Here is a 40,872-nt window from a genome sequence, read left to right on the forward strand (position 1 = left end):
TTAATTTGAAAAAAGTATCTTTCCTATTAAACTTTATTAGTTACTAGCTGAGTAGTTACGATTCTACAATTTCAAACTGTAGAATCTCTTTTACTTTTATCTATTGCTAAACTCTAGCTTTATCTCATCTAAAAGTTTAGTATTTTTTAATAGTTTAACCCCTGTTACAGCTAGTGCTAAAACAGCCTCTTCCATCCCTTTATAAGCTCCATCCTCAACAGTACACTCTGCTAGCTCTCTACTGTGACTGATTACATCTTTATAAAGAGGCATATACGGATGAATTGTAGCGCAAACATGGCTCACATCTCCTGCATCTGTCGACCCACTATCTTCAGAGTTCTCCATTTTTTCAACTCCAATATCTTTCAAGCTTTCTTCATAGACTTCCATTAAAGTCTTATTTGTTATTAAATCTAAGAAACTTGTTTCATAATTTTCTATTTCTAAAGTAGTTCCTGTTGATACAGCAGCTCCATTAGCACAATTTAAAACTTTCTTTAAAAGTATATCTAACTCTTTCTTATTTCTCGATCTCACATAGAAGTTTGCTACTGCTAAATCCGGTATTATATTAGCAGCTTCTCCACCTTTTGTTATTATTCCATGAACTCTATCTGTAGGTAGAATCTGCTGTCTCAATGCATTTATTGTATTAAATAGTGTTATAACTCCATCTAAAGCATTTATTCCTAAATGAGGTGCACCTGCAGCGTGAGAGGTTTTTCCTCTAAATGTGAATTGTAAAGCTTCCATAGCTTGACTAGAACTACTTCTCAAATGAATATTTCCACTCGTTGGATGAACTATCATCGCTACATCAATATTATTGAAAGCTCCCTCTTTAACCATCTTAACTTTTGCTCCATCTGTTTCCTCAGCAGGTGTTCCTATTACTAAAACCTCTCCTCCATAGACATTCACAAACTCTCTCAAAAGTATTCCTGCGGCAACACTCGTAACTCCTAGTATATTGTGTCCACATCCATGCCCAATCTCTGGTAGAGCATCATATTCAGCTAAATAAGCTATTCTTGGACCAGGTTTCTTAGCAGCATAATTTGCCAAAAATGCGGTCTCTATTCCACAGTATCCTTTTTCAACAAAAAATCCATTTTTACTCAATAACTCACAATGCTTATCTCTTGCTTTTACCTCTTTTAATCCCAATTCTGGATTTTCAAAAAGAAACTGATTTAACTCTTTTAATTCATCTAAAATCTTTGCATATCTCTCTTTTAAATCTATAATGATTTTCTCCATTTATTCCTCCCTAGTTTATCTTCAGACCTTTGTTTAATACAAAACTATTATTTCTTTCCTTTTTATTTATAAACATAGTTTTTGCTAGATATATAGCAGCAAAACCAGAAACCAATTTAGCCACAATAAATGGTAATATATTTTCTGGAGATACTCCCGCAACAAAACCTAATTGTCCACCAAAAACATAAGACCCCGCGACAGCAAAAGCACTATTTATTATCTTACTATTATTATCCATCTTTCCAAAAATTCCAAACATCGGTATACTACTTACTAAAGAAGCCATAAATCCAGCGGTTCCACTTTCATCTATCCCTAGAATACCGCCCAATGTTTTTAATCCTGTTTTACAATATTTTTCTATAAAATATAAAAATGGATATGCACCACTCAATGTAAGCGATACTCTTGTAACAATTTTCATACTCTCATCTATCGGATTTAATCCATCAACTATCGAATACCCAAACATTGTTTCAATTAATGTTAAAGTCAAACCTACAGTTACTAACAGTGTCATCAATTTACCAAATTTATCAAAAATATTGCAAGTTTTCTCTGGATAAAACCATAACCCACTACAAATAGCTACAGAAAAAAGCACTACTGGTATCAAATTGTAAATAACTAAAGATAAATTCAATCCCATCATAACGCCCGCAACCAAACAACCCAAAGGTATTGTTGCTACTCCACTTAGTATTCCTTTTGAAAAGCTATTTTTCGAATCATTATCAATAATTCCAAATGCAACAGGCATCGTAAAAATAACTACAGTTCCTAGCATAGAACCCAAAATTACACCGGAAAAATCAGCTAAACTTTTATCTATTGCTAAGTCCTGAGCTAAAAAATATCCTCCCATATCTGTTGCTAATATAGAGTTTATATAAATTGAAGGATCTACTCCAGTTAAAGAGTAAAGTAATTCAACAAAAGGTTTTGAGAATTTTGAAATTAATGGACTTATAGATAAGATTCCTAACATCGCTAACATTAATGGCCCTGCCACACATATTCCATCTTGAAACCTTTGACCATATCCTAACTTATTTCCAAAACATCTATCTATAGCACCTAAAACAGCAAAAAAAGTTAAGATAAAAAATATAACTTTCACTCTAAAATCCCCCTTATTTTTGTTTAATATCAATTGATTATAACACAAAAAGAAAAAAAATCTAGCACTTGCGTACTAGATTTTAAAATTATTTTTTATCCTATCACTTTTCCTCTAAACATATCAAATACCTCTTTTACAGATAAAATACTATCAATTTTCCAAGCATCTTTCCCTGCAAAGAATATTCCTTCTAAAGCATTTCCTTCATGACCTTTTATTAAACTATCTTTAACACAGAATTTTCTACTACACTTTTTTAAGCAACTAGTACAGCTCTTTGGTGTTAATTTTTCCTCTGCAATTACTCTATTAACATAAGGTGAAACTATAGCATTCGCAGGTAATCCCGCCGAACTCATGATTTGAACGACATCTCCCTCTTTTGAGTTCACATACACTTCTTTGAACTCTTGGCTAACTTCACACTCTTCAGTAGCTATAAATCTACTTCCCATTTGAACTCCAGCTACTCCTAAAGCCATCATTCTTTCAGCATCTTCTGGAGTTATTACTCCTCCAGCTCCGAATACAGGAATAGAAACCCCTTTTGCTATCTCCTCTACAATGTCCCAAGAGTCTTTATCTGTCCCTAAATGTCCTCCGGCGTTTCCTCCCTCAACAACTATAGCGTCAGCTCCTAATTTCTCTGCTATCTTAGCTAACTTTAAACTTGAAACAATCGGTACTATCTTAACCCCAGTTCCTTTTACTGTGTCAAATATATCTCTTGAGAAACCAGCTCCACATATAATCATGTCAACTTTCTCCTCTATTGATACTTTCACCGCTTCAGCAAAATTAGAAGCAGCTACCATTATATTTACTCCTAGTGCTCCACCTTTTTCTATAATCATCTCTTTTGCTTTTCTTATCTCATCTCTAAATTCATCTGCAGGAATAGCTGTTCCAGATATAACTCCCACTCCACCTTGATTAGCTACTGCTGATGCCAATCTTGACATTGAAGCTCTTATTCCCATTCCACCTTGAATTATTGGTACTTCTATATTTAAATCTCCGATTCTCACTAAAATTCACCTCCAATAATAATAACACTTGTTATGATAACACATGTTATTCTAAAATGGAAACTTTTTTTGAATTTTTTTTTGACGAGTCTTCAAGTTACTTTTTATTCATCATAAAACTTCTCTAAATTATCTATTTGTGAGTACACAACTGCTGCTAACTTATGCGATAAATGTCTCACCCTTCTCTCACAATCTATCTTTATCAAAGGTTCTTTTATCACTTTCACTCTCATTTTTTTCAATCTATTTATATCTAATTCAACAGGCGTACTACCCTCTTCATTATATCTCTCAATAATCTCTTCTGGTATTTCGACAGAATTAACTATAACTTTGTCAATCATATCAAAACCTACATGTCTATTTATAGATTCAATATGATCTCCCACACTATAATTTTCTGTTTCACCCATCTGCCCCATAGCGTTACAGATATAAATTTTTTGGGCTTTTGATTTCTTTAAAGCCTCTTGCATATTCTCTAAAAGCAAATTTGGAATAATACTGGTATAAAGACTTCCAATCGAAAATACAATCAAATCAGCTTCTTCAATAGCCTTTATATTTTCTTTTGGACTATTTACTTCTCCGTCATAAAACACCCTTTTTATCTTTTCTCCCATAACTGGTATATCCGACTCTCCAAATACAAATCCTCCACTTGTTTTTTCTGCAATTAACTCTATCTTTTCAAGCGTTGCTGGCAATATTTTTCCATTGATATTAAATAGCTTTCTAAGTCTTTTCAATGCAATTTGAACATCCCCTGTTATCTCAGTCATCGCTGTTATTAAAAGATTTCCTAAAGGATGGGCTCCTATTGAAGAATCCTCTCTAAATCTAAATTGAAAAACTTCTTCAATTAATGGCTCTACATTACTCAATGCTATCATTACATTTCTTAGATCTCCTGGAGCAGGGATATTAAACTCTTTTTTCAATATTCCGCTACTTCCACCACTGTCAGCTACTGATACAATTGCCGTCACATCTATAGGAAAGTGTTTTAATCCTCTTAAAACAACTGATAGTCCACTTCCCCCTCCTATTACTACTACTTTTGGATTTCTCATTATATATATTCCCCTTTTTATTTTTAGTTTCTACTATATTTTATAACATTATTTTGCAAAAAAAAACTATATTTGTTAAAATAGTTATATATTTTAATTATGGAGGGGTTTTATGAAAAGTAATCATGGAGCAAATCTTCATCAACTATCTGATGTACTTGGTATTAACCAAAATGCAATTATTGATTTTAGTTCAAATATAAATCCTTTTGGACTAAGTCCTAAAGGATTGGAAAAACTAAAAAATAACTTAAATTTAGCTAGTATCTATCCTGATCCAGAATATACTGAACTTAAAAATAGTATTGCTAATTACTGCAATTGTAATACTGACAACATCATTCTTGGAAGTGGGGCAACTGAATTGATATCATCGACAATAAAAGTTATCAGTCCAAAAAAAGCTTTATTATTATCCCCAGCTTACTCAGAATATGAGAAAGAATTAAATAAAATTGGAGCCTCGATTACAAAGTTTTTTTATAAAAAAGAAAATAATTTCAAATTAAATATTGATGAAATTATTCAATTGATTACAAAAGAACAGTTTGATATGATTATTATCTGTAATCCCAACAATCCTACTGGAACTCTTATTTCTATTCAAGAAATTGAAAATATATATAAAGTTTTCCAAAAACCAATTATGATTGATGAAACTTATATAGAATTTACTGAATCTTCACAGACATCAGCAATAAATTTAGTCCAAAAACATGATCAAATCATTGTTATTAGAGGTACCTCTAAATTCTTTTCGACTCCTGGAATCAGATTAGGTTATGCTATTATATCAACGGGAGATATTTTAGATAATATGAATCTTATTCCTAATCTTTGGAATATAAATATTTTTGCTTCTATCATGGGTGAAGCAATGTTTAGTGATTCAGATTATATCAATATGTGTCACTCAAACTTTTTAGAAAACTTTACTATTCTTTATGAAGGACTTAAATCATTTAAAGATTTCAAAATTTACGACTCTAAAAGTAATTTTATTCTTTGTGAAATTTTGAATCCAAAATATGACGCAACTTCTCTATATAATTTTCTTTTAAAAAAAGGAATCATAATTAGAAAGGCTGAATCGTTTGATGGATTAAATAGTAATTTTTTTAGAGTTTGTGTGTTATCTCAAGAAAATATTAATCTTTTATTAAGTGAAATACAAAAGTTTATACTAACGTTTTAATTTAGGGAGGGTTTTATGTTAAAAAAATTTTTACTTATAGGTTCTGTAGCTATTTCTGCTACTACTTTTGCTAAGTATGAGCCTTGGAACTTTACAGTTTTAGAGGGAAGTCTTGTAAAGTCAAACTATTTACCAGATGGATGGGGACCTTCAAAAAAAGAGACTTTGTTTGAAATTCAAGGTTCTACTAGATATAATCTTTTAGATTTATACTGGTTTATTGATAGATCAAACGTTTTCAAAGACTCTAATTTAAGTGATAAAAATGGAGAAGACGATAATTATACTTATGCCGAGTTCACACCTAGATTCTCAATAGATGGTCTAACGGGAAAAGACCTTTCTATTGGTCCAGTTTCTGAGTGGTTCATAGCTTACCAATTTGACTATGATAACTCTAAAGGTGATTATGCAAGCCTTAGAAAGCATTATATCGGTATTGGTAACTACATCTCTATCCCTGAGATGAAGTATATGAAGTTTGATTACTTTAAAACAAATTTATATGCTAGATACGTTGATAAAAATTACGGAAGAGATGAAGATCAATGGAATGGATACATGTTTAATATCGCTTACGGTGGAACTATATACAGATTTGAAAATGGAATGAAGTTTGGATTTAGTGGTTGGCTAGATTATGATTTTGGTGCTAAGACAAAAAAAGCTTACGAAGGTGATCAAACTAAATATCGTCATGACTCTTTACAATGGCAAAACCAAGTTAGATTTTTCTTAAATAACAATCTGTCTGTTAGCTACACATACCAAATAAACAACCATTTCTCACAGGTAGACCAAAACAGTTCAAATAGAAACAACGAATCATTCGGTATTCATTACGCTATTATGTTCTAATTTATATAAAGGAGGTTATTATGTTAAAAAATGAGTTATCTTTAATAGGAAAAACTTTAAACTTTGAAGAGTTAAACAGTTTTATGATCGAAAACAATTATTACAACATTCACAATGATTTAAGTCCGTCTGAAATCAACGACTGTCTTAATGAAGGTGTTGTTGCTTTCGAAAGTAAATTACAAGAAAGTGATTTAGATATCTATACTTATATAGAATTTGAACTTATTGGGAAAGATACTTTAAAAATTATAAACATTTTTGAAATGTAAAAAAACCTCCCTTTTTAGGGAGGTCATTTTTTATTTATTCGCTAATACATCTTCAATCTCGTTGAAATATTTAGGCATCTTGTCACCTAATCTTTTATTTCCTGTCTCTGTTACTAAGAAATCTCCTTCGTATCTCATTCCACCAAAGTCAATGTAATTTTCAACTTTATCATAATTTATATACTCTTTAAACAAATCTTCACTTTTCCATTTTTGAATCAATTCAGGGATAAAATAGATTCCCGGTTCAATTGTCAGTACATATCCCGCTTTAAGTTCTTTCCCCATTCTTAAAGATCTAATTCCAAACTGTGTTTCTCTCGATGTCTCTGAATCATATCCTACATTATTCTCTCCAAAGTTCTCCATATCATGTACATCTAAACCAATCATATGTCCTAATCCATGAGGGAAGAATAAAGCATGAGCACCAGCTTTTACAATATCTTCTACGTTACCTTTCATCAATCCTCTTTCAACAAAACCTTTAGCTAAAACTTTACATACTTCTAGATGAACAGTTTTATTTGTAACTCCTGGTTTTGTGTACTCTTCTGCTTTTTCAAACATCTCTATCAATAGCGAATACAAATCTTTTTGTCTTTCGTCAAATTTTCCTGAAACAGGGAAAACTGTTGTCATATCTCCACAATATCCATTTTCTAATCTAGCACCACAATCAAGTAATACTAAATCTCCTTCTTTAAATACATTTCCATGGAAATGGTTATGTAATATTTGACCATTTGTTGTGCAGATTGTATGGAACGATGGAGTAGCATTATACTTCTTTGCCTCACACTCCAATAACGCAACCAGTTCATATCCTTTCATTCCAGCCTTTACATTTTTCATTGCTGTTAGATGCATCTCTCTTGTCACATTTGTTGCTTTTTCCATTTCAATTATTTCATAATCCGCTTTTATATTTCTCATCTCAATTATTGATGATACTAATTTTTCTGAAAAATCTTTTTCCACTTCATCTAATGATTTGTCTAGTAGTTTTGATATCTTTAAACTATTTTCTAGACGATATTGATTTGTAAAATGTATCTTTTTATCGTTTAACTTTGTCAATTCCAAAATTTTCTTTAACTCTTCAGTTTCTAAAAAGCTCTTTACTCCAACTTCTAAAGCTCTATCTTTAAAACTTTTTTGTCCACCCATCCAAATAATATCATTCATTGTAAATTCTTTTCCAAAAATATATTCTTCATTAGAATCTACATCTATCACACCTATTAAATCTGGAGAGTTTAAACCAAAGTAATATAAAAAAGTCGAATCTTGTATAAAGTTATAACAATTATCCCCATAAGACATTGGTGATTCTGAATTTCCAACAATAACAATCAGACCATCACCAACTAATTTTTTTAAACACTCTCTTCTTGAAACATAAATTTTCTTATCAAACACAAAACCCCTCCTTATATTTGGTATTTAAAAAATACTATATCACATTTTTTTAATCTTTTTTATTATTTTTTCGAAAAAATTATTTTTCAAAAATCAAAACACAAGATATTGTGTTATTTTTTTAAACCTAACAATATATATTGTGTTTTTCGAAAAAATTATTTGAATTTTTTTTGCTCGATTTTTTTCCATTTGATTATTTTTTTAACTTTATTTCTCTTTAATAACTCTATATTCTGGTGTCAAATATTTTTTTTTAACCATTTTTATACCCATTTTTACTTTTTTACACATTTGTAGAATCCTATAAAAGTGTGTATAATACTTGAAGAAAAAAAAATAAAAACTGGGGTGATTTTTTTGAAGGAAGTTATTAAAAGAGATGGTTCAACTGTACGTTTTGACAAAAGTAGAATTGTAAGAGCTATAACAATGTCTTTCACACAAAAAGAAAAAGCTGTTAATGCTGAGCTTATCGAAAAAATAGCAACTCAAATAGAAAATCTTGATACTCCTAAGATGCATGTTGAAGATATCCAAGATTTAGTTGTAAAAAAACTTATGGGATCTTCTGAAAAAGACATTGCTCTTTCTTATCAAGAATATCGTACTATAAAAAATGAACTAAGAAAAAAAGAACAAGTTATATATAAAAAAATTGGTGAACTAATTGACGCGTCAAACGAAGATATGCTAAATGAAAATGCCAATAAAGATGGAAAAACTATATCTGTTCAAAGAGATCTTTTAGCTGGAATCTCATCAAAAGATTACTATCTAAATAGAATCTTACCAAAACATTTAAAAGAAGCTCACGAAAGTGGAAGAATTCATATACACGACCTTGATTACCTTCTTTTCAGAGAAACAAATTGTGAGTTAGTTAATATAGAACAGATGCTTGCAAATGGATGTAACATTGGAAATGCTAAAATGCTTGAACCTAACTCTGTTGAGGTTGCCGTTGGACATATTGTTCAAATCATTGCCTCTGTTTCATCTAACACATATGGTGGATGTTCTATCCCTTACCTAGATAGAGCCTTAGTTCCATATATCATAAAAAGCTTTAAAAAGCATTTTGTAAAAGGATTAAAATATGTTGAAAGATTATCTGGAGATGTTATTGAATCTGTAATATCTGAAAACGAAATTAAATATTCTAATGAGACTTTAAAAGAAAAATATCCAATGGCATTTGACTATGCTGTAGATATGACTGAGGAATCTGTTAAACAATCTATGCAAGGATTAGAATATGAAATAAACAGCTTATCTACAGTTAATGGACAAACTCCATTTACAACTGTTGGTATAGGTACTGAAACTTCTTGGGAAGGAAAACTTGTTCAAAAGTTTGTCTTCAAAACAAGAATGGAAGGATTTGGAGCTAAAAAGGAAACTGCTATCTTCCCTAAAATAGTTTATGCTGTTTGCGATGGATTAAACTTTAACGAAGAGGATCCTAACTGGGATATATCTCAATTAGCTTTCGAATGTATGACAAAATCTGTTTATCCAGATATTCTATTTGTAACACCAGAACAAGTTAAGAACGGTACTGTTGTTTATCCTATGGGATGTAGAGCGTTCCTTTCTCCTTGGAAAGATGAAAATGGAGTAGAAAAATACTCAGGTAGATTCAATATAGGTGCTACAACTATAAACCTGCCTAGAATAGCTATCAAAAATAGAGGCGATGAAGCTGGATTCTATAAAGAGTTGGATGAAGTTTTAAATATGTGTAAAGAAAATAATATCTTTAGAGCTAAGTATTTAGAAAATACTCCTGCTGAAATTGCACCAATCCTTTGGATGGCTGGAGCTCTTGCTGAAAAAGATGCTAAAGAAACTATCAAAGATTTAATCTGGGGTGGATATGCTACTGTTTCTATCGGATATATCGGATTGAGTGAAGTTTCTGAACTTCTTTATGGTAAAAACTTTGCTTTAGATGAAGAATCTTATGAAAAATCATTTAAAGTTTTAGAGTATATCTCTAAAAAAGTAAAAGAATTCAAAGAGGAAACTAATTTAGGATTCGCTCTTTATTCAACACCATCTGAATCTCTTTGTGACAGATTTGCACAAATTGACTTAAAAGAATTTGGAGTAATTGAAGGAATCACTGATAAAGAGTACTATGACAACTCTTTCCATGTTTCTTCTAAAATTAATATAAATCCATTCGAAAAATTAAGATTAGAAGCTCCAGGACATACTCTAGCTTCTGGTGGACATATCAGTTATATAGAAACTGATTCACTAAAGAAAAACCTTGAAGCTGTTTATCAAGTTTTAAAATATGCTCAATCAATAGGAATACATTATATGGGGATTAATCAACCTGTTGATAAGTGTCATATCTGTGACTTCAATGGAGAATTTTTAGCTACTGAAAGAGGATTCGAGTGTCCTCAATGTGGAAATCACGATTCTACTAAGATGAACGTTATAAGAAGAGTTTGCGGATATCTAGCTCAACCTGATAGCAGACCTTTCAATAAAGGAAAACAAAAAGAGGTAATAAACAGAGTTAAACATATGTAAAACGATGGGAGATTGTTATGAACTATTCTGGTATCAAATATACAGATATGATTAATGGAGAAGGAATTAGAGTAAGTCTTTTCGTAAGTGGATGTTCTCACTTTTGTAAAGATTGCTTTAACTCTGACACATGGGACCCTAACTACGGGTCTCCTTTTACAGAAGAGATTGAAAATGAGATTTTAGACTATTTTAAGAAATACAATAAAAGTATTAAAGGGCTTTCTTTATTAGGTGGAGACCCTACATATATAGAGAATATAGATCCACTTGTAAACTTTATTAAAAAATTTAAGAATAGTTTTCCAGAAAAAGATATTTGGATTTGGTCTGGTTTTACTTGGGAAATAATTATTGCTAACCCAAAACTCCTATCTCTTATAAAATTATGTGATATTTTAGTTGATGGTAAATTTAACATCGAAGAGAAGGATTTAAATCTAAAATGGCGTGGAAGTAAAAACCAAAGAGTTATAGATATTAAAAGAAGTTTAGAATTAAAAGAAATAATCACATATATAGATTAAAAAAGTTCTAGAGAGTTTTCTCTAGAACTTTTTTTTATTCTAATTTTTCTATTTCTTCTTTACATACTTTAACGTATCTAAAGCAACTGCCATCACTATTATTACCCCTTTTATTATATATTGCCAATATGGGTTTACTCCTATAAACGTCAATCCATAGTTTATAACTGTAAATATTATAACTCCAATTAAAACTCCTGGAACTGTTCCAACTCCTCCTGAGAATGAAACTCCTCCAACTACACAAGCAGCTATAGCATCCATCTCATACATGTTCCCTAAGTTATTTGTAGCACTTCCAACTCTTCCCGCTTCTAACATTCCACCGAATGCATAGAAGATTCCTGATAAAGTATAAACTAGTAAAAGTGTTTTCTTTACATTTACTCCCGATACTCTTGCAGCTTCAGGATTTCCACCAACTGCAAAGAGATTCTTTCCAAATGTTGTTTTATTCCATAAAATCCAAATAAACAATACTGCTAATGCTGCATATATTATTAGATAATTAAATCTAAATCCTCCTATTGTAAAAAATCCCTGTGCAAAAGTTGTAAAACTTTTAGAGAATCCTGCAATTGGAGATGCTCCAACATAATCATAATACAAAGAGTTCGCTCCATATATTATTATCATCGATCCTAAAGTAGCAACAAACGGTGTTACATTTAGGTATGCAACAACAAATCCATTTAAAAATCCTACAAAAGCTCCAATTACACATATTATTAAAATAACTACTGGTATTGGTAACGTATCTAATCCAGGAAATACCTTATTAACATTTGTAACAGCTTGTAATAGTGTTGCTGAAATTACTGCCGACAATCCAACTTGTCTTCCTACTGAAAGATCTGTTCCTTGAGTTACTATTATACCCGCAACACCAAGAGCCAAGATTGTTCTAACAGATGATTGCGTTAAAATATTTCTCATATTTCTAAAACTTAAGAACGCTGGTTCTTTTATTATTATTCCTGCTATCAATATTAGAAGAACAATATACAATCCTCCATCTAATAAAAGTTTTTTTGTATCTTTCCCCTTAAAGAAACCATTTTTTTTCTCTTCATTATTTAGTTCCATTCTATCCTCCCACGATCTATAAATATAATGATGCTAATTTTAAAATCTCTTCTTGAGTTGTTTCTTTTGTATCAACTATCCCCGCTATTCTTCCATTACTCATAACCAAAATTCTATCAGTAACTCCTAAAAGTTCTGGCATCTCAGAAGATATCATTATTATACCCTTTCCTTTATTTGCCAAATCTAGCATCAATTGATAAATTTCATATTTAGCTCCTACATCTATTCCCCTTGTTGGCTCATCTAACATCAAAATATCTGGACTAGTTAAAAGCCATCTTCCAATAATTACTTTTTGTTGATTTCCACCAGAAAGATTTCCTATAGGCGTTTTTTGATTTGGAGTTTTAACTCTCATCGAATCTATAACCCATTTTGTATCTCCATACATTTTATTTCCATTTAATAATTTATTCTTTCCCTCATAGTGACTCATATTTGAAATCAAAGAGTTAAACTCAACATTTAGTTGTGGAAATATTCCTGTAGCTCTTCGTTCTTCCGTTACAAGTGCAAATCCATTTTGTATCGCTTCCAAACTACTTCTATTTTCCACCACTTTTCCATTGATTGTAACTGTTCCAGTCGATTTCTCTCTGATTCCAAAAATTGTTTCAACTATATCTGTTCTTTTAGAACCAACCAACCCTGCAATTCCTAAAATCTCTCCTTTTCTTAGATTAAAAGTTACATCCATTATTGATGGCCCATTTTTAGCTGTCAATCCTTCAACCTCTAAAATAATATTTTCTGGATGATTTGTCTTTTCAGGGAATCTCTGAGTTAAAGATCTTCCAACCATCATACTAATAATCTCATCTGTTGTTATTCCATCTAAACTTTTTGTAGCTACCCATTGCCCATCCCTAAGTATCGTTATATCATCACAAATCTCTTTTATCTCCTCCATCTTATGAGATATATAAACAACTCCACAACCTCTGTCTGTCAATTTTTTGATAATCTTAAAAAGATGTCCCACCTCTTTTTCCGTTAGAGAGGATGTCGGCTCATCCATTACTATTATCTTAGAATTATAAGAAAAGGCTTTTGCTATTTCAACCATCTGCATCTGTGAAACAGATAGTGTTGAAACCTTTGCTTTCGGGTCTACATCTATTTCTAACTCTTTGAATATCTCTTTTGTATCTTCGTACATCTTTTTATGATCTACAAATATCCCTTTTAACGGATATCTACCTAACCAGACATTGTCCATTACAGTTCTTTGTAAAACTTGGTTCAGCTCCTGATGAACCATAGAAACTCCGTTTTCTAAAGCATCTTTAGCTGATATAAAGTTTACCTCTTTTCCATCTAAAAATACCTTACCCTCATCTTTAGAATAAATTCCAAATAAACATTTCATTAACGTTGACTTTCCTGCTCCATTTTCACCCATCAAAGCATGAACAGTATGAGGTCTTATTTTTAAATTAACTTTATCTAGAGCTTTAACTCCAGGAAAAGATTTTGATACCTCTACCATCTCTAGTAAATATTTCTCCATAAATATCTCCTCTTTAATCTCTAAGTTTTATTAAAGAAAGGGAGGCTTATACCTCCCCTCACCTATTACTTTTTAAAATCATTTAAATTGTCTTTATCTACACCTACATATGGTACTCTTAATATCTTATCTTTTAACTCCCATTTAGTTCCTTCTGTTGGAGCTTTCTTTCTTGCTAAGTTTTTAGCTATTTCATATGTAGCTTCTCCTTGATTTTTACCATCATTTAACACAGTTCCAGCTATCTCTCCATTTTCCACCATAACTAAAACCTCAGCTAACGCATCAACTCCAAATACTGGTGTTTTTGCTCTACCGTTAGCTTTTAAAGCTTCTACTGCTCCCATAGCCATTCCATCGTTATTTGCAATAACTACCTCTATTTTATCTCCATTTGGTCCTGATAACCAAGCTTCCATTTTATCTTTTGCCATAGCTGCATCCCACATACCAGTATCCATATGTAACTCTTGAGTTTTTACTCCTTTTTCGTTAAGAGTTTTTGTTACATAAGTTGTTCTAGCTTCTGCATCTGGATGTCCAGGCTCTCCTTTTAATAAAACATATTGAACTACCCCATCTTTATTTAAATCCCATTCAGGATGCATAGCCCAATGTTTAGCTATTAATTCACCTTGGATTACTCCAGATTCTTTTGAGTCTGTTCCCACATAATAAGCTTTATCATAGCTATCCATATCAGCCTTAGATGGTTCTTTATTGTAGAATACAACTGGAATATCTTCTGCTTTTGCTTTTGCTATAACTGTTGATGCTGCAGCTGGATCAACTAAGTTAATTGCTAAAGCGTCAACACCTTTTGCAATTAAAACATCCACCTGATCATTTTGTTTAGATTGGTCATTTTGTGAATCGTTCATTAATACTTCAACATCTTTATCATTTTTTGCAACTGCTTCAATACTTTGTCTCACTGTTGACATAAAGTTGTCATCATAACGATAAATTGTCACTCCAATTTTTGTTGGTGCTGCCGATGCTACTGTTGTTAGAGCTAATGCTCCTAATAAAACCGAAACTCTCTTCATAAAACCCCTCCAAAATTGTAATTATATGAAACATAATGTCAATTATACTTCATGTTTAGACCTAATGTCAAGCAGTTAAAAAAAGTAAAGAGTGACTTTTTTTCTCAGGTAAAATAACCCGGAATTTTATCACTCTTTTTTCTTGACAAGATATTTTTTTTATGTTAAATTTTGACTACATTACGTGTATCTGTAGCTCAGTTGGATAGAGCAACTCCCTCCTAAGGAGTAGGTCATGAGTTCAATTCTCTTCAGGTACACCACTTTAAGAAAACTTAAATGTAAAAAGTGTTGCTGGCTTTGCTGTCAAAATTTTTATTATCTCCATATCAGAATAACAACTTATAAATGTCAATTTCGATATATTCTTCAACGTAAACATAGTTTGATTCTTCTTTATATTTCTGATATAAACTTTTCTTTTTTCTAAAAAAGCTGCTTTTATAGTCGTTATTGTTCCACCTTTATTTCCCGTCTCCAAAACTAATAACTCCTCAGCTAAATAAGCTTGAAGCCTATTTCTTGCCAACAAATAAATCCCTCTAACACCTATACTCGGAGGAAGTTCTGAAACTAGCGTTCCCTCATTTTCAAGTATCTCTTTACTCAATTCTAAATTTTCTTTTGGATATATCTCTGTTCCTAGCCCTTGACCTAAGATAGCTATATTTTTTATCTCATGCTCCATTGTTATTTTATGCCCAATCGTATCACACCCTAAGGCCAAACCACTTATATTATATCTCAATTTTTGCTTAAGATTTCTTACAATCTCCTCTGTAAATTGTATTATTTTTTCATCTTCAGGATTTCTCGTTCCTACTATCGATATGCTGTCAGTCAAAAAATCATTATCTAAAGGTTTTCCTTTATAATATAAAACAAATGGTGGCGTTTTACACAATCGCAACTTCTCAGGATAATCAGAACAAAAATATGTACACATTTTTATATTCTCTTTCTCCATTAGATTTTTTTCTTTTTGTATTCCATTTTTCAGATCTCTCAAAATCTTAAAATCACCAAACAAATTCTTTATTTTTTCTTTCTCTACTCCATCTTTCAATTCGTTTATAATTTCTAAAACATCCTTATAACTCTCTTTAAAGACATTTACTCCTAACTCACTTGATCTTCTAAAAACCTTAAATAAATACTCAGGTGAAAAAGCTAAAACTTCTAATCTACCTACATCTACAATCATAGATCCTATCATAGACCACAAAATCATATCATCTTTCGAATACATAAATCACCTTCCTTTTAAGTACTTATAAGATTACTACTCTATTTCCGTACTCTATCTTTTATTTTTTATTTTTTTCTTTACAATCTCTTTATTTTAATGTATACTTAACTGACAATTTAAACAGAGGTTAGTTCACTTATATGTTTTGAGCCTAAGGCCGATGGCGATGACGACATGTTCCTGTGAATTAAGTATTACGAAGCTGCCATAGTAATACGCTTAATAATATAAGTTCTCAATTCAGGCATACTTTTTATTAAGTATGTTTTTTTATTTGGCAGAAATTTTAAAATTTCTGGAGGTTTTTTATAATGGCAATACTAAAATTTGGTATTTATTCTTTAATAGGACTATTAGCTTTTTTAGCTCCTATTTCAATTGGTGGTGAGTCTTCTATAATAATGGGTCACCTAAAAAACTTTGTTCTAAATAACTATTCAAGTTGGGTTAATTTCCTAATAATGTTCTGTTCTACAATAACAATAGCTGGAACAATCTTAGGATTTATTAAAAAAAGCTTTAAAGAGCAATACTTAAATGACCTTTTCGTGACTGATAAACTTAGTGGTATTTTAAGAATTGGTGGATCTTTAATGTTTATAATGATCTCACTTGGAGTTGCACCTGAATTTTTAAGTAATGAGAATACTGGTGGATTAATGGCTGGAGATATGATTCCTCCTCTTATGGTTACTTTCTTCATAGGAGTTATGTTAATGCCACTACTTACATCTTTTGGACTTGTTGAATTTATTGGAACACTTATCGCTCCAATTATGAAAAAAGTATTCAAGGTTCCTGGTTATGCTGCTATTGATGCTCTTGCTTCATTCTTAGGAGATGGAACAATTGGTATAGTAGTTACAGATCAACAATATCAAAAAGGATACTACACTCAAAGAGAGGCTGCTATAATCGCAACTTCATTCTCTATCGTTGGTATTTCATTTGCTGCTGTTGTTGCTGATTTATTACAATTTTCGAAAATTTTCTGGGTATTCTACGGAACAATAGCTTTCTCAACTATAGTTGCTGGATTTATTATCGCTAGATTACCATTAAAAAAGTTTAAAAATGAATATTTCGAAGGTAACAAAGTTGATGATAATGGAGCTAAAAGTTTTGCAGAGGCTTTACACTTAGCTACATCAACTGCTGGAAAGGCATCTGAAAAAGAGATTGTTGTAGATTCATTATTCAAAGTTTTAGTTATCTACATTACATTTATTCCGGTTATTATGTGTGTTGGTTCTATCGGTTTAGTTATTGCTGAAAATACAAGTTTCTTCAATATACTTTCTATGCCTTTAATGCCAATCTTAAAAATGCTTGGATTCTCACAAGAGGTTGCATCTCAAATGGCACCAGCTATGATTGTTGGATTCTCTGACATGTATTTACCTGCATTATTCATTGAAAATACTACTAGTGAAGTAGCTAGATTCATTGTTGGAACGCTGTCGTTTGCGCAACTAATCTTCTTGAGTGAAACAGGAATGATTCTTGTTAACTCTAAAATGGGATTCTCTATCTTAGATGTTGCGAAGTTTTTCATCTTAAGAACAATAATCACATTCCCAGTTATATATACAATCGCTATGATACTTGTTAAATTTGGAATATTATCATACTAAAATATACTTTTCAAAGTAATAAAAAAAAACGGATTAAAAAATCCGTTTTTTTTATATAAACCCTTTGGCCATCCATCTCTTTGTTTTCCAACGCCAAAGCATTCCAAATCCTCTTATCCATTCATCTGTTCCATTAGCTATCCAAACTCCAACTAACATCCATTCCATTCTTATTCCTAAAATCCAAGAAAGTGGTGCTGCAACTCCTAACATAACGATACATCCCATAATCATCGGGAATTTTATATCTCCTGCTGCATGAAGTGCATTTATTACAACTATATTAAATGTTCTTCCAGTTTCAATATATATCATCCACGGGAAAACTTTCGCTGCAGCTTTTATTACTTCTGCATCCTTTGTAAACATCTCCATAATTCCATATCTAAAAATATACACCAATAAAGAAATAATTGTCGCCGAAATAAATGAAAGTGTTAAACTTCTCATACACTGATCATAAGCTTTATCCTTATCTCCTGCACCAACAAGTTGTCCAACTTGAATAGCCGTTCCATGTCCTAATGCTATCGAGAATATCATAATAAAAGATGAAATCAATGCTAAGTATGTTCTTGCTGTAATCTCTATTGTTCCCATCGTATTTACCATAGAAAGTATTATAACTTGTGTTAGACTCCAAGTTAGATGCTCTCCAGCTGTCGGAATTCCTATCGATAATATTTTTTTTACTTTTTCGAAAGTAAATTTTTTCAAATCTTCAAATCTAAACTTACAGAAATATGACATAACTACCAGAGAAACTATAGCTCCTATAAATCTCGAGAATACTGTTGATAGCCCAACTCCTGTAACTCCTAAAACAGGTGCTCCCAACCATCCAAATATAAACATACCATTTCCTAAAATATTTAAAAGGTTAACTCCTATATTTACAAAAAGCATCGGTTTTGTATTTCCATAACTTTTTAAAATAGCTCCATTCGTTAACGAAATCGCTTGGAATATACAAAGACCTCCAACAAGTTTAAAATAATTCATTCCCATATCTCTCAAAGCTAAAGGTAATTTTATTTTTACTAAAATCCATTCCCAACCTATAAAGTATACCAGACCTAGAACTAGACCTATGAACACATTCATTATTAAAGAAACAGCAATTACCTCTTTTGTTGATTTATGATTTTTAGCTCCTATAAATTGAGCCATTAGTATCGTAGTACCTAAACAGATAAAACTTAGAATTGTATTTTGAATCAATAATACCTGACTCATACCTCCAACTGCCCCTACAGCCTTATCACTGAATCTTCCAAGCATAATCGTATCAATATTTCCCACTACTGTCACTAGTAACAACTCTAAAAAGATCGGAATTGTTATTGAAAATAATGATTTTTTTCGTTCTAACGTCATTTTCATCTCCCACTTTTATTTAAATTTTTATATCGTTTTATTATACTACACCTTTTGTTCTCTGTAAATTTTTTATTGATTTTTCATATATTTTCATATATAATCTAGTCTATACAAAAATTATTTTAATAAAGGAGAGGTTATGTTGAAAAAATTAATTATCTGCATGCTTACTTTTTTCCTTTATTCATCTATCTCATTTTCTACTGAAATTGATTTTCATATTCCACATGAAATCAAATATAAAACTATAGAAGTTAAATCAGTTAAAGATTTAGAGAGAAAACCTACTGGAAATCACGTCTACTCTTTAGATGGATTGGATCTAAAAAAATTAAGTGTCACGAATAGAAAAGAAGCATTTATTTCAATGCTACTCCCTAGTATTGAAGTAGTAAACCAAGAAATCGATAGAGATATATCTATCATTGATGCTTTATCAAAAAAAACATCACATACTACGGAAGAAAAAAAAGAATTAGATAGAATTTTTAAAGCCTATAAAGTCTCTGCTTATAATTGGCCTGAGTTAAAAAGAAGAATGATTAAATATCCAACTTCTTTAATTTTATCTCAAGCAGCAATAGAAAGTGGCTGGGGAACATCAAGAGTTTTTAAAGAAAAAAATAATCTTTTTGGTATGAATGCATTCAAACATACTAATCGTACTTATAAAGAATATGATTCTATTAAAGATTCTGTTAAAGATTTTGTTCTAACTCTTTCTAGAGTTAATGCATATAAATCACTTAGAACCAGAGTTCATGCTGGCGAATCTCCTACACAGATAGCTTACGGTTTAACAAGCTACTCAGAATTAAAAGGAGCGTATATAAAAAAAGTTCAAACAATGCTTAAAAGTAATAATTTTGAAAAATATGACGATGCATAAAAAAAAGGAATCAAACCTTTGTTTGATTCCTTTTTATTTTATCTCTCTTCTCCTATCTCAATTGGATTTTGTGAATTTGCACTCCATCCAATCCATCCGTCAGAATAAAGAGAGTTATTTTTCAATCCCATAACTTCTGAATAAAATAGAACTTCCGCAGCTCTCCATCCAGATCCACAGAAGAATGTTAATTCTTTTTTCTCTGAAATTTTTAGCTCATTCCACATAGATATAATCTCATACCCATTTCTCATAGTATTATCAACATTTCTATAATCTTCTAAAGTTGTTGATTTGCTTCCTGATTTTCCCCAAACCGATCCTGGAATTCTACCTTTTCTGTGCATATAAGAGTACCCAGATTCTTTTCCTATTCTCTCATTATATGATCTAATATCTACTAAAACTTTATTGTTATCTTCTAATAACTCTTTTGCTCCGGCTTCATCCACTATCAATTTTTTATTAATCGGCGTCTTAGATCCAAATTCTTTTATTGGGGTAGCCTTTACTACACCCATATCTGTTTTGTACCCCGCTTTTTTCCAAGCTGCTAAACCACCATTTAAAACTCTAACATCTTTAACTCCTAAATATTTAAAGATAATTGCCAATCTATAAGACGCCATTACATCATCACCATATAAAACAATAGAATCATCTTTTGATATACCAATCTCTGCTGCAAATTTAATTAGATTTTCATCTGTATTTATCATCCACTCAGGTGGTGGTTCTATACTATCTGTATTAATATGCGGAGCACCTGGGATATGGTTAGCAACATAAACTGCGGCATCCTTTATGCTTCCCCAAGAAGCTTCATAAACTTTAACTTCTTTCTTTTCTAATTTTTCTTTTAGCCAACTTGGTGGAACTAACATCTCATAGCCTTCATAAACTTCAAAAGGAATTTGAGTATAATCTTTATTTTCAATCAAGTTATATGTATAAACCTCATCTAAACCATTTTCCTTTAGATAATTTTCTACCTTTGCTATTTGAGAATTATCAACACCATATAAAACGATATTTTTTTCTTTAACAATCCCTTTTTCAACAACTCTTTGTTTTAAAATCTCTTCATTCTTAGAATTTAAGTATTCAGCATCTAACCAAGTATATGAAAAATCTGTAGCTCCTTTTATATGTCCATTTTTCTCTAAATTTGACAAGTTCCATCCGTTATATTCATTAGTATCTCTCGTGTCAACAAATACCCACTCTGGATTACTTAAATTCTTCAACACCTCATTTGTATCAATATTTTTACCAAATATTAATGTCGATAAAGTAAACATAAATAATAATATTCTCATCTCTTCTCCTTCTTTTAATCTATTATACAATCTAAATGTATCGTTATATTTTTTACCAATGGAAAATCCTGTTTTATCGAATTCTCTAAGTCATCAGCTATTTTATGTGCCTTATAAACAGTCATATCTTTAGGTACTCTTATATGAAACTCTAAAAATATCTTATCCCCTGATTTTCTCATCATCAGATCATGTACATTTTTTATATCCGTATTTTCATAGATATACTTTTTAATATCATCTATAAACTGTATATCCTGTTTATCTAGTATTGTATCTGTTATATCTAAAATAACATGAACTCCCTCTTTAAAAATTACCACAGAAACCAGTATACTTATAAGTACATCAAATATAGGATTTACAAATATTGATAACCCTATTCCTAAAACTACTCCTAAAGATGAAAAGATATCATTTCTACTATCTTTTGCATCAGCTATTAAAGCTCTATTATCTGTTTCTATTCCAACCCTCATCTTTTGTTTATACATAAAGTACTTTACAACAGATGAAAACAATCCAAAGTATATAGCTACAGTTCCTGGAACAGCTCGCTTTTCTCCTGAAAGTATTAGCTCAACTCCACCTTTTCCTAATTCAAATGCTGTCAAAATCATAAATATTCCCATGACAACACCAATAACACTTTCGATTTTCTCATGCCCAAACGGATGGTCTTCATCCTCTGGCATATTACTGAAATGAATTCCTAGCAAAATTCCAGCTGATGTAACAACATCTGACAATGAATTAAATCCATCGGCTAATAGTGCTCTAGAATTAGATATCATTCCAAACCCTATTTTAGTTGCTGCCAAGATTATATTCCAAATTATTGAAGAGATTACAGTTTTTTGCCCCTCTTTTTTTCTAGAAGCCTTCTCCTCTAAATTCTTCAAAATATACATTTCATTCTTATCTTTTTCAAACCCTATTTTCATTAAAAAATTACAAATCTCAATGGGATTTTCTACTATTAAACTTCCTTTTTTTATTTCAGTATTAACAATAAATGAAATTAATTTTTTTCCATAAGATTTAAATCGTTCATCTTTTCTTACAAAAATTCTATTTAAAAAATAATCGTCATTTTTTTTCGTTAAAAAAATGTATCCTATAATCTCATCTTTTATTTCAAGAGCAAAAAATAGATCATCTCTTTTCAACTCTTTATCAATTTTAAAATCCGAATCTATTTTTTTTAAATCTTCAACTCTTTCTTTAATCTCATCAAAATTATAACTTTTATACATTTTCCACCTCCTATTTTTCCTCTATCCCAATATTATAAATTAAAAACTCTCCTTTTACAAGAAAGGAGAGTTTTTTTCATTAATTTTTATTTTTTTTAAACAAACCGTTAAGTATTAAAGCTAATGCTCCATCTCCAACCACATTACAAGCAGTTCCAAAACTATCTTGAAGCGCAAAGATTGTTAGCATCAAAGCTATTCCTGTATCATCAAATCCTAGCACAGATGCAATTATTCCTAAAGAGGCCATAACCGTTCCTCCTGGAACCCCTGGAGCTCCTATTGCAAATATTCCCAGTAAAACTATAAATAAAATCATAGTTCCCATTGTTGGAAGTGTTCCATATAAAACCTGAGATACAGTCATTACAAAAAATACTTCTGTAAGAACAGATCCACATAGATGAACTGTTGCTCCCAAAGGAATAGCAAAGTTAGCTACATCTTCATCTAGAGTGTTTGACTTCTTAGCACAAGATAGAGCAACTGGAAGTGTAGCTGCTGAAGACATTGTTCCTACAGCTGTCAAATACGCTGGACCATAACTTTTTAATAAGTTAAATGGATTTTGTTTTGACACTGCTCCACCAATACTATATAAAATAGTTAACCAAATAAAATGTCCTATTAAAACTATAACTACAACTTTTAAAAATACAGGTAGTTGTTTTGTAATACTTCCCTCATATGCTAAAGTAGCAAACGTTGATGCTATAAAAAATGGAAGTATTGGTATTATTATTCTGTGAACGATAGATAGAATAACATTATTAAACTCATCTAAAGCTGCTTCTAATTTTTTTGAATTTGTCCATACTATTGCAAGTCCTAAAAACAGAGCTAAAACCAAAGCTGACATTACCGATAAAACTGGTGGAATATTCAATTTAAACAGCATTGGTGGCAACTCTTTCAATCCATCTACAACTGTCACTATATTCAACATCGGAATTATTGCATATCCTGAAATCATCGAGAATAAAGCTGCTCCAACTGATGACATATACGCTAATATCAACATGGCTACAAGCATCTTACTCGCATTCGATTTCATCTTAGTTATAGCTGGTGCTATAAAACCTAAAATTATCAACGGAACTATAAATGATATAACCTGCCCCAAGATAAATTTAATTGTTTGAACGACTCCAATCAAAGATTCATTCGCAAACAAACCAATAATCAAACCTACTACTACACCAAATACTAGCTTAAATATCAAATTATCTTTTTTTTCATTCGACATTTTAAACCCCCTTAAAATATATTGTTTACCCTATTAGTAAGTTTATTACGCTTCGATAGAATTGTCAAATTTATTTTATCAATATTTTTTTATTTTTATTAAAGGAAATCTATTTTTTTTAAGTAACTAACCTATGTGCAAGTAACAATATTTTAATATTCAAAATATTTTTAAATAAAAACTTGACTTTTTTTCAAAAATAAATTATTATTAGTTTGTAATGATTACAAATTAATAATAATTATAAAATATAGGAGGTTATCAAATGTCATTAATTGGAAAAAATATTGGAGAATTCAAAGCTCAAGCTTATCACAACGGAGATTTTATTGAGGTTACAAACGAATCTATAAAAGGAAAATGGTCAGTATTCTTCTTCTATCCTGCAGACTTTACTTTTGTTTGTCCTACTGAGTTAGGAGACTTAGCAGACAACTATGCTAGTTTTAAAGATATCAACTGTGAAATCTATTCTGTTTCAACAGATACTCACTTCGTTCATAAGGCGTGGCATGATACTTCTGAAACTATCAAAAAAATTCAATACCCTATGATTGCAGATCCTACAAGAAAAATTTCTGAAATGTTTGGAGTTTTAATTCCAGAAGAGGGATTAGCTTTAAGAGGAAGTTTCGTTATAAATCCTGAAGGAAAAATCGTTGCATACGAAATCCACGACTTAGGAATAGGAAGAGATGCAGGAGAGCTATTAAGAAAAGTTCAAGCTGCTCAATTCGTTGCTCAACACGGTGGACAAGTTTGTCCTGCTAAGTGGAAACCTGGTTCAGAAACTTTAAAACCATCTTTAGACTTAATTGGAAAAATCTAATAATTTAAATAATAACTTTAAAGGCACTTCTTAGTGCCTTTAATTTTTAAACACTATATAATCGATACTTTTATGAGGTGAAATATGGAAAAAATATATGATTTAATAATTATAGGCGGCGGTCCTGCTGGATTATCCGCTGGAATTTATGCCGGTAGAGCACAAATGGATGTTCTTATTATTGAAAAGGGAGAAGTCGGTGGACAAATTACAACAACTTCAGAAGTTGTTAACTATCCTGGTATAAAAGAGATTTCAGGTCATCATTTAGGTGCTCATATGAAAGAGCAGGCTGTTGGATTTGGAGTAGAATTTTTAAAAGCTGAAGTTACAGATATGAATTTTCAAAATGATATAAAAGAAATTTTAACAACTTCTGGAACATACAAAGCTCTTAGCACAATTATCGCTACGGGAGCTAATCCTAGAAAACTTGGATTCCCAGGTGAATTAGAGTTCACTGGAAGAGGAGTAGCTTATTGTGCTACATGTGATGGAGAATTCTTTACAGGACTTGAAGTTTTTGTTATTGGTGCTGGATATGCAGCCGCAGAAGAGGCGATGTTTCTAACTAAATTTGCTAGAAAAGTTACTATTATAGCTAGGGAACCTGAGTTTACATGTGCTAAATCTATAGCTGAAAAGGTTTTAAAACATCCCAAAATCGAAGTTAAATTTAATTCTGAGATTTTAGAGGCTAGCGGAGATACAAAACTTAGAAAAGCTATTTTTAGAGATAACTCTACGAACACAACTTGGGAATATATTCCTGCTAATAACGAATCATTTGGAATCTTTGTATTCATAGGATATAAGCCACAAAGTGATCTATTTAAATCTCATATCCAGCTAGACTCTGCTGGATATATTATAACTAATGAGGATTTACAAACAAATGTAGAGGGCGTTTATGCAATCGGAGATATTAGACCTAAAAGACTGAGACAGGTTGTAACTGCAGTAGCTGATGGTGCACTTGCTGCAACTGTTTTAGAAAAAGTTGTCGAAGATAAAAGAGAGAGACTAGGAATAGAAAAAGAAGAGAAAAAAGTAGCTACAACTTCTGATATATCTAAAGAAGTTTCAGATTCTAAATTCCTAGATGAAGGAATCATCTCTCAACTTACAGGTATCTTTGAAAGATTCAAAACTAATATTAAAATTGTAGCAATATTAAATGAATCTGCACTTTCAAAAGATATAGATTCATTCCTAACAGAAATCTCTGATATCTCTGATAAAATAAGTTTAAAACTTTACAAGGAAAAAGAAAATCCTGAACTAGAGAAAAAAATAAAGTTGGAAAATTATCCTACTATCGCTATCTTAGACTCTGAAAATAATTTTAGAGGAGTTAAATTCTCTGGTCTTCCAAGTGGACATGAGTTAAACTCATTCATTCTAGCACTATACAATATAGCTGGCCCTGGTCAAGAGATTTCGCCGGATTTAAAAACAAAAATCGCATCTTTAAATAAGGATGTGAACTTAAAAATAGCCGTTTCTTTATCTTGTTCTCTTTGTCCTGAAGTTGTTACTGGAGCTCATAGATTAGCGATAGAGAACCCTCATATATCAGCTGAAATGATTGATATTTTTGCCTTCCCAACTTTAAAAGATAAATTTAATTTAATGGGAGTTCCCGCTCTTATTATAAATGATAACGAAGTTGTATTTGGAAAGCAGTCTATCGAAGAGATTTTAGAAAAACTTAATTAATATTTTAAACAAAAAGGTGTGAAGCTTGAACTGCTCCACACCTTTTTTTATCTATTATATACAACTTTATCCTAAAATCATTTTAAAATATTTTTGTGCATTCTCAAAATCTTGCTCATCTGGATGAGTACTTGCATTTTCAATTCTTGCTAATCTTTCAGGAGTTAATGGATGAATTAAATTGATTGGGAATTTCCCCATTCTTTCTACTAATTTATCTGCAACTTTTCCTAAAGATAAAAATCCTCCAAGAAGAGTGTTGTTCTTAGTACAAAGCTCTGTAACTCTTCTATGAACTTTTTTTCCATGGTCTGAATCAGGTTCAGCTCCTAAAGTTCCAAAGAAAGCTACCTCTTTACCTGAAGTTTTACCCAATAATTTTCTAATTCTAGCATCTGCAGTTCCTTTATCTACCCAGAATCCAAAAATTATTCTATCATAATTTTTTATCATCTCTGGTGTAACCTCTTCTACAGAGAATATAGCTTTTTCTCCTTCTATAATTTCAAAAATAGCTTCTCCTACTTTTTTTGTATTTCCTGTCAACGATGAATATATAAGTGCTGTCTTTCTCATTTATCTCCCCTTTTTATCCTTCAAAGTATGCTTCAACTAATAATGATGATATATTATTTCCCCAGAAAATCCCTTTTTGTGTATACTTATACTCAGTTTCTCCTAATTCAATATATCCTTCTTTTTCTAAGTTCTGTAACGCTTCATAAAGTTTCGGATATCTCTCTCCTGCAACCAATTTTAAATCCTCTAAAGCAACATGCTCATATTGAGTTAATCCAGATATTCTTTTCATCTTCATAACTTGCTCAGAATCTTCAGAGTAGAATGTTACTAACTTATTTAAATGGTATAACTCCATATTTTGAACTCTTCCACCTGCTCCAACTCCTATAGGAATTAAATCTTTTAATTTATGAACATTTCTTATATATCTATATGAATCTGTTCCTCTTGTAAGTTTTGTATGTTCTAAAACTTCATATCCATTATTTAATAAATTATTTAAGAAAGCATCATGTAGCTCTCTATCTCTTTCAGTTTTATAATCAAAACTTTTTTCTCCAGAACTTAGATCTTTTGAAATTGATGATCCATCATGTATCATAAGTGAATAGAAACTTACGCTATCTGGTGCTACTTCTCCTACTATTCTTGCATCTTCAAGAACCTCTTCTAAAGACTGATCTAAATAGTTATAAATTATATCTAAGCAAACCAATCCACCAAACTTCTCTTTTATCTCTTTCACTCTATTCGCAACAAACTCTTGCTCATAAGTTCTATTAAGTAATTTTCTTCCTCTGTTTGAGAACGTTTGAATTCCAATACTCAATCTGTTTACTCCATATTTTTTCATTATCTCCAACTTTTCCCAAGTTAAATTATGTAAAGTCGTCTCAAAAGTAAACTCATAAGTTTCGTCTAAAGGAAATACCTCTCTCAAAGTTGATAGAACCTTTTCTAACTGATGAGGCTTTAATATCGTCGGTGTTCCTCCACCAAAGAAAATTACAGAGAATTTTTTCTTTTGAATATAAACTTTATCTCTATATTTATTAATTTCTTTTATTAGAAACTTTGTATAATCCTCCAAATCATTGTCTAATTGCTTTCTATTCATATTGCAGAATGAACAAATCTTATCGCAGAATGGTACGTGAACATATATTCCACCATCTAAATCTTCTGGTTCTTTATTCATTAACTTCCAATAAGAAGTCGGTAATTTTAACTTTCTTTTACTTTTTGATAAGATTACATCTTTTACATCATGATGTGATTTAAATCTTGTTTTAAACATCTTCCCTCTCCCAACTACAAATTTTTTCGTTACAAAAACATTTGACTTTCAAATTACTTTATACTACAATTGTAATAGTTTATTTTAATTTTGTCAATTTATTTATGGGGAGGATGCTTTAAAATATGAAAAAAACTTTAATTTTATTGGGAATTATAAGTATTTTAACAAATGCAGAGGAACAAGCAGTTAAATTAGAAGACACAGTAATCACATCTACAACAGGTTTCGAAGAAAAATTGGGGAAAGAAAATAAAAATATTATTCTAATCACAAAAGAAAATTTAGAGAAAAAAGAGTATAAAAATGTAGAAGAAGTTTTACGAGATTCACCAAATGTTATGGTTCAAGAAACATACTTTGGACCAGTTATTGATTTAAGAGGAAATGGAGAAAGAGCTCTTTCAAGAGTCAAGGTTTTAGTTGATGGTGTCGCTATAAACCCTCTCGATGAATCAATGGGAACTCTACCTATCAATACAATTCCTGTTAATTCTATTGAAAAAATTGAAGTTATTCCTGGAGGAGGAGCAGTTTTAAATGGATCTGGTACAGCTGGTGGAGTAGTTAACATAATTACAAAAGCTACCGAAAGAAAAGATTATTTTATTTTAAACTACGGCAATCACTCTTACGATACAAATAAAATCTCATTCAGTACTGGTTATAATGTAAGTGATAATCTTTATATAAATACTGGCTACTCATATCTAAATGGAAAAGGATATAGAGATGGAGATCAAAAAGAAAATGGAAGCTTTACAGGAGGATTTGATTATAGATTAACTCCAAATCAAAGAATAAAGTTCCAAGGAACAAAATTTAGAGGTAACGAGGATACTTCAACTGCTCCTATGAGAGAGGAGCTAGCAAAAGATAGAAAAATAGCTGGTTTCCCTGTTCAAAGTAATAGTGACAGAGAAAGCTACACTTTAGATTACGAGTTAAAAGTTAATAACCAACTAACTTTACTTACAACTCTTTATGACCAAAGATATAAAAGAAACTTCATAGAAGATTCTATAATGGATTACAAAATGGATAAAATTGGTTCCATGCCATTTGATTTAATTGGCTATGATTTACCTGCTAGAATGGATGGAAGATTTGATGAAAAATCAAAAGGTGCTAAAATTAGAGGTAAGTACTCTTATGATAAAGGAGAGTTAGTTCTTGGATATGATTATAACAACACTAAACTAAAAAGAGCTAGCTATATAACAACATCTGGAAAATTTTATCCTCTTATGAATGGAAATCCACTACCTATAGGAATGAATGCAGATGTAAATATCGATATATTAAATGATGTATATAAAGAGACAAACGCTGTTTATGCTCTTAATAAATATGAACTTACCGATAAGTTAAATCTAATTACTGGACTAAGATATGAGCATTCGACTTTTGGTGGAGATAGAATAAGCAATACGAATGTGACGGCTTCTCCTATGAAACCCATAAATACATCAAAAACTATTAGTGACGAAAGAGAATCTGACAATTTCGCTGCTGAAATTGGTCTTAACTATACATACAGTGATACAGGAAGTGTTTTTGGAAGATATGAAAGAGGATTTATATCTCCAATGCCTGGTCAAATAACTAATAAAAATCAAAATTTAGAATATACAAGTAACGATTTAAAATCAGAAACTTCTGATAACTTTGAAATTGGAATTAGAGATTTTGTTGGAAATACTTATCTTTCTTGGAGTGTATTCACAACATATACAAACGATGAGATTACTTTAATTCAAGGGAATGTACACAACCCAGCTACAAAATGGTGGGCTTACGAAAATCTTGCTAAAACTAGAAGAATCGGAACAGAAATTTTTGCTGAACACTACTTTGATAAACTTACAATCAGTGAAGGTATCACTTATATAGATTCAAAAATAACTAGTGGAGATTTTAAAGATGAAAAGGTTCCATTAGCTCCAGAAGGAAAACTTACTTTAAAAGCTGACTATAAATTTACATCTAAATTCAATGCAGGTCTTGCATTTAACTACGTTGGTAAATCAACTGTTAGAGAGTTTAATGAGGATAACTCTACATTTACTACAAAAGTTTCTGGATATCACTTCACAGATCTTTCATTACAATATAAAATAAATGAATTTTTTGTTGTAAGCGGTGGTATCAATAATATATTCAATGATAAATATAACTATTCTGAAACTAAAAATACAGCAACTCCAGCACCAGAAAGAAATTATTACATAGGTGGTACATTATCGTTCTAAATAATAAAACGACAGAAAAAATCTGTCGTTTTTTGTTTGTTAACCACTATTAGAATTCATCCCATCCATCTACAGATGAACTCATATTGTAACTTGTTACAGTTCCTTCGAAGAAGTTTGCTTTAACATTTCCCTCTCCCTCTGTATCTGCAAATTTTTCTAAATGTCTATACGGATTTTTTTCAAATCCTTCATATATTGGTTTTAATCCAATAGTTTTCAGTCTCTCATTTGCCAACCACTTCGTATATCTTTCAGTCGTTTCTTCAGTTATACCTAAAATCCCGTTTCCAATTATATGATTTGTCCAAGCTATCTCTTCATCAACAGCATTTTTAAACATCTCATATATCATATCATCCGAGAAGAATCCTGGATTTTCATTTTTAATCTCTTTAATTAACTGCCCAAATATAACGACATGTGATAACTCATCTCTATTTATAAGCTTAATTATATCAGATGTTCCCATCATTCTATTTCTACTTGCTAAAAGATAGAAGAAATTAAATCCATTATAGAAATATATTGCTTCTAGAAGATAATCCGCTACGATAACTCTTGAGAAGTTTTCATCACTCGGATTTTCTAAGAAACTTTGATATATCTCTGCTATATATCTGTTTCTTTTAAACAGAACCTCATCCTCTCTCCATTTATCATAGATTGAGTTTCTAATCTCTTTTGGAAGAATAGATTCTATTATATATTGGTAAGATTGCGAGTGAATAGCCTCTTGGAAAGTCTGAATCGAAAGAATCAAATTTATCTCTGGAGCTGTTATATAATCTGAAACATTTGGAATATTATTTGTTTGAATACTATCTAAAAATATTAAAAATGATAGTATTCCATCATATGCCGCCGCTTCCTCATCAGTCAGATTCTCATAATCATTTTTATCTTGAGTTAAATCAATTTTTTCTGGAATCCAGAAGTTACCCATCATCGATCTATAAAGTTGGTTTGCCCAACCATATTTAACATTGTTCAGATTAAATATATTTGTACTATCACCCTTTATAATTTTTCTCTCAGACAAAGAGTCGTTTCCTAAAGGATTAAAAAGTTTTTTTCTATCCACTGCAGCTCTCACACTCCTCTTTTTCATTAACTATATTTGTATTTTTCTGTATCGTTCTTATATAATAAACCGATTTACATCCCTCTTTCCAAGCTGTCATAAAGGTATCATATATATCTTTTGCTCTTATATCTTTATTTAAATCAAAAATTAGTTCCATAGAAACACCTTGAGTTATCCATTTTCCAATTCTACTCATAATTGTCACATAAGTCTTTGGGTCCACATTTTTAAACTCTGGATAGAACCAAGCTCTATCTTTTAAATGTTTTACAACTCTTGGAACAGCACCCTTTTGATTTTTCTCTATATAGAATCTAGAGAAAGTAGGATTTACAGAAGCTGTCGAACCCATAAGTAGTGATGTTGATGTGTTTGGTGCTATTGCTGTAAGCTCACCATTACGCAACCCATAAGTTTCTACTAAATCGAAAGCCTCTGCCCATTTCTCAGCAAACTTTGAACTTTCTAAGTATTCAGCTTTCTCTTTTCCAAAGAAAATACCTTTATCCCACATTGAACCTTTAAACATAGGATATACTCCTCTAGTTTTCGCAAGTTTTGCAGATGATTTTACACTGTAAATTGCAATCTCTTCAAACAACTCATCTATCTCATTTAAAGATTCATCATATATCATAAACTCTCTAGCTAAGTAATCAGCTAATCCCATAGTTCCAACACCTATTGTTCTATAAGCTAAATTATGTTTATCTGACTCTTTTATTGGAGTTTTCGTTAAGTCAATTGTATTATCTAAAATTCTTACAGATATATCTACAATCTCCTCTAACTCCTCTTTTTCTATCTCAGCTAAGTTCATAGAAACTAGATTACAAGTGTGAACCTCTCCCAACTTTGTAGTTCTAACACCCATCTCACCTTCAGTTTCCTCGTTAAACTTTTTACTTGGCGAGAAGTTCGAGAAACTTTCCATACAAAGATTTCCATTTCCTATCATCCCAGCATGACTATTATGATTCATCTTATTAGCTCTATCTTTAAAGAAAATATATGGCATTCCTGTTTCTATTTGAACTTTCATTATCTCTTTAAATAGCTCTCTAGCTTTTATAACTTTTTTAAGATTTAGCTCATCATCAGCCTCTATTTTTAAATATAACTCTTCAAACTGCTCTCCGTAGATTTCACATAGTTCAACCTCATATTTTTTACGAATCTCATATGGATCAACTAAAGTCCAAGCGGCATCCTCTTCAACTCTTCTCATAAACATATCCGACAATACAACTTGCGGATAGATATCATAAGCCTTTCCTCTTTGATCTCCATTTTCTGTTTGAAGCTCTAAGAAATGTTCTATATCTAAGTGCCAAGAATCTAAAGCCACTGTAACAGCTCCAGCTCTTCTTCCTTGCTGATTAACAGCAACAGCAGTATCATTTATAATTTTTATCCAAGGAACTACTCCTCCACTGGCATTATAGTACCCATTTACCATCGAGTTTTTTGCTCTAACTCTTGATATATTTAAACCTACTCCTCCACCATTTTTACTAATTTTTGCAACTGTATCTACATTATAGAAAATAGATTCTATATTGTCATCCATTGCTGTAATAAAACATGATGAAAGATTTCCATTTGGAAGTCTTAAATTTGCTAAAATTGGTGTCGCCAATGAAACTTTTTTCAGCGATAGTGCTTCATAAAATCTTTTTGCAACTCCTACCTTATCCTCTTCATTTATGGCTAAAAGCATAGCGATACACATAAAAACTTCTTGAGGTAATTCGAAAATATCCCCTCTATATTTTAATAGATATCTATTTACAAACATATTTGCACCAGCATAGTCATACATCATATCTCTTGATATATCGATAGCCTTTTGAAGCTCTAAAACTTCCTCTTCTGAATAGTTTAGCAATCTATCGTCATATATTCCTAACTCTACTAATTTTTTTATACTCTCAAAAAACTTTCCATAAGAGAACCCTCTTTTATGAAAAACCTCTCTCTCTGTTTCCATCATAAGTAATCTTCCAGCTACATATGTCCAATCACTCTCATCAAAACTGGTCATAGCTACAGCTTGATTGATAAGAGACTCTTGAATTTTCTTAGTCGTTATATTCTCTTGATAGATTGACTCTATATGACTTTCTAACTCAACCATATTTACTTCTAAACCTTCACAAGCTCTTTGAAGTTTCTCTCTAATTTTAGTTATATCTAAATTTTCCCTTATTCCAGCTCTATTTATAACCTGTCTCATTTTATAGAACCTCTAAAAAACTTTCCATCGAGTAGTATTTTCCATCTTTTTCAACAACAGGTGCACTCATAATTCTAGCCTTACTTGCTACGATCATAAGAGTTTTTAAATCTTGAATGTACTCATATTCTAAGCCTTTTTCATCTAAAATTCTCTTTAAAGTTTCACATTTACTACAATCTTCTTTACCAAATACCTTTATCATTATAAGCCTCCTAAACACAACATCTTGTGTCGTTCTCTTTTTCTTTTTACAACATATAGTATTATTACATAAATTCCAAAATTTTTCAATAAAATTTTATAGTTAAATAGTATACATTTTTTATTTTTTAAAATATAGAAAAGCCACCTAAAAAATTTCTAGATGGCTTCAATTATTATGCTACTTTTTCAATATTTATAACTTCGTAATCATTCTCTTTTAATATATTTACAATCGCCTCTTCTGAAACATCTCCAGAAACTATTGCACAGTTTTCAGGAAGGCTAACTTCTACAGCTTCAACTCCGTTTAAACTTTCTAAAGCTTCCTTTACATGCTTAACACATCTCATGCAACTCATTCCATTGATTAAAACTTTCTTTTTCATAACTTTCTCGCTCCCTTTGTCTGATATTTTATCTGGCTTAAATCCTTTTAATCTTAAAGCATTACTTATAACTGACACTGAACTTATACTCATAGCTCCACCTGCTATCATTGGACTTAATAGCGGTCCACCAAACAGATGTAACACTCCCATTGCCACAGGTATTCCTAGAATATTGTATCCAAATGCCCAGAATAGATTCTGCTTTATATTTTTAATAGTTTCTCTACTTAACTTTATAGCTGTAGGAACATCCATTAAATCACTTCTCATTAAAACTATATCTGCTGATTCAATTGCAACGTCAGTTCCAGAACCTATCGCAATTCCAACATCTGCTTGAGCTAGAGCTGGAGCATCATTTATTCCATCTCCAACCATTGCAACTTTTTTACCCTCATCTTGCAATCTTTTTACTTCAGCCGCTTTATCTTTTGGTAAAACTTCTGCGAATACTCTATCTATTCCAACTTGAGCTGCTATAGCTTCAGCTGTTTTTCTATTGTCTCCAGTTATCATTGCAACTTCGATTCCCATAGCATGAAGAACCTCTATAGCTTTTTTAGAGTTTTCTTTAACTGTATCAGCTACAGCTATAATACCAGCTATCTCTTTCTCTATTGAGATAAACATAGGTGTTTTTCCTTCACTAGCTAATAAATCTGATTTATTCTCTAAACTTTTTAAATCTATTTCGCTTTCAATCATCAGCTTTTTATTCCCTAAAAGAACCTCTTTTCCTTCTATCTCAACTTTTATTCCATGCCCTGGGATAGCCACGAACGAGTCAACTTTTTTAAGATCCATTTTTTTATCCTCAGCAGCTTTTACAATAGCTTCTCCTAAAGGATGCTCTGAACCTTTTTCAGCACTTGCAGCTAAAACTAAAAGCTCATCTTTTGAGATTATGCTCTCTACTAATATATCTGTAACCTTAGGTTTCCCCTCTGTGATTGTTCCTGTTTTATCAAATATAACTGTTTTTACTTTGTGAGCAGACTCTAATGCCTCTCCACTTTTAATTAGAACTCCATACTCGGCACCTTTTCCAGTTCCTATCATTATAGCTGTCGGTGTTGCAAGTCCTAAAGCACATGGACAAGCTATTACTAAAACTGATATAAATATTGTAAGTGCAAACTCTAAATCTTTTGTAGCTAGATACCAACCCAATCCAGAAAGAATTGCTAGTACTATTACAACTGGTACAAAGTAACCTGATATTATATCTGCTAACTTTGCAATTGGAGCTTTTGAACCTTGAGCATCTTCTACAAGTTTTATAATTTGAGCTAAAGCTGTATCTTTTCCAACTTTTGTTGCTTTATACTTTATAGAACCATTTTTATTTATACTTGCTCCTATAATTGATGACCCAATAACTTTTTCAACAGGGATACTCTCTCCAGTTAACATAGATTCATCTATAGCTGTACTTCCTTCAATAACAACCCCATCCACAGGAATCTTATCTCCAGGTTTAACAATAACTATATCTCCAACCTTTACATCTTCTAAAGGTATAACTACCTCTCTTCCTTCAACTTCTATACGAGCAGTTTTTGGAGCTAATCCCATAAGTTTTTTTATAGCTTCTGATGTTTTCCCTTTACTTACAGCTTCTAAATATTTTCCAAGAGTTATAAGTAGTAAAATTGTTGCTGCTGACTCAAAATATAATTCGTGAGCATATCTTGGTTCTCCACCAAATATTTTTACAACTGCAAATACACCATACACATAAGCTGCCGAAGTTCCAATAGCTATTAGTGAATCCATATTTGGACTTCTTTTTAATAGCGTTCTAACTCCTACCTTAAAGAATTTATATCCAACCAACATAACTGGTGTTGTCAAAAGTAGCTGAGCCATCGAAAATGTTTTTGGACTCATCTCAGGTGAGATAAAGTCTGGAAGTGAATATCCAACCATATGTCCCATTGAGATTATCAATAACGGTATTGTAAATATAACTGATACAATAAATCTGTTCCAAAGTTCTTTGATCTCTTTCTCTCTAGTATCTTCATTTTTAGATGAATCAAACTCCTCTACTGGAATAGCTTTATATCCTGCATTTTCAACTGCATTTATAATTTCATGATTATTCAATTTTTTCTCATCATATTTGACAACCAATTTTTCTGTTGCTAAATTTACATTTGCTTCTATTATTCCGTTTAATTTTCTAACTGCCTTTTCGACATGACCTGAACAAGCTGAACAAGTCATTCCCTCTATTTTGAATGTATTATCTTTCATGATTCTCTCCTCTTACTTCATAATTTTATTTAAGACATCCACAACTTCACCAATTTTTTCATCAACATCTGTACTGCTAAAAGCATTTTTTACACAACTTTCCATATGTTGTTTTAAAATTAATTTATTTGCTTTTTTCAATAAAGCTTCTGCCGCTAAAATTTGATTTACTACATCTAGACAATATCTTCCATCATCTATCATCTTTAATGTTGCATCAATCTGTCCACGACACGTTTTTAACATCAATACTGCTTTTTCCTTATCTGTTTTCATATATTAATCACCTCGAGATTTACTTTATGCCTGAATAATATCATACTTTTTTTTCTGTGTCAACCCCCCCTATGGGGGTAGGGTTTATTTTTTAATTTTTTTTGAACCATTCTTCAAGCTTCTCTTTTAATGCACTTTATTTTTTCTGTGTTCTTTTTTTAAAAAATAAAAAAATTTCTTTTCTGAAAAAAAACATTGTTGACATTTTTTTACGGATATGGTATTATTAATTGAAACCGATGATTAAGTAAATTTAATACCCCCCAAAATTTATTTAAATCTTTTTATTTTAACACTCCCCCGTGTTTATAAAAAACCTTCCTTTTCCCCAAGAGGAAGGTTTTTTATTTATACAGTATTTTTTACCTATTTTACTAGTCTAGAAAAAAATATGTATTGTGACATTGATTTTTTTCTTTTTTAGTAGTATATTCTTACTAAGTGGATTTAATGATTGAAAATTGATAAAAATCGAGTGCTGATATATCTATAAACGAGAATTTGCTAAAAAGGGTGAACAGAAAGTTTTGACTATATAAAACTTTCAATAGAGACTTTTCCTGAGATGTAACTCGGAATCTAGTTCGCGACTTCCTTTGATAGTACCACTTACGAGTATTCCACATATGAGTATCCCAGATATGGATATTCCAGATATGGGTATTCCAGATGTGGGTGGCCCACAACTGGGAAATGACTCCTATACTAATAAAGATATTACTAAGACTATTTTTAACAAAAAAAAATATAAACAAAAAAAATACTAAACTAACTAAACTAATCCTTAGTTAGTTTTAAACTGTGTTATTTTTGTTATGAGTATTACAGGACGTTGAAAACTTAAAAGCAAGCTGCTAGATAAAAAAAGAAGATCAAACACCTTCGATAAGGAATTTAATCTTCTTTAGTTTATAAAAAGTCAATTTTTTAATACTTTCTTTTACCTACAAGGCATCTATTTTATAAATTTTTAGCTATATATTGTCTATGTCAAAAGAATGAAGGATTCTTTACAATCTTTCTATTTCAATTTTACATATAAAAAGCAATTTCTTATTTAATTATAATTTGCTATTGCTTTTATTAGCTTTATGGAACTTTTAGTATATCAAAAAATCAAAAAAATTTTGAGTTTTATTTTTTTTAAGTGCATTTTAAGTGCAAAATAAGAATAGAGATATCCCTCACCGAACCTTTATTCTACTAATTTTTCGTATCTTTTAGAATTATTTAATTAAGTATTTAGATTTTTTAGAAATTTAGAAATTTTACTTAAGGATATTTGGTATAGAAATAATCTTCAAAATTATTAATGCACTATAATATGGACGGTCATAATGAAATCTCATTGCCTTTAGTAAATATATGGGTTTTCAACATTTAACAAATCATTTTGTAACCTACGTGTAACCTATGCGATACAGAGGGATATTTCACAATTGAACTCAGTAAAGATTATAAAATGGACAAAAAAAAGCAAGTCTATCTTGTAGGGCCTTTTTTTTGTATAATAATATTTAAGGGGTGATTTTTATGAGTAAAATAAAATTTACAAAAATCAAAATTGAACAGTTATCTAAAAATAAATACGTCATTAGAGTAAGTGAACAAGCAATAACATATTTTAACGACTTTAAAATACATTTCATTTCAGAATATAAAAAAGAAAAAATTTCAAGATTAATTTGTGACGAGATTAATTTTGATATTGATATTGTTGGGATATCAAGCTAGACGCCATTAAAAATTTAGTATGCACACTGAAGCAATGCTATCAAAAGATACGTTTATTCATTCTAATCATACAAGTCCAAATTTCCAAAAGTTACTTAAATCTTTAAATATCACTCAATCAATGTCAAGACACGGTAATTGTTGAAGTAATGCTCCTCAAGAATCATTTTTGGGATATATGAACGCTGAAATCGCATATAAAACCTGCGAAACTTTACCTGAGTTAGAAAACCTATATTAATTACTACAATAATTATCATTATCAATGTAAACTAAAAAAGCTTACTCCTGTACAATACAAGAATCAGCTTTTAAATATTTAACTTTCTTTTTTAATATGTCTTTGACATAGGATCTATTTTAGTTTTATCCTCTATTTTTATTTTCCACAACATTTTTTATATTTTTTTCCAGAATTACAAAAACATAAGTCATTTCGGCCTATTTTTTTTCTTTTATTTTTTATATTTTCATTTATATAATTTTCTACATATTCCTTTAGATCATTATGATATTTATTTAAATCTTGTTTAAAGAAAGAAATATTCGATTTACTCATTTTTTTTAAAAATACTTCTGGATTAACTGACTTTATCCCTTTAAATACATAATCACTTTTCCTCGTTTGATATATCAACTCCATCAAAACAATGATAGCTCTGAATTGTTTTAATGTTTTTTGAATAAACTCAACCAAATAAATCTTTTTCGGTTCACCTCTTTTTCTTTCGCTATCATAATAATTAATTATCTGATTAACTCCATCATATGTATAACTTCCATGTCCTATAGCATTTCTTAATCCATTATCTTCTTCCAAATCAAGTATCGAGTCAAATAATTCATCGCTTTTACAAAACAGCACTTTATTTCCCTTATTTTTCATTTTTCCAATGTAGTCATCTATTTCTTTTATTCCTTCAAATCCTTTTAATTCTTTCATTTGTTTGAAATTGTTTCTATATAAAAGATTATTGTAAGCTATTACAATTGGAAGAATCTCGCCAATAGCTTCAAAACAGTCTAAATAAAAATGTTTTATATCTTCAAATGAAACAACCGTTGTTCCATCCATCTCCAAATTATAAAATCTATTTTCTAATCCCAAAGCTGGAATAAAAAATTGAAATTTTTCCACAAAAGAACTTAATATAGAAAACGTTCTTTGTTCATATATATCCAAAAGTGTTTCATCAACAAAATATTTTGTTAACTCTTTATAATTTTCTTTTCTTGATAATTCTGTTATTCCGTTATGTATAGTTACTGTTGTCTCTTCAAAAAAATTTTTTGACATAATTGGGCTAAAGAACATAAAAAAAAGTTGATGTTTTGCTCTAAGATATTCTAATTGATTCTCTTTATAAACTGGAAAACATTCTTTATCTAAAAACTTCCCTAATTCTTTAGATAAATATTTATATTTTTTGAGCATCCATAATTCATTTATCCTTCTTATTAATGGCCACTCATTTTCTATAAAATATAAAAATGTATTAATATTCTTTTTAAATTCCTCAATACTTCTTCCAAATTCTTCATCTTTTTCCGTAATAGTTGATAATAATGATTTTATATATGGACTGAATGATATTATATCTGTATTTTGAAATTCTCTTATTTTTGATGTTAATAACTCTCCAGAAATTTCTATAAAATATTTTGTTTTCTCTACGCTTGATATTTTTTGAGCATTTTTAAATACAATCTCAACCTTTCTCATTTCTTGATTTTGAATAACATCTCCAGATATTAATATGTTACATTCTGGACAATGAATTCTTATTGGATGTTTTTTAAGCCATCCAACTTGAGTTTTAGTACATATAGTACTCCCACAAACTTCACATTTTATTGTACATTTAACTAGCATAATCCCCCCATTTTTCTCATTTTTTAGATGATTATAACCCCACCTATAATTAATTTTTTTCATTAAAATCCGCTATACATAGTTTAATCTAATTTCTTAGAATAGTCAACTTCATGAAATAAATACGTTATAATTATTCTAAGATTGTATTTAAATGAATTAAATAATATAATACTACTATAATTATTAAAAGTTGGTGCTAGAATAAGTTTGTAGACATAAAATAACAAATCATGTAAACTAAAACTTGAAGG

General features: G+C 30.7%; 35 protein-coding genes and 1 tRNA gene. 15 read left to right on the plus strand and 21 right to left on the minus strand.

Translation table 11 applies throughout. The features are described from left to right. Nucleotides 1–96: 96 nt before the first annotated feature. The 4 genes from L988_RS02625 to yvcK form a co-directional block, all read right to left on the minus strand. Entirely contained in the window at nt 97–1,263 is a 1,167-nt protein-coding gene (locus L988_RS02625) for a M20 family metallopeptidase (RefSeq protein WP_047381301.1), read from the minus strand. Nucleotides 1,264–1,273: 10 nt separating this feature from the next. Beyond that, nucleotides 1,274–2,386 carry an ethanolamine utilization protein EutH gene (locus tag L988_RS02630; protein WP_047381303.1) on the minus strand — a complete coding sequence of 371 codons (1,113 nt, stop codon included), beginning with the start codon at nt 2,384–2,386 and terminating at the stop codon, nt 1,274–1,276. Between the two features lie 95 nt (nt 2,387–2,481). Then, the gene (locus L988_RS02635) at nt 2,482–3,417 is read right to left on the minus strand and encodes a nitronate monooxygenase family protein (protein WP_231549773.1); all 936 of its coding nucleotides are present in this window, start codon (nt 3,415–3,417) and stop codon (nt 2,482–2,484) included. A gap of 104 nt (nt 3,418–3,521) precedes the next feature. After that, entirely contained in the window at nt 3,522–4,493 is a 972-nt protein-coding gene (gene yvcK, locus L988_RS02640; protein ID WP_231549774.1) for a uridine diphosphate-N-acetylglucosamine-binding protein YvcK, read from the minus strand. A 112-nt stretch (nt 4,494–4,605) separates the two neighbouring features. On the opposite strand from yvcK, the gene L988_RS02645 reads away from it, so the two are divergent. Genes L988_RS02645 through L988_RS02655 form a run of 3 tightly spaced genes read left to right on the plus strand, consistent with a single transcriptional unit; the run spans nt 4,606 to nt 6,818 of the window. Next, nucleotides 4,606–5,688, plus strand: coding sequence for a histidinol-phosphate transaminase (locus L988_RS02645; RefSeq protein ID WP_047381312.1), 1,083 nt, complete (start codon nt 4,606–4,608; stop codon nt 5,686–5,688). A 15-nt stretch (nt 5,689–5,703) separates the two neighbouring features. Beyond that, on the plus strand, nt 5,704–6,546 hold the full coding sequence (locus L988_RS02650; protein WP_047381314.1) for an outer membrane protein OmpK: 843 nt from the start codon (nt 5,704–5,706) through the stop codon (nt 6,544–6,546). A gap of 20 nt (nt 6,547–6,566) precedes the next feature. Next, the gene (locus L988_RS02655) at nt 6,567–6,818 is read left to right on the plus strand and encodes a hypothetical protein (RefSeq protein ID WP_047381318.1); all 252 of its coding nucleotides are present in this window, start codon (nt 6,567–6,569) and stop codon (nt 6,816–6,818) included. A gap of 30 nt (nt 6,819–6,848) precedes the next feature. On the opposite strand, the gene L988_RS02660 is transcribed toward L988_RS02655, so the two are convergent. Next, a complete protein-coding gene (locus L988_RS02660; RefSeq protein WP_047381319.1) occupies nt 6,849–8,240 on the minus strand; it encodes an aminopeptidase P family protein in 1,392 nt (463 codons plus the stop codon). Nucleotides 8,241–8,600: 360 nt separating this feature from the next. Here L988_RS02660 and nrdD point away from each other — a divergent pair, with 360 nt between their 5' ends. Together nrdD and nrdG are read left to right on the plus strand one after the other, a co-directional pair. After that, nucleotides 8,601–10,790 (plus strand): anaerobic ribonucleoside-triphosphate reductase, encoded by a 2,190-nt coding sequence (gene nrdD / locus L988_RS02665; protein WP_047381321.1) that lies wholly within the window; start codon nt 8,601–8,603, stop codon nt 10,788–10,790. Between the two features lie 17 nt (nt 10,791–10,807). Beyond that, nucleotides 10,808–11,317, plus strand: coding sequence for an anaerobic ribonucleoside-triphosphate reductase activating protein (gene nrdG / locus L988_RS02670; protein ID WP_047381323.1), 510 nt, complete (start codon nt 10,808–10,810; stop codon nt 11,315–11,317). 48 nt (nt 11,318–11,365) lie between these two features. Here the strand turns inward: nrdG and mglC are convergent, their stop codons facing one another. The 3 genes from mglC to mglB all read right to left on the minus strand — a co-directional run bounded on the left by mglC (nt 11,366) and on the right by mglB (nt 14,965). Beyond that, complete coding sequence (gene mglC, locus L988_RS02675) at nt 11,366–12,403, minus strand: galactose/methyl galactoside ABC transporter permease MglC (protein WP_047381325.1); 1,038 nt, start codon at nt 12,401–12,403, stop codon at nt 11,366–11,368. Nucleotides 12,404–12,419: 16 nt separating this feature from the next. Then, the gene (gene mglA, locus L988_RS02680; RefSeq protein WP_047381326.1) at nt 12,420–13,916 is read right to left on the minus strand and encodes a galactose/methyl galactoside ABC transporter ATP-binding protein MglA; all 1,497 of its coding nucleotides are present in this window, start codon (nt 13,914–13,916) and stop codon (nt 12,420–12,422) included. Between the two features lie 65 nt (nt 13,917–13,981). Next, nucleotides 13,982–14,965 carry a galactose/glucose ABC transporter substrate-binding protein MglB gene (gene mglB / locus L988_RS02685; RefSeq protein WP_047381328.1) on the minus strand — a complete coding sequence of 328 codons (984 nt, stop codon included), beginning with the start codon at nt 14,963–14,965 and terminating at the stop codon, nt 13,982–13,984. Between the two features lie 186 nt (nt 14,966–15,151). Between mglB and L988_RS02690 the strand changes: the two genes are divergently transcribed. Continuing rightward, a tRNA-Arg gene (locus L988_RS02690) sits at nt 15,152–15,228 on the plus strand. Between the two features lie 2 nt (nt 15,229–15,230). Here the strand turns inward: L988_RS02690 and L988_RS02695 are convergent. Continuing rightward, complete coding sequence (locus L988_RS02695) at nt 15,231–16,214, minus strand: DNA processing protein DprA (protein WP_047381330.1); 984 nt, start codon at nt 16,212–16,214, stop codon at nt 15,231–15,233. Nucleotides 16,215–16,525: 311 nt separating this feature from the next. Here L988_RS02695 and L988_RS02700 point away from each other — a divergent pair, with 311 nt between their 5' ends. Then, on the plus strand, nt 16,526–17,848 hold the full coding sequence (locus tag L988_RS02700) for a YjiH family protein (RefSeq protein WP_047381332.1): 1,323 nt from the start codon (nt 16,526–16,528) through the stop codon (nt 17,846–17,848). A 51-nt stretch (nt 17,849–17,899) separates the two neighbouring features. Here L988_RS02700 and L988_RS02705 read toward each other — a convergent pair whose 3' ends face one another. After that, a complete protein-coding gene (locus L988_RS02705; protein WP_047381334.1) occupies nt 17,900–19,225 on the minus strand; it encodes an MATE family efflux transporter in 1,326 nt (441 codons plus the stop codon). Between the two features lie 142 nt (nt 19,226–19,367). On the opposite strand from L988_RS02705, the gene L988_RS02710 reads away from it, so the two are divergent. After that, nucleotides 19,368–20,117 (plus strand): glucosaminidase domain-containing protein, encoded by a 750-nt coding sequence (locus L988_RS02710; protein ID WP_052191650.1) that lies wholly within the window; start codon nt 19,368–19,370, stop codon nt 20,115–20,117. Nucleotides 20,118–20,155: 38 nt separating this feature from the next. Here L988_RS02710 and L988_RS02715 read toward each other — a convergent pair whose 3' ends face one another. The 3 genes from L988_RS02715 to L988_RS02725 form a co-directional block, all read right to left on the minus strand. Next, nucleotides 20,156–21,436, minus strand: coding sequence for a rhodanese-like domain-containing protein (locus L988_RS02715; RefSeq protein WP_156111915.1), 1,281 nt, complete (start codon nt 21,434–21,436; stop codon nt 20,156–20,158). Nucleotides 21,437–21,450: 14 nt separating this feature from the next. Next, nucleotides 21,451–22,692, minus strand: coding sequence for a GNAT family N-acetyltransferase (locus L988_RS02720; protein ID WP_047381336.1), 1,242 nt, complete (start codon nt 22,690–22,692; stop codon nt 21,451–21,453). A gap of 79 nt (nt 22,693–22,771) precedes the next feature. Further along, the gene (locus L988_RS02725; RefSeq protein WP_047381339.1) at nt 22,772–23,938 is read right to left on the minus strand and encodes a dicarboxylate/amino acid:cation symporter; all 1,167 of its coding nucleotides are present in this window, start codon (nt 23,936–23,938) and stop codon (nt 22,772–22,774) included. A 265-nt stretch (nt 23,939–24,203) separates the two neighbouring features. On the opposite strand from L988_RS02725, the gene ahpC reads away from it, so the two are divergent. Together ahpC and L988_RS02735 are read left to right on the plus strand one after the other, a co-directional pair. Further along, nucleotides 24,204–24,767 (plus strand): alkyl hydroperoxide reductase subunit C, encoded by a 564-nt coding sequence (ahpC, locus tag L988_RS02730; RefSeq protein ID WP_047381341.1) that lies wholly within the window; start codon nt 24,204–24,206, stop codon nt 24,765–24,767. 84 nt (nt 24,768–24,851) lie between these two features. After that, nucleotides 24,852–26,486 (plus strand): FAD-dependent oxidoreductase, encoded by a 1,635-nt coding sequence (locus L988_RS02735; protein ID WP_047381343.1) that lies wholly within the window; start codon nt 24,852–24,854, stop codon nt 26,484–26,486. Nucleotides 26,487–26,552: 66 nt separating this feature from the next. Here the strand turns inward: L988_RS02735 and L988_RS02740 are convergent, their stop codons facing one another. Together L988_RS02740 and L988_RS02745 are read right to left on the minus strand one after the other, a co-directional pair. Continuing rightward, nucleotides 26,553–27,062: a flavodoxin family protein gene (locus tag L988_RS02740; protein WP_047381346.1), complete on the minus strand. Its 510-nt coding sequence runs from the start codon at nt 27,060–27,062 to the stop codon at nt 26,553–26,555. A 13-nt stretch (nt 27,063–27,075) separates the two neighbouring features. Then, the gene (locus L988_RS02745) at nt 27,076–28,305 is read right to left on the minus strand and encodes a coproporphyrinogen-III oxidase family protein (RefSeq protein WP_047381347.1); all 1,230 of its coding nucleotides are present in this window, start codon (nt 28,303–28,305) and stop codon (nt 27,076–27,078) included. A 125-nt stretch (nt 28,306–28,430) separates the two neighbouring features. Between L988_RS02745 and L988_RS02750 the strand changes: the two genes are divergently transcribed. Further along, a complete protein-coding gene (locus L988_RS02750) occupies nt 28,431–30,557 on the plus strand; it encodes a TonB-dependent receptor (RefSeq protein WP_047381349.1) in 2,127 nt (708 codons plus the stop codon). A gap of 49 nt (nt 30,558–30,606) precedes the next feature. Here L988_RS02750 and L988_RS02755 read toward each other — a convergent pair whose 3' ends face one another. The 5 genes from L988_RS02755 to L988_RS13560 form a co-directional block, all read right to left on the minus strand. Next, nucleotides 30,607–31,641 (minus strand): ribonucleotide-diphosphate reductase subunit beta, encoded by a 1,035-nt coding sequence (locus L988_RS02755; RefSeq protein ID WP_047381351.1) that lies wholly within the window; start codon nt 31,639–31,641, stop codon nt 30,607–30,609. Further along, nucleotides 31,634–33,880: a ribonucleoside-diphosphate reductase subunit alpha gene (locus tag L988_RS02760; protein ID WP_047381355.1), complete on the minus strand. Its 2,247-nt coding sequence runs from the start codon at nt 33,878–33,880 to the stop codon at nt 31,634–31,636. Before L988_RS02760 ends, L988_RS02755 begins: the two co-directional genes overlap by 8 nt. Nucleotide 33,881: 1 nt before the next feature. Further along, nucleotides 33,882–34,085 carry a glutaredoxin domain-containing protein gene (locus L988_RS02765; protein WP_047381357.1) on the minus strand — a complete coding sequence of 68 codons (204 nt, stop codon included), beginning with the start codon at nt 34,083–34,085 and terminating at the stop codon, nt 33,882–33,884. Nucleotides 34,086–34,260: 175 nt separating this feature from the next. After that, the gene (locus L988_RS02770) at nt 34,261–36,735 is read right to left on the minus strand and encodes a heavy metal translocating P-type ATPase (RefSeq protein WP_156111916.1); all 2,475 of its coding nucleotides are present in this window, start codon (nt 36,733–36,735) and stop codon (nt 34,261–34,263) included. A 12-nt stretch (nt 36,736–36,747) separates the two neighbouring features. Then, entirely contained in the window at nt 36,748–37,011 is a 264-nt protein-coding gene (locus L988_RS13560) for a metal-sensing transcriptional repressor (RefSeq protein ID WP_047381359.1), read from the minus strand. A gap of 626 nt (nt 37,012–37,637) precedes the next feature. Here L988_RS13560 and L988_RS13565 point away from each other — a divergent pair. The 4 genes from L988_RS13565 (at nt 37,638) to L988_RS14105 (ending at nt 39,068) form a co-directional block, all read left to right on the plus strand. Next, nucleotides 37,638–37,778 (plus strand): hypothetical protein, encoded by a 141-nt coding sequence (locus L988_RS13565; protein WP_156111917.1) that lies wholly within the window; start codon nt 37,638–37,640, stop codon nt 37,776–37,778. A 766-nt stretch (nt 37,779–38,544) separates the two neighbouring features. Continuing rightward, entirely contained in the window at nt 38,545–38,745 is a 201-nt protein-coding gene (locus L988_RS02780; RefSeq protein ID WP_047381361.1) for an HTH domain-containing protein, read from the plus strand. 19 nt (nt 38,746–38,764) lie between these two features. Continuing rightward, complete coding sequence (locus tag L988_RS14020; RefSeq protein WP_255359917.1) at nt 38,765–38,890, plus strand: hypothetical protein; 126 nt, start codon at nt 38,765–38,767, stop codon at nt 38,888–38,890. 91 nt (nt 38,891–38,981) lie between these two features. Beyond that, nucleotides 38,982–39,068, plus strand: coding sequence for an IS3 family transposase (locus L988_RS14105; protein ID WP_081990284.1), 87 nt, complete (start codon nt 38,982–38,984; stop codon nt 39,066–39,068). Between the two features lie 56 nt (nt 39,069–39,124). Here the strand turns inward: L988_RS14105 and L988_RS02785 are convergent, their stop codons facing one another. Next, complete coding sequence (locus L988_RS02785) at nt 39,125–40,618, minus strand: SEC-C metal-binding domain-containing protein (RefSeq protein ID WP_052191652.1); 1,494 nt, start codon at nt 40,616–40,618, stop codon at nt 39,125–39,127. Between the last annotated feature and the right edge of the window lie 254 nt (nt 40,619–40,872).

This window comes from Cetobacterium sp. ZWU0022, assembly GCF_000800875.1.
GTDB lineage: Bacteria > Fusobacteriota > Fusobacteriia > Fusobacteriales > Fusobacteriaceae > Cetobacterium_A.

What these genes read in the sequence shown, in the direction of transcription:
- L988_RS02725 (WP_047381339.1), bottom strand. Translation starts at nt 23,938, where the DNA reads ATGTCGAATGAAAAAAAAGATAATTTGATATTTAAGCTAGTATTTGGT.
- nrdG (WP_047381323.1), top strand. Translation starts at nt 10,808, where the DNA reads ATGAACTATTCTGGTATCAAATATACAGATATGATTAATGGAGAAGGA.
- L988_RS02710 (WP_052191650.1), top strand. Translation starts at nt 19,368, where the DNA reads ATGTTGAAAAAATTAATTATCTGCATGCTTACTTTTTTCCTTTATTCA.
- L988_RS13560 (WP_047381359.1), bottom strand. Translation starts at nt 37,011, where the DNA reads ATGAAAACAGATAAGGAAAAAGCAGTATTGATGTTAAAAACGTGTCGT.
- mglB (WP_047381328.1), bottom strand. Translation starts at nt 14,965, where the DNA reads ATGAAGAGAGTTTCGGTTTTATTAGGAGCATTAGCTCTAACAACAGTA.
- L988_RS02695 (WP_047381330.1), bottom strand. Translation starts at nt 16,214, where the DNA reads ATGTATTCGAAAGATGATATGATTTTGTGGTCTATGATAGGATCTATG.
- L988_RS02735 (WP_047381343.1), top strand. Translation starts at nt 24,852, where the DNA reads ATGGAAAAAATATATGATTTAATAATTATAGGCGGCGGTCCTGCTGGA.
- yvcK (WP_231549774.1), bottom strand. Translation starts at nt 4,493, where the DNA reads ATGAGAAATCCAAAAGTAGTAGTAATAGGAGGGGGAAGTGGACTATCA.
- L988_RS02745 (WP_047381347.1), bottom strand. Translation starts at nt 28,305, where the DNA reads ATGTTTAAAACAAGATTTAAATCACATCATGATGTAAAAGATGTAATC.
- L988_RS02785 (WP_052191652.1), bottom strand. Translation starts at nt 40,618, where the DNA reads ATGCTAGTTAAATGTACAATAAAATGTGAAGTTTGTGGGAGTACTATA.
- L988_RS02780 (WP_047381361.1), top strand. Translation starts at nt 38,545, where the DNA reads ATGAGTAAAATAAAATTTACAAAAATCAAAATTGAACAGTTATCTAAA.
- mglA (WP_047381326.1), bottom strand. Translation starts at nt 13,916, where the DNA reads ATGGAGAAATATTTACTAGAGATGGTAGAGGTATCAAAATCTTTTCCT.
- L988_RS02765 (WP_047381357.1), bottom strand. Translation starts at nt 34,085, where the DNA reads ATGATAAAGGTATTTGGTAAAGAAGATTGTAGTAAATGTGAAACTTTA.
- L988_RS14020 (WP_255359917.1), top strand. Translation starts at nt 38,765, where the DNA reads ATGCACACTGAAGCAATGCTATCAAAAGATACGTTTATTCATTCTAAT.
- L988_RS02700 (WP_047381332.1), top strand. Translation starts at nt 16,526, where the DNA reads ATGGCAATACTAAAATTTGGTATTTATTCTTTAATAGGACTATTAGCT.
- L988_RS02645 (WP_047381312.1), top strand. Translation starts at nt 4,606, where the DNA reads ATGAAAAGTAATCATGGAGCAAATCTTCATCAACTATCTGATGTACTT.
- L988_RS02740 (WP_047381346.1), bottom strand. Translation starts at nt 27,062, where the DNA reads ATGAGAAAGACAGCACTTATATATTCATCGTTGACAGGAAATACAAAA.
- L988_RS02715 (WP_156111915.1), bottom strand. Translation starts at nt 21,436, where the DNA reads ATGAGAATATTATTATTTATGTTTACTTTATCGACATTAATATTTGGT.
- L988_RS02625 (WP_047381301.1), bottom strand. Translation starts at nt 1,263, where the DNA reads ATGGAGAAAATCATTATAGATTTAAAAGAGAGATATGCAAAGATTTTA.
- mglC (WP_047381325.1), bottom strand. Translation starts at nt 12,403, where the DNA reads ATGGAACTAAATAATGAAGAGAAAAAAAATGGTTTCTTTAAGGGGAAA.
- L988_RS02770 (WP_156111916.1), bottom strand. Translation starts at nt 36,735, where the DNA reads ATGAAAGATAATACATTCAAAATAGAGGGAATGACTTGTTCAGCTTGT.
- ahpC (WP_047381341.1), top strand. Translation starts at nt 24,204, where the DNA reads ATGTCATTAATTGGAAAAAATATTGGAGAATTCAAAGCTCAAGCTTAT.
- L988_RS13565 (WP_156111917.1), top strand. Translation starts at nt 37,638, where the DNA reads ATGAGTATCCCAGATATGGATATTCCAGATATGGGTATTCCAGATGTG.
- L988_RS02650 (WP_047381314.1), top strand. Translation starts at nt 5,704, where the DNA reads ATGTTAAAAAAATTTTTACTTATAGGTTCTGTAGCTATTTCTGCTACT.
- L988_RS02655 (WP_047381318.1), top strand. Translation starts at nt 6,567, where the DNA reads ATGTTAAAAAATGAGTTATCTTTAATAGGAAAAACTTTAAACTTTGAA.
- L988_RS02705 (WP_047381334.1), bottom strand. Translation starts at nt 19,225, where the DNA reads ATGACGTTAGAACGAAAAAAATCATTATTTTCAATAACAATTCCGATC.
- L988_RS02750 (WP_047381349.1), top strand. Translation starts at nt 28,431, where the DNA reads ATGAAAAAAACTTTAATTTTATTGGGAATTATAAGTATTTTAACAAAT.
- L988_RS02760 (WP_047381355.1), bottom strand. Translation starts at nt 33,880, where the DNA reads ATGAGACAGGTTATAAATAGAGCTGGAATAAGGGAAAATTTAGATATA.
- L988_RS02720 (WP_047381336.1), bottom strand. Translation starts at nt 22,692, where the DNA reads ATGTATAAAAGTTATAATTTTGATGAGATTAAAGAAAGAGTTGAAGAT.